This is a genomic window from Streptomyces daqingensis (assembly GCF_014645895.1).
Taxonomy (GTDB): domain Bacteria; phylum Actinomycetota; class Actinomycetes; order Streptomycetales; family Streptomycetaceae; genus Streptomyces; species Streptomyces daqingensis.
On record NZ_BMMP01000001.1, the window covers coordinates 285,624 to 342,383 of the forward strand.

The window sequence follows — 56,760 nt, forward strand, 5'->3', positions numbered from 1 at the left end:
GGTCCTGGCCCTGGTCCTGTCCGGCGTCCTGGCCTTGGTCCTGGCCCTGGTCCTGTCCGGCGTCCTGTCCCTGGTCCTGACCTTGGTCCTGGCCCTGGTCCTGACCGGCGTCCTGGCCCTGGTTGCCGTTGTGGACGCTGTTGGTGCTGGCTTCGTTGGCGTCGCCCTGGTTCTGCTCGCTGCCGACGGCGCCCCGCTGGTCCTCCTGCCCGTCCAGCGAACGGATCACGGGCCAGTAGTGCGTCGACTGGTCGTTCTGCTCACAGGTCGTACCTGCCGCAGCGAGGGACTCGTCGGAGGAGGCAGCGCTCGTGTCCTCGTTGCCGACGTAGTCGTGGACGTGGTGCGCGCCGTTCAGGACGCCCGGAGCGGCGATGACGTTGTCCGAGTTGAGGTGCTCGTTGTCGTTGACACCGCACTTCGTCTCGAAGCTGCCGCCCTGGCCGCCCGCTTCTTCCTCGTTGGCGTTGGGCTCGACGGTGGTGATGTCGACGAAGTCGTCGGCGGACGGGCCGCTGGCCTGCTCGCCGCCTTCACCTCCGCCCTGCTCCTGACCGGCCTGCTCCTGCTTCATCTGGCACTGCGACATGCCGGCCATGTCTTCAGGCTGCTCGGCGCCGGCCGCTTTGAGGTCCTCGCCGATGTTGGCGATGGTCTCGGACCGCTGCTTGTTGAGCTGGCCGAGCGCCTCATTGGCGTCGGCCTCCTGGGAGTTCCACTGGCCGTACGCCTGCGCGACCTGCTGGTCCAGGGCGGCGAGCTTCTGGCCGACGGGCTCCTTGGCCTTCGCGGGCACGTCACCGAGCGCGAGACTCACGTCAGGGCAGTCGATCGTGCTTGCTGCCAACTGGGACTCGTCGTCCCCGCCGGCGAAGGCGCTGGCGCCGATCGCCGCCGCACCGCCGCCACCGATCACCAGCGCTGCGACGATCGCTATGGTTTTGTTCTTCGTGCGCGAGCGTTTGTGGCTCAGTTTTCTCACAGTGAATTCACTCCACTCATTACTCGTCGTTCAGCGCCTCGTAGTCCACCAGTCCGGTCTCTTCCAAGACCTCGAGGTGATCGAGGACGGCGGCGTTGGCCCGGGTCGCCAACGACCGCACCATCGAGTTGCGGGTCTGATCGCGTACGAGACCGATGAGGCCGATGTTCTTGCCCGACGCGCGCCGGAGCCGTTCGACGAAGATGCGGTCGAACTGTGCTCCCTTGGCCTGCTCCATCTCCTTCAGCCACTCTTGCTGGGGGCCGGTCGGCTGATTGGACAGGGGAAGCTTCAGCGTCTTGGCGGCCTCAATGGTCCGCTTGTCCAACTCTGTGTATCCGTCGACGAGGTGTTTGCCGGCGATCCGGACAGATTTGCGCCCGCCGCGCTCCTTGGCGGAACGTCCGGCGGGCAGCTCCCACAGTCCTGAACTTCGTACGGTGCGTATGAAGTCCCGGTCGAGTGAGGTAAGCGGCCCATATTCCGTCTTCCAAGTTCCGTCGCCGTCGTCCTGCCAGCCTGAACGGGCAAGCGCAAAGGAGCGGTTGCCGTCGAACCACTGGATAGGAAGCAGCAACGCGGCAAGCGTTGCCACAAGCGCGAGCATGATCAGCACCGTGCCGGCAGCTCGCCCCGACGCTTTGGCGGAACGCATCCGCCCTCCTCTCCACACACATCTTCGAAGTGCGACGGACGTTAATGGCGTGTGTGACGATGTGGTCGAGGCTTCGTCTCGACCTGACAAGAACCGGTTGTACAGCGCTCAACACTGCTACATTGCCCACTCGGATCTGCCGCGTCCGCTTCGCCCGAACAGAGGGCGGCAGCGCAGAGAACGGCAGCTCAGCGTGCGTAGAGTTCTTCGATCTCCGCCGCGTATTTGCGGGTGATGGCGCCCCGCCGCAGTTTCAGTGACGGTGTGACGAGTCCGTCCTCCATGCTGAACTCGCCGGACATGATGCGGAATGCGCGGATGGACTCCGCTTTCGAGACGACCGTGTTCGCCGCCGCCACGGCCCGCTGCACCTCCCGCTCCAGCTCCTCCGTCATGTTGTAGGACCCCGGCCTGCTCGGGCCGTACTGCTCCATCGCCGACCGCCAGTGCTGGAGCACTTCGGGGTCGAGGGTCAGAAGCGCCGCCACGTAGGGGCGGTCGTCGCCCACCACCAGCGCCTGGGAGATGAGCGGATGGGCGCGGAGCCTCGTCTCCAGCACCATGGGTGCGACGCTGCGCCCGCCGCTGGTGATGATGACGTCCTTCTTGCGGCCGGTGATGACGAGGTAACCGTCGTCCAGGTGACCGACGTCGCCCGTGCCGAGCCAGCCGTCGTGCAGCATCTCCTCGTTGTTGGGCCTCAGGGGCGAACCGAGGTGCCCCGTCTCCGCGTGCGCCGCCGGGCCCGGTTCCCCGCCCCACGCCGCCCGTTCGGCCTGTGCGGCTTGCTGCGACTCGGCACGGGACTCCGCGAGGCCGGTGTAACCGGGGAAGACCATCGGGCCCCGCACCCAGACCTCACTGTCCTCCGCGATGTGCACGGCCGCGCCCGGCATGGGGCGGCCCACGGTGCCGAAGCGCGGCCGTCCGGGGGGCTGCGCGGTGACGGCGGCGGTGGTCTCGGTGAGCCCGTAGCCGTCGTAGACGGTGATGCCGGCGCCTGCGAGCGCCAGTCCCAGATCGCGGCTCAGCGTCGATCCGCCGGAGACGACGTTGCTCGTACGGCCCCCGAGGACGCTGCGCAACTGGCGGTAGACCAGGCGCTCGTAGACCGCGTGACGTGCCTTCAGACCGGTGCTGGGCCCCGTCCCCTTCCCCAGAGACTGGGCCTCCACGGCTTCGGCGTAGCGGGTGGCGATGTCCATGGCCCTCTCGAAGAGGTCTCCCCGCCCCGAGCGCACGGCCAGCATCCGCGCACGCGCGTAGACCTTCTCGAAGATGAGAGGGACGGCGAACAGGCAGGTGGGCCGGAACGATTCGAGCGCCGGCACCAGGTCGCGGACGGCCATCTCCGGCTGATGCCCCAGCAGGTAGCCCCCGCGCACGCACAGCACCGTCACCATCAGCCCGTACACGTGACCCACGGGCAGGAAGGCCAGGATGGCGGGCTGCTGGCCGGGCTCGCCCATGAGGCCGCCCCAGCCCGCGATGAGCGTGTCGCACTCGACGGCCAGGTTCGCGTGCGTGATGGCGCAGCCGCGGGGACGTCCCGTCGTACCGGAGGTGTAGATGACGGCGGCCGTCATGTCCGGTCTGACGGCGACGCGGTGCCGGTGCACCTCGCTCTCGTCGACGAGCCGCCCCGACTCGGTGAGCCACTCCACGCACCCCGCGTCCAACTGCCAGATGTGACGCAGGGATTGAAGACCTCCGCACACCGAACCCACCGTCATGGCGTGGTCCTCGTGCTCGACGACGACGGCGCACGACTCGGAGTCCGAAAGCACCCACCGCAGTTGCTCGGGGGAGGAGGTCGGGTAGATCGGCACGGCCTGCGCGCCGATGGACCACAGGGCGTAGCTGAAGACCGTCCACTCGTACCGGGTGCGGGTCATCACGGCGACCTTGTCGCCGAACCCGACGCCCTCCGCCAGAAGCCCCTTCGCCAGGCCCAGCACCTTCTCCGCGAAGGCCGCGGCGGTCATCTCGCGCCACGGGCCGGTGCTGCCGTCGGGGCTGTCACGGCGGGCGAGCTGGGGCAGCCCCGGTTCACGCGCGGCCGTCTCGTACACGGAGTCGGCCAGACCGCCGGAGCGCATGGGTCGCACGAGCGGCGGACAGCTGTAGTCACGCAACAGCGCACCGCCCCTTACCCGGTCTGCGATTCGATCACGACAGTCAGTGACTGAAGGTGAAATTACCTCGCGCCCCTCCCGGCTGACTAGGGGTTTCCGAACTGGTCCTGGGCGGAATCGGGGGAGGGTGTGTGAGAGAAGACTGCCGCCCCACCTGAGGTGATGCTTCCGGATGCCCGCCGGGGCGGGTGCGCGCACCGGGGCGGGCCGCCGCGGCGACGGCGAGTGACCGCCACACGGCCGGGCGCCCGTCGGACATGCGACGCGATCCGGCCGACCGGGAAGGCCGACCGGTTCGGTGCACTCCGTCCGTACAGGGGGTAGGGAGCGGGACACCGGGAGGCGGGCGGCATGTTCGCGATCGGCGGGGTGCGAAGAGTCCCGCGGGCGGTCGCGTCGTCGTTCTCTGCCCGCGAGCGCGTGCGCATCGGCCTTACGAAGACGGGGCGGCACGGCAGGGCCCGGTTCACCGCGATCGAGGGGAAGCCCATGCATGACCTGTACGACTACATCGTCGTCGGCGCCGGTTCGGCCGGCTGCGTCCTGGCCGCCAGGCTCTCGGAAGACCCCGGCGTCCGCGTACTGCTGGTGGAGGCAGGCCCGGCCGACGACGCCATGGAGATCCATGTGCCCGCCGCCTTCGGGAAGTTGTTCCGCACCAAGTACGACTGGGACTACACGACGGAGCCCGAGCCGGGGTTGGGCGGACGTCGGTGTTACCTCCCGCGGGGGCGGATGTTCGGCGGCTCGTCGTCGATGAACGCCATGATCTACATCCGGGGCAACCGGCTGGACTACGACGCCTGGGCCGCTGCCGGCGCCGAGGGATGGAGCTGGCGCGACGTCTTCCCCTACTTCTTACGGGCGGAGGACCACCACGCCGGCCCGTCGGACTGGCACGCGGCGGGCGGGCCGCTCACGGTCAGCGAGGGGCGCTCCCGCAGCCCGCTCATGTCGGCGTACGTGGAGGCGGCGCAGGAGGCGGGACATTCGTTCAACCCCGACTTCAACGGCCCCCGGCAGGACGGCGTCGGCTACTACGACCTCACCCAGCGGAACGGGTTGCGGTGCAGCACCGCCGACGCATACCTGCGCCCCGCCATGGAACGGCCCAACCTCCGCGTGCTGAGCGGTGCCCTGTGCACCAGGCTGCTGTTCTCCGGGGACCGTGTCGTCGGCGTCGAGACCGACCGGGGCGGGCTCCTGGAAGAGACGCATGCCGAGCGGGAGGTCGTCCTCGCAGCGGGCGCCTACAACTCCCCTCAGCTGCTGATGCTTTCCGGTATCGGCGTCGCCTCCGAACTCGCGGCGCTCGGCATCGAGCCCCGCGCGGACCTGCCGGTCGGGGAGAACCTCCAGGACCACGCACACCTCCCCCTCATCCACCTCACCGACACCGAATCGCTGTGGACGGCGGAGACCCCGGAGAACCTGGTGCTGCTGGAGTCGGAGGGCCGCGGGCCCCTCACCTCGAACGTGGGAGAGGTGGGCGGTTTCCTGCACTCGGCTGACGGGCTGGACGCACCGGACCTCCAACTCCACGCGGTCCCGGCGCTGTTCCACGAGGAGGGGCTCGGTGTCCCCTTCGCGCACGGCTTCCACCACGGCGCGGTCCTGCTCGACGCGACCAGCCGCGGCAAGGTCTCCCTCCGGTCGGCGCTTCCCAGCGCCAAACCGCGCATCACGCACAACTACCTCGCTACGGACGAGGATCGCGCGACGGCGGTGCGCGCCCTGCGGCTCCTGCTCGACATCGCCGACCAGCCCAGCCTGCGGGCACACCGGCGCGGTGACTACAGCGTGCCGCGCTCGGACAGCGACGCCGACCTCCTCGACTACGCCCGCCGCGCGTCGCACACGCTCTACCATCCGGCGGGCACCTGCTCCATGGGGCGGGTCGTCGACCACGAGCTGAACGTGCACGGCGTGGCCGGGCTGCGGGTGGCCGACGCCTCGGTCATGCCGCAACTGGTGCGCGGCAACACCAACGCACCCACGATCATGATCGCGGAGAAGGCAGCCGACCTGATCCGCGGCGCCGCCCCTGCGGCTCCCGCCTGATCCGCACCCGGAGTCACGGCCCGCGCGCGGGCGTATACGTGCGTGCCGGCCCCCCCGGCGTGCGCGCGCGGGGCCGGTTCAGGGCAGCCACCCGGCCCTCAGGACATGGGCTGCCACCGGCCGGCCGGTGGCAGCCCACGCCGACACGCGGGACCCCCTGGGCCACGTTTCGCGGCTTTCGCTCGACGGCCGCCGGAGAGGGAGCCGGCCGCACCGCTTCCCGGCTTGGCGGCCGGGTTCCGGCGGCTGACCGCCGGTTACAGCAACCCCGCCTCCCGCGCCGTCCACACCGACGGGACCAGGGGGCGGTACCCGAGTTCGTGACGGATGCGGGTCGTCGACATCACGCCGTGCCAGGGGTCCGGGGTCTCCCTGTCGTAGACCTCTTGCGGCACGGGCAGGCCGTGGATCCGGAAGAGGTCGACGGTGGTGAGCGGGGCGTCGTCGGCGATGTTGTAGACGCCGTGCGCCCCAGGCGCGTACAGCAGCCGCTTCAGGCCCTGCGCCACGTCCAGGTGGTGGCCCATGTGCAGGCGTTGCATGGCGGACCACTTCGGTGCCCACTCCATGACGTCGGCCAGATGCGGGTCCCCGTCCCCGTACACGAAGGGCAGCCGTCCGATGCGGAGGTCGTCGAGGCCGTCCAGCTCCCCGAGCGCGCGCTCCGCCTCCCACTTGGACTCGGGGTACGCGCCCCAGAGGTGGGTGCCCGGCACGGTCTCGTCGTCCTCGACCAGCGCCCTTCCCCGCCCCGCGCCGTATACGAGGCCGGTGCTCACCTGTACGAACCGCCGCACCCCGGAGGCCACCGCGGCCCTGCCGAGCTCGATCGCCGCGTCCCGGTTGACCGTCCAGGCCTCCTCGTCCGGCACCCCCCGGAAGGCGGCGGCGACGTTCACCACCGCGTCCACGCCGGCCGTCGCCTTGCCGAGCGCATCAGCGTCGCGCACATCGCCGACGATCACCTGGGCGCCGAGCTCCCCGAACCGGTCACCGCGCGCCGCGTCCCGCACCAGGACCCGCACCTCGTCCCGGGGCGGTGCGCTCTGCAGCAGCCTCGGTACGAACCTCCGCCCGACCTGGCCCGTCGCTCCTGTCACCAATGTCAGCATGGCCGCCTCCTTGTGTCGTAGCCAGGTCCGAGCGTGCGTGAGCGGCGGCAGCGGCGGGAGAGACGCGGTTATCCAGGGACCGGCACTCCCTGGATACGAGCCCGGGTCCGGAGGATCCTTGAGACATGGACCGAACCGGACTCGCCGACTACCTGCGCCGCGCCCGCACCCGTCTGGCTCCTGGCGACGTGGGCCTGAGCGTGGGGCCGCGGCGCCGTACCCCGGGCCTGCGCCGCGAGGAGGTGGCGCAGCTCGCCGGGATGTCCACGGACTACTACACGCGCCTGGAACAGCGCCGCGGCTCCCACCCGTCGCGGCAGATGCTCACCGCCCTCGCCCGTGCCCTGCGGCTCACAGACGTGGAACGCGCCCACCTGTTCCACCTGGCGGGCGAGGAGCCGCCCCGGCGCGGTGTCTCCTCGGACCACGTCCGTCCGGGACTGCTGATGATCCTGGACCGGCTGCACGACCTCCCGGCATCGGTGATGAGCGACTGGGGCGGGATGCTCGCGCAGAACACGATGTCCGTGGCCCTGGTCGGAGACCACACCGGGACGAACCTCATCCGCCGCTGGTTCACGGTGCCGGGCGCAAGGGACCTGGCACCGCCTGAGAAGCACGAGCAGCATGCCCGTGCGCACGTGGCGGCTCTGCGAGCGGTCGCCGCGGCCCGCCCCGACGACCCGGGCCCGGCCGCCCTCGTGTCCGAACTCCGTGCAGGATCGCAGGAGTTCGAAACGCTGTGGGCGGAACACGACGTCGTGGTCCGCCGTCCGTCGCCGAAACGGTTCCTGCACCCGGTGGTCGGCGTCCTCGACCTCGACTGCGAGGTGCTGCTCGGCGACGGCCACAGCCAGCAGCTCGTCGTGCACTCGGCGCGGCCCGGGACACGGACGCACGAGCGGCTCGAACTGCTGCGGGTCGTCGGTCTGCAGGACCTGACCCCCAGCCTGTAGGACAGTCAGGGGCCGTACGGCCTTCCGTCGCGGCTCCCCATCAGAGGCGGGGGAGCGCGGGGGACTTGAGGGATTCGACGAAGGCCGTCCACGCCGCCGGGGGGAAACGCAGGGCGGAACGGGCGGGGTCTTTGCTGTCGCGGACGGGGACGGTGCCGGGGATTCCCTCGGCGACTTCGACGCAGTCGCCGCCGCCTCCGTCGCTGTATGTGCTCTTGCGCCATCGGGAACAGTTCACGTGGCTGCCTGCGTCGCACATGTTCCGAAATCCTCCATCGCCTCGTGGAGCAAGGATGTCGATGCTTCGGGCGGCAGTGCTCTGGCGTGCACGAGATCGTATCGGTACGAGTGCCTGGCGACCATCGCCCGCTCCTCCACCAACTGGCCCGAGTGGCCGGCCTCCAGGTAGGCCACGTCGGGCGAGTTGTCGAACGACAGCAAGGTGAGCGACCCGCCCATCGCGGCGTGGCCTCCGGCGTCGAAGGGAAGCACCTGGACCTCGACTCCCGGCGTCCTGGATGCGTCGATGAGGCAGTCCAGTTGCTCGCGCATCACCCCGACGCCTCCGACAGGTCTGCGGATGACGGCCTCGTCCAGGACGACCCAGAGCAGCGGCGGTTGCGCTCGGCGGAGAAGACCCTGGCGGCTGACGCGCGCGGCGACCTTCTCGTCGATCTCTCTTCCCGTGCACCAGGGCTGGCCCAGCCGGAGCACTTCACGGGCGTACGCCTCTGTCTGGAGCAGCCCAGGCACGCTGTGCGCCATGTACTTGTGCATCGCAGTGGCTCGGGCCTCGTACTCCATGAACATCCGCGCCCAGTCGGGGAACGGCGTCCGGCGGGCGTGGCCCCAGAGGTCGATCAAGTCGCCGTCGGCGCCGAGGAGTTCGTCGAGTCTGCGGCCGACGTCCTCCGGTGGCGTCTCGTTGCCCAGTTCGAACTGTGCGATGCGGCTGTGGGCGACGGGGATCTTCTCGCCCAGCTCGCGCTGGGTCCAGCCGGCCCGGCCGCGCAGCTTGCGCAACTTCGCGCCGTACAGGGCTGCCAGGGAGGCGGACGGGTCGAGGTCCTTCGGTGCGGGCACAGTTGCTCCCCGTCTGCTTTCCGGCAGTGTTCGTCACTCACGGTGATCGTAGTCTCACGCCGGGCGTCCCGTCAGGCGAACGCGAACGGCACCCGGCCGGCCGCGGATGCGGGGGAGCCGTGGTCAGCGGGCCTGGCGCGACGCGAGGAGGCGCGCCAGCGCCCGCCGGCCCGCGGGTTCCCATGTGGGCTGGCCGCCGGGCAGCCCTTCGCGTCCCGCCCTGCCGATGTCGACGAGGGACAGCGCGTGCAGCACGGCCCAGCCCTTCGCGCGGCGGACGGACGACTCGTCGGCGCTGCCGTAGGAGCCGAGGAAGCGCGAGGCCGAACCGTCCGGCAGGACGAGCCACGCCGTCGCGAGGTCGGAGGCGGGGTCCCCGGCGCAGAGTTCCCCGAAGTCGATGACCCCGGAGAGCGTTCCTCCGGAGACGACGACGTTCGCGGGGTGCAGATCGGCGTGCAGCCACATCGGCGGACCGTCCCATTCGGCTGCCGCGACGGCTTCCTCCCACACGTCGCGCAACTCCCCGGCGCGGCCCTCGGGAACGGCGTCCGGCGCCACCTTGGCGAACCGCTCCTCGAACTGCCGGCCGAGCTTCCGGAGGGAGATGCCCCGGCTCGGGTTGGACGGCGCCTCGGCGGGGGCGGGCCGGTGAAGGGCCCTGAGGAATGCCGCCATCGCGAGGGCCGAGTCGGCCCCGCGGCTTATGGCAGCACGATCGCCCGGCTCGCCGGGGACCCACCTCGTGACGGCCCAGGAGCGCGGGAAGACCTCCGACGGCTCGCCCGCCCGTACAGGGGCGGGGACCGGAAGCGGCAGCCGCTGCGCCAGTCCGGGCAGCCACCGCTGCTCGTGGCGGAGGCGCGAGGGTCCCGTGGTCGTGCGGGGCAGGCGGAGGGCCAGCTCGTCCCCGAGCCGCCACATCCGGTTCGCCCAGCCGCCTGCCACCAGCCGGAGCGAGAGCTGTGCGAGGTCCGGGTGCTGGGCGCGCAGCAGCGAACGCACCGACTCCTCGTCGGTGTCGGCTCCGTCCATGCGGCATGTCTCCGATCGTCTTCTCTGCCTCTGCCTCTGCCTCTGCCTCTGCCTCTGCCTCTGTCTCGGTCTCAGTCTCCGTGTCTCCGTGCAGGGCGTCTCCCGTCCGCGGTCGCCGGGCACGGGGTCCCATGGGCGTTACCCGTGGTCATCCCTGCACGAATCCTCGACGATCCCGTTGCGAAACATGGATGCAACGAAGGGTTGACCCATAGATGCAAGGCCCCTAGGTTCCGTGGCGCGGTCTTTGAATACCGGACTTCGGAATTCGCTGAACTGCCGTTCTGCCGGGAGGACTACGGGTCAGGAGGCACGGCGTCATGATCGACACCGCCCTGCGCAAAAGGTTCGAGGCCGCGCTCGGACGGGACGCCGTACTGACCGATCCGCTCCAGCTGCGGACCTACGAGTGTGACGGCCTTACCGGCTTCCGTGAAGTCCCCGCCCTGGTGCTCCTGCCCCGCACCACCGAACAGGTCGCGGCGGCGGTCGCCCTCTGCGCGGAGGCGGAACTGCCCTTCGTCGCGCGGGGAGCGGGAACGGGCCTCTCCGGGGGAGCGGTGCCCGTCGCCCAAGGGGTGGTCATCTCCCTCGCACGCATGCGGCAGGTTCTCGAATTCGACCCCGACGACCGCACGATGGTCCTCCAGCCCGGCGTCACCAACGCGGAGATCTCCAAGGTGGCCGCCCCGCACGGCCTCTACTACGCACCCGACCCGTCCAGCCAGGTGGTGTGCACGATCGGCGGCAACGTCGCGGAGAACTCCGGCGGTGCCCACTGCGTGAAGTACGGCTTCACCGTCCACCACGTCACCGCGCTGACGGTCGTGCTGCCGGACGGCTCGGTGGTGCGGCTAGGCGGGGACGCGCCGGAGACCGCCGGCCCCGATCTGCGTGGGCTGTTCATCGGCTCCGAGGGCACGCTTGGCATCGCGACGGAGATCAGGGTGCGGCTTCTGCGCACGCCGCAGAGCGTGCGGACGCTCGTCGCGGACTTCCCGACCGTGGAGGCGGCGGGCGAGGCCGTCAGCGGGATCATGGCATCCGGCATCGTGCCCGCGGCCGTGGAGATGCTCGACGCGCTCGCCATCGAGGCGAGCGAGGCCGCCGTGCAGGCCGGGTACAGCCTCGACGCGACCGCCGCTCTGGTCGTCGAGCTCGACGGCATGGAGGACGAGTGCGAGGAGCAGTTCGAGAGAGTCGTCGCCCTGTGCCGGGAGAAGGGCACCACGCACATCCGCATCGCCACGGACGCCGAGGAGCGGGCGCGCATCTGGAAGGGCCGCAAGGCCGCCTTCGCCGCCGTCGGGCGCATCAGTCCCGACTACTTCGTCCAGGACGGCGTCGTCCCGCGTACGCGGCTCGCCGAAGCGCTGAGCCGCATCGCCGCGATGTCGCGCGCCGAGGGGCTGCGCGTGGCCAACGTCTTCCACGCGGGGGACGGCAACCTGCACCCGCTGGTCCTCTTCGACGAGCAGGCGGGCGAGGCCGAACGCGCCGAGCGGCTGTCGAGCGAGATCGCCGAGATGTGCGTCGAGTTGGGCGGGTCGCTCAGCGGCGAGCACGGGATCGGCCTCGACAAGGCGTGCTCCATGCCGAAGATGTTCGGCGAGGAGGACCTCGCGGTGATGGGGCGGCTGCGCAGCTCCTTCGATCCCGGCGGGCTGGCCAACCCGGGGAAGGTACTGCCCACTCCGCGGTTGTGCGGTGAGAGCCCGGGACGCTACCGGCCGCATCCGCTGGAGACGGCCGGCGTGATCGAAAGGTGGTGAGGTGACATGACGGACGAACCACCCGCAGCGGTACGCGAGCCGGACGGCCCCCGGCCCGCCGGCGAGTCCGGCGCGGCGCCGGCCGCAGGTGCTCCGCGCGTACGTCCCACGAGCCTCGCCGAAGCGGCCGAGGCGCTGGGGACGGCGGCGCGTGAGAAGCAGGCACTGCTGTTCACCGGCGCCGGGACGGCCCTGGAGTGGGGCGCGCCGGTCGGCAGGACCGACGTCGTGGTGGAGACCGGCTCGCTGGACGGGCTCGTCAGCCACGCGCCGGAGGACTGGACGGTCGGTGTGGAGGCGGGGATGCCCCTTTCCCGCCTGCAGGAACTGCTGGCACCCGCCGGCCAGTGGCTGCCGCTCGACGCCCCGACCGAGCGCGGGGGTGCGACGCTCGGCGGCCTCCTCGCCGGAGGAGACACGGGGCCCAGGCGCCTGAAGTACGGCGGGCTCAGCGACCTCGTGATCGGCGCGACGCTCGTACTCGCCGACGGTTCCGTCGTCCGTACGGGCGGCGACGTCATCAAGAACGTCGCCGGTTACGACCTGGCGAAGCTCATGGCGGGATCCCTCGGGGCGTTCGGCCTGGTGGCCCGGCTGAACCTGCGCGTGCACCCGCTGCCCGAGTCGACGGCCACGGTCGCGCTGGAGACCGGCGACCCCGGCCATGCCCTCCGGGCGGCACGTGCCGTGATGCGCTCGCCGCTCGAACCGGTCGCCGTCGAGTGGGAGGGGGAGCGGCTGCTGATCCGCTTCCACGGCACCCGGGAGAGCACGTCCGCCCGGGGCAGGCTGGCGATGGACCTGCCCGAGCTGGACGGCGCCCGCGTGCTCGGCGAGGACGACGAGCACGCCGCATGGGAAGCACTCGCCCGTCTCATCGCCGGCGAGGACGGCCGGACGGTGCTGCGGGCCGGAACGCGCGCGTCCCGGCTGCCCGCCCTGCACGCCGAGTTGACGGCCCTGACGCGGGACACGGACATGACGGCGAGGCTCGTGAGCGGCATCGCGCAGGGCGTGCACACCGTCGTGCTGAGCGGGGGAGAGGCGGCGGAGCACGCCGCCTGCGTCACCGCCTGGCGAGAGGCCGTGCACGCCGCCGGCGGCTCCGTGACGCTGCGTCGCCGCCGCGAAGGCGTCGACGCGCTGGCCGCCTCCTGGGGCCCCGCCCCGTCGACGGCGCCCGTGATGCGGGCGCTCAAGCGGCAGTTCGATCCCGGCGGGCTGTGCGCACCGGGCCGTTTCCATCCCTGGTTCTGACCCCTCTTCTCCGACTCCCGTATCTCCCAGGGCTCCCGCCCTCCCCGACCCGCGCATCTCCTCGACACCCGTACACGCACGAGCATCCGTACACGCACAGGCATCCGTACACGCCCCAGGCATCCGTACCACCCGGCCCACCCCCAGGGAGCGCCGCATGATCTCGCCGCACGGAACGCCCGATCCGCAGCCCGGGCAGGGCCCGGCACAGGGCCAGGGCTTCGACGCCCACGACCCGCCCTCGCCGGACCTCATCTCGGACTGCGTGCACTGCGGCTTCTGCCTGCCCGCATGCCCCACGTACGCCCTCACCGGCGAGGAGATGAACTCGCCGCGCGGCCGGATCTACCAGATGAAGCTCATCGGCGAGGGCGAGGCGCCCCTCGACGCCGCCGCGGTGGGCCACTTCGACAACTGCCTCGGGTGCATGGCCTGCGTGACGGCGTGCCCGTCCGGCGTCCAGTACGACCGGCTCATCCAGAGCGTCCGGCCGCAGATCGAACGCAACTGGGCGCGCACAAGGGCCGACCGCGCCTTCCGCGGGCTGATCTTCCGCCTCTTCCCCTATCCGCGGCGGCTCCGCCCGGCTGCGGCACTGGGGGCCCTCTACCAGCGGCTCGGCGTCCGGCGTTTGCTGCAGAGGACCGGTGTGACGCGCCGGCTGCCCGCCCGGCTGCGAGCCCTGGAGGCCCTCATGCCGGACGTGCCGCTGCGCTCCGCCCTCCGCCGCACCCCCGCGCACAGCCCCGCGAGAGGACAGGCCTCCGCGCCCGCCGCCCGCCGCACGGTGGGCATGGTGACCGGCTGCGTGCAGCAGGTCTTCTTCGCACACGTCAACGAGGCGACGGTGCGGGTGCTCACGGCCGAGGGCTGTGACGTCGTGGCACCCCGCGAGCAGGGCTGCTGCGGTGCGCTCAGCGAGCACGCCGGACGGGAGGAGGAGGCCGTCGTACGGGCCAAGCGGCTCATCGAGACCTTCGAGGACCTGGAGGTCGACGCCGTCGTCGTCAACGTGGCGGGCTGCGGTTCGGCCCTCAAGGAGTACGGACGACTGCTCGCCGGCGATCCCGAATTCGCCGAGCGGGCCGAGCGGTTCGCCGCGAAGGTGCGCGACGTCTCCGAACTCCTCGCCGAGCTGCCGCCCCTCGCTCCGCGCCATCCCGTACCCGCCCGGCTCGCCCACCACGAGGCCTGCCACCTCGCACACGCCCAGGGCGTCCGCCGGGCACCCCGCGAAGTCCTCAGCGCCGTACCCGAGTTGGAGGTCGTCGACATCCCGGAGTCGGACATGTGCTGCGGCTCGGCGGGCGTCTACAACCTCGTGCAACCCGAATCCGCCGAAGAGCTCGGCCGCCGCAAGGCCGCCCACGTCCGCTCGACGGCGCCCGAAGCCGTGGTGACCGCCAACCCCGGCTGCCTGCTGCAGATCTCGCGGCACCTCGACTCAGAACTGCCCGTGCTCCACCCCGTCCAGGTCGTCGACGCCTCCATACGCGGCGTCAAGCCCTGGTGAGTCGTCCCCCGAGTCCCAACTCGCCACCGGAGGCACCGTGTTCCAACCCGTACTCGACCCGCTCGGCGGCTCACTGGGGTGGTCGTCCCTCGTCGCGGCGCTGCCGCTTGCCGTCTTCTTCGTCATGCTCGGCGTCCTGCGCATCCAGGCGTGGCTCTCCGCGCTCGCCGCGCTGGCCACCTCGATAGCCGTAGCCGTCGCCGTCTACGGGATGCCCGTCGGGCAGAGTCTCAACTCAGCGGTGCTCGGAGCCCTGTTCGGCCTGTTCCCGATCATGTGGATCGTGGTCAACGCCCTGTGGGTGTACCAGATGACCGTCGACACCGGGCACTTCGAAGTGCTCCGGCGCTCCTTCGGCAAGCTGTCGGACGACCAGCGGCTGCAGGCCGTGATCGTCGCCTTCTGCTTCGGGGCGCTGCTGGAGGCGCTTGCCGGGTTCGGCGCTCCCGTGGCGATCAGTTCGGTGATGCTCATCGCGCTGGGCTTCAAACCGTTCAAGGCCGCGACGGTGGCGCTCGTGGCGAACACCGCGCCCGTGGCCTTCGGCGCCATGGGCACTCCCGTCATCACCCTCTCCGAACTGACGGGCCTGCCCCTCGCCGACGTCTCCTCCACGGTCGGACGGCAGACCCCGCTGCTCGCGGCGATCGTCCCCGTGCTGCTGGTCTACCTGGTCGACGGGCGGCGCGGCGTCCGGCAGACGTGGATCCCCGCCTTCGCGTGCGGACTCGCGTTCGCGGCGGCCCAGTTCGTCACGTCCAACTACCTCTCCGTCGAACTCACCGACGTGGTCGCCGCGCTGTTCTCCGTGGGCGTGCTGGTGCTCGTCATGCGCATGGGCCGCACGTACACGCCCGGAGGGCCCGCACCGGCGGCAGCGGACGACGGCGGCGGGGCCACGGCCCCCGGGGCCGGAGGCGAAGGCGGTACCGGTGCCCCGGCGGCGGCAGACGGCGCCCGTACCGAAAAGGGCAGCGGCACCACCACGGGAACCGACACGGAAGTGCAGGACAGCACCGGCGCCGCGGTGAAGGCCTACCTCCCGTACGCCGTGATCATCATCGTCTTCGCGGTGACCCAGATCCCCTCGGTGAAGACGCTCCTGGAGAAGGGCGCCGTGCTCTTCGACTGGCCGGGGCTGGACGTCGCCGACCCTGTCAGCGGCGAACCGGCGGCCTCCACGGTCTTCAACTTCAACTGGCTGCCCGCGACCGGCACGATGCTGCTCCTCAGCGGAGTGCTCACGGCTCTCCTGCTGGCGATCGCACCGGGCGTCGCCGTACGGGCCTACGGCCAGACGCTTCACCAGTTGCGCTGGGCCATCCTGACCGTCGCCACCGTGCTGGCGCTGGCCTACGTGATGAACCTGTCCGGGCAGACCTCCACGATCGGCCACTTCATCGCCGGCGCGGGCGCCGCTCTGGCCTTCCTCTCGCCGGTCCTGGGATGGCTTGGCGTCGCGGTCACCGGCTCCGACACCTCGGCCAACGCGCTCTTCGGCATCCTCCAGGTGACGGCCGCCAAGAACTCCGGCTACCAGCCCGAACTGCTGGCCGCCGCCAACAGTTCGGGCGGTGTCCTCGGCAAGATGCTCTCCCCGCAGAACCTCGCCATCGCCGCCGCCGCGACGGGACTGGGCGGACGTGAGCCGGAGCTGCTCCGCAAGGTCGTCGGCTGGAGCCTGGCACTGCTGCTGGTGATGTGCGTGCTGGTCTACCTTCAGTCCACGCCCGTGCTGGGGTGGATGCTGCTGTCCTGAACGGCGCGGTCCCGGCCGTCCTGCCGGCCCAGAGCCGCTGCGCGGGTGCCTCGCAGGTGCCCGCGCAGCGCCGTCCGGTAGCCGGCGACGTCGCCGCGCTCCAGCAGGTCGACGAGTTCGACGTGCTGATGGTTCGTGGCCCGCAGCCTGTCGTCGTCGTGGAAGACCGCGTAGAGACCCATGCGCTGCTGGCGGTCCCGCAGGCCCGCGTACAGGTCGAGCAGGATCGGGTTGTCGGAGGCGGCGACGATCATCTGGTGGAAGAGCTGGTCGGCCGCCACGAACGCCTTGCCTTCGCCGGCCCCACGCAGCTTCCGCTGCTCCCGCAGCTGGTCCCGCAGCTCGCCCACCAGCTCCCCGAGCGCTTCCGCGCCCATGGCCGCCACCTTCTCCGCCGCGAAGGACTCGATGAGCTCCCGCGTCTCCAGGACCGACTCGACCTCCTTCGCGGAGACGGGCACCACGACCGCGCCGCGCTTGGGATAGAGGCGCAGCAGCCCCTCGGCCTCCAGACGCAGGAACGCCTCGCGCACCGGTGTGCGGCTGACGCCCAGGGCGTCGGCGACGGTCCCCTCGCTGATGAGCTCGCCTCCGGCGAGGATGCCCTCGAGTATCCGTTCCTTCGCGTAGTCGTACGCGCGCTGGGACGTGGGGAGAGCCCTTCCCACCTGCGGCCTCCCGAGCATGGATGGATTCATGTGTCCAAGCGGGACATTAGATGCGGCTCCGGCGGCCTGGCAACAGGATCGGGGCGGGTGGTCGCCCGCCCCGAGGCCGCTCGTCCCGGCCCGCGTGCGACGGCGTCTCCCGGGCCCGTGCGGGCCCGCGTCCGGCCGCGTAGGGGCCTTCCGGTCACGCCGGTTGTCCGGGTCTCCGTCCCTCCGGCGCCCCCGCCTGGCCGGTTCCGCCCGCGATCGGCGATGATGGACAAAGGATCCGCAGCCGGACGCCGGCCGCTCGGACTCCCCACCCGCCCGGATGTGCCAACGCAGGTGAGAGAGTCGGTATGCGATTTCTGAACGATCAGCGGCCCCCGTACGACCTGACGTACGACGACGTCTTCATGGTGCCCGGCCGCTCCGCCGTCGGCTCGCGGCAGGACGTGGACCTTGCCTCCCCCGACGGCAGCGGCACGACGATCCCGCTGGTCGTCGCGAACATGACGGCCATCGCGGGGCGGCGCATGGCGGAGACCGTCGCCCGCCGCGGAGGACTCGTCGTCATCCCGCAGGACATCCCCATCGACGTCGTCGCCGAGGTCACGGCGTGGGTCAAGCGCCGTCACCTGGTGCTGGACACCCCCATCACGCTCGCGCCCACGCAGACGGCCGCCGACGCGCTGTCCCTGCTGCCCAAGCGCGCACACGGCGCGGGCGTCGTGATCTCGGAGGGACGGCCGGTGGGTGTCGTCACGGAGGGCGACCTGACGGGCGTGGACCGGTTCACGCAGCTGTCGGAGGTCATGTCCCGCGACCTGCTCGTCCTCAAGGCCGACGTCGATCCGAGCGAGGCCTTCGCCCAACTGGACGCCGCCCACCGCAAGCTGGCCCCCGCCGTCGACGCCGACGGCCGCCTCGCGGGCATCCTCACCAGGAAGGGCGCCCTGCGGGCCACGCTCTACACTCCGGCCACCGACGCGGCCGGGCGGCTGCGCGTCGCCGCAGCCGTCGGTATCAACGGCGACGTGGCGGGCAAGGCCCGCGCGCTGCTGGACGCGGGCGTCGACACCCTCGTCGTGGACACGGCGCACGGCCACCAGGAGAGCATGATCGAAGCGCTCCGGGCCGTACGGGCGCTCAAGCCCCAAGTCCCGGTCGTGGCAGGCAACATCGTCGCCGCCGACGGTGTGCGCGACCTCGTCGAGGCCGGTGCCGACATCGTCAAGGTGGGAGTCGGCCCCGGCGCGATGTGCACCACGCGGATGATGACGGGCGTGGGCCGCCCCCAGTTCTCCGCCGTGCTGGAGTGCGCCGCCGAGGCGCGCCGGTTCGGCAAGCACGTCTGGGCGGACGGCGGCATCCGCCATCCGCGGGACGTGGCGATGGCGCTGGCCGCCGGAGCGTCGAACGTGATGATCGGCTCCTGGTTCGCCGGGACGTACGAGTCGCCGGGCGATCTGCAGCAGACCGCGGACGGCCGTGCGTACAAGGAGTCGTACGGGATGGCCTCCGCCCGCGCCGTCCGCAACCGCACCAGCGAGGAGTCCGCGTACGACCGGGCCCGCAAGACGCTGTTCGAGGAGGGCATCTCCACGTCGCGGATGTTCATCGACCCCGCACGCCCGGGAGTCGAGGACGTGATCGACGCCATCGTCGCGGGTCTGCGCTCCTCCTGCACCTATGCGGGAGCCGCGTCGCTCGAGGAGTTCTCGGAGAAGGCGGTCGTGGGCGTGCAGAGCGCCGCGGGCTACGCGGAAGGCAAGCCGCTGCACGCCAGTTGGTGAACACCGGCCCCCGGCCCGGTCGGCTTTCGTCCTGACGCGAATCACTACCGGACGGGGCGTACGGATGCTGCGATGCGCAGTATGACGACCTACTCCCGTGACGGGCACAGCGGCAGCGGCAGCGGCGCATTCACCCCCGACGGCTGCTCGGTGGAGATGTACGCCAGGCTCCCCGAGAACGGCGAGACGGCGGTGATCGCCGCGGCCGCGCCGCCCGGCGCCACCCTCCTCGAACTCGGCGCCGGAGCGGGCCGGATGACACGGCCGCTGCTGGAGCGCGGCTTCGCGGTCACCGCCGTCGACGAGTCCGAGGCGATGCTCGCGAAGATCGACGGAGCGCCGACGGTGCACGCCGCGATCGAGGGCCTCGACCTCGGGCGGCGCTTCGACGTGGTGACGCTCGCCTCCTTCCTCGTCAACACCGCCGACGAGGCCCACCGGGGGCGGCTGCTGCGGACCTGCGCCCGCCACGTCGCGCCCGGCGGATGCGTCCTCGTCCAGCGTGAACCCGACGGGCTGCACCAGGCGCTGAGCCCGGGGAGCACGTGGAGCAGGGGAGCGATGACCGTCACCGTCGTCTCGCTGGAGCCGCTGGAGGAGAACGTCTCCAGGACGTGCCTGCGCTACGACTTCGAGGACGCCCACTGGACCCAGACCTTCGTCTCGCACGCCCTGAGCACCTCGCGTTTCGAGACGGCCCTCGCCGAGGCCGGCCTCAGGCTGGACGCCTACCTCACCGAGGACCGCTCCTGGGCCAGGTGCCTTCCGCACCGCCCATGAAGCCGAAGCCGTCGCCCACGGCCCGCGCGGGCCGGTCCGACCGATCGCGGAGCCCGTCCCGACCGGTCAGGAATCGAGAAGCCCGCCGGGCCGGCCGCGGCTAGCGTGACGGCCATGGACATCACCATTCACGCGAGCTTCCTCCCGCACGACGATCCGGACGCCTCCCTGGCCTTCTACCGCGACACCCTCGGCTTCGAGGTCCGCAACGACGTGGGGTACGAGGGGATGCGCTGGATCACCGTCGGCCCCTCCGGGCAGCCCGGCACGTCCATCGTGCTGTATCCGCCGGCGGCCGACCCCGGCGTCACCGAGGACGAGCGCCGCACCATCACCGAGATGATGGCCAAGGGCACCTACGCGTCGCTCGTCCTCGCCACCCACGACCTCGACGGCACTTTCGAGCGCGTGCAGGCCGGCAGCGCCGAGGTCGTCCAGGAGCCGGCCGAGCAGCCGTACGGCGTGCGCGACTGCGCGGTCCGCGACCCCGCGGGCAACCTGCTCCGCATCCAGCAGCTGAGCTGAGCACCACGGCGACGGCGGCCTTCCGCGGCGGCGGCCGCCGCCACGGCCCCGACACCGGAATCCGCCGGTCCGATCGACGGCAGACCGTTGCCGGGGCCGCGCCGGCGAAGTAGAACCAGACCTACTGCTCGAAACGGTCAGCTCGCTTCAGGCGACACCGGCCGCACCACAGACCGCGAGGGCGGCACTCCCGCCTCCCGGATGGAGACACGATGAGCCAGCCCACGAGGACGGACGCACAGCCGCCGGCGGGACACGACGCCGACAGTCACGACATGATCCGCGTGCACGGCGCGCGCGAGAACAACCTCAAGGACGTCAGCATCGAGATCCCGAAGCGCCGGCTGACGGTGTTCACCGGCGTCTCCGGCTCGGGAAAGAGCTCGCTGGTCTTCGGCACGATCGCCGCGGAGTCGCAGCGGCTGATCAACGAGACGTACAGCGCCTTCCTGCAGGGGTTCATGCCGACGCTGGCCCGGCCCGAGGTCGACGTGCTCGACGGGCTGACGACCGCGATCATCGTCGACCAGCAGCGCATGGGAGGCGACGTCCGCTCCACCGTCGGCACCGCCACCGACGCCAACGCCATGCTGCGCATCCTCTTCAGCCGCCTCGGCAAGCCGTACATCGGCTCGCCCAACGCCTTCTCCTTCAACGTCGCCTCCGTCAAGGCCAGCGGTGCCGTCACCGTCGACCGCGGCGCCGACAAGTCCAGGGCCGAGAAGGTCACCTTCAGCCGCACCGGCGGCATGTGCACGCGGTGCGAAGGCCGGGGCACGGTCTCCGACATCGACCTCACCCAGCTCTACGACGACTCCAAGTCCATCGCCGAGGGAGCGTTCACGATCCCGGGCTGGAAGTCGGACAACGTCTGGACGGTCGGCCTCTACGCCCAGTCCGGCTTCCTCGACCCGGACAAGCCGATCCGCGACTTCACCAAGAAGGAGATGCACGACTTCCTCTACCGGGGGCCGAGCAAGGTGAAGGTCAACGGCGTGAACCTCACCTACGAGGGGCTGATCCCCAAGATCCAGAAGTCCTACCTCTCCAAGGACAAGGAGTCCCTGCAGCCGCACATCAGGGCCTTCGTGGAACGGGCCGTCACCTTCGCGGCATGCCCGGAGTGCGGCGGCAGCCGCCTCAGCGAGGCGGCCCGCTCGTCGAAGATCAAGGGCATCAGCATCGCCGACGCCTGCGCCATGCAGATCAGCGACCTGACCGAATGGGTCCGGGGCCTCGACGAGCCCTCCATCGCGCCGCTGCTGACCACGCTGCAGCGCACCCTCGACTCGTTCGTGGAGATCGGCCTCGGCTACCTCTCCCTCGACCGGCCCTCGGCCACGCTGTCCGGCGGCGAGGCGCAGCGCGTCAAGATGATCCGCCACCTCGGCTCGTCGCTCACCGACGTCACCTACGTGTTCGACGAGCCCACCATCGGCCTGCACCCCCACGACATCCAGCGCATGAACAACTTGCTGCTGCGGCTGCGCGACAAGGGCAACACGGTGCTCGTGGTGGAGCACAAGCCCGAGACGATCGCGGTCGCCGACCACGTCGTCGACCTCGGCCCCGGGGCCGGGACGGAGGGCGGCACCGTCTGCTTCGAGGGCACCGTCGAAGGGCTGCGCGCGGCAGGCACCGTCACGGGCCGCCACCTCGACGACCGGGCCGCGCTGAAGCAGAACGTCCGGAAGCCCGCCGGAGCGCTGGAGATCCGCGGTGCGACGACGCACAACCTGCGAGGCGTGGACGTCGACATCCCGCTGGGGGCGCTCGTCGTGATCACCGGCGTCGCCGGCTCCGGCAAGAGCTCGCTCGTCCACGGCTCGCTGATGAAGAAGCCCGGCACGGCCGGCGAGGGCGTCGTGGCGATCGACCAGGGCGCGATCCGCGGCTCGCGGCGGAGCAACCCGGCCACCTACACGGGCCTCCTCGACCCCGTCCGCAAGGCGTTCGCGAAGGCCAACGGCGTGAAGCCCGGACTGTTCAGCGCCAACTCCGAGGGCGCCTGCCCCACCTGCAACGGTGCGGGCGTCATCTACACCGACCTGGCGATGATGGCCGGCGTCGCCACCACCTGCGAGGAGTGCGAGGGCAAGCGCTTCGAGGCGTCGGTCCTCACCCACCACCTCGGAGGACGCGACATCAGCGAGGTCCTGGCGATGTCGGTGGCCGAGGCAGGGGAGTTCTTCGGCTCCGGTGAGGCGCGCACGCCGGCCGCGCACCGCATCCTCGGCCGCCTCGCCGACGTCGGGCTGGGCTACCTGCGGCTCGGTCAGCCCCTCACCACGCTCTCCGGCGGCGAACGGCAGCGGCTCAAGCTGGCCACCCACATGGGAGAGAAGGGCGGCGTCTACATCCTCGACGAGCCGACGACCGGCCTCCACCTCGCCGACGTCGAACAGCTCCTGGGGCTGCTCGACCGGCTGGTGGACTCCGGCAAGTCCGTCGTCGTCATCGAGCACCACCAGGCGGTCATGGCGCACGCCGACTGGATCATCGACCTGGGGCCCGGCGCCGGGCACGACGGCGGCCGGATCGTCTTCGAGGGGACGCCCGCCGATCTGGTCGCCGCGCGCTCCACCCTCACCGGCGAGCACCTCGCCGCGTACGTCGGCGGCTGAACGGAAGAGGGCCTCCGGCGCCATGTGACGGGACGGGTCCGGGCATGACGCCGGGCCCGCCCACCGCTGCGCGAGTCCGCGCGGAAGTGGACGATCCGGGAGCCCGCCCGGGAGAATACGGACATGCCGTCGAACCGCCCGACACCCGAGGCCCAGCGCCTGCGCGACCTCGCGGTGCTGCGCCGCGTCCGGGACCGCATCGACAGGGAGTACGCGCAGCCGCTGGACGTCGAGGCGCTCGCACGCGGCGCGCACATGTCGGCCGGCCACCTCAGCCGCCAGTTCCGCCTCGCGTACGGCGAGTCCCCGTACGGGTACCTGATGACGAGGCGGATCGAGCGCGCGATGGCACTCCTGCGCAGAGGTGACCTCAGCGTCACCGAGGTCTGCTTCGCGGTGGGCTGCTCCTCGCTGGGCACGTTCAGCACCCGCTTCACCGAGCTCGTCGGCATGCCGCCCAGCACCTACCGGCGGGAGGCGGCGCTCGCGACGTCCGGGATGCCGTCGTGCGTGGCCAGGCAGGTGACGAGGCCGGTCAGGAACCGTCCCGCCCGGGCGGCCACCGTGACGCAGCCGGCGTGACGCCGCGGGGTGACGTCGAGCGTCCCCGTCCCGCGTGAGGACCGGACAGCGGCGGCGAGGGCGCCCGGCGATCCCCGGACGCGTCCTGCTCCGACGGGACGACCGCACAGCCGCACGATTGGACTGCGCACGACCGCACGACCGCATGGCCGTATGACCGGCACCCGCGGCCCCGGCAGGCGGGGAACCCGGCGCGGCGCCGCACCCGCGCGGCGCCGTCCTCCCGCTGCTCCGCGCCCCGTGACTCGTAGGGTCGGTGCGCTACGCACGACCGAGCGCGAGGAGACCGAGCCGTGCCGGACCAGGGAGCCGAGCCGTCCTCCCCGCTGAAGACCCCAGCGCCCCGGGGAGCCGCCGCGCGGCTCCTGCGCCGCAAACCGGTGGAGGCGCTCGTCGCGCAGAGCGGCCACGGTGCGGGCGGCGACCTCCGCCGCAGCCTCGGCCTCTGGCAGCTCACCATGATCAGCATCGGGGCGACGCTGGGCACCGGCGTCTTCGTCGTCCTCGGAGAGGCCGTGCCCGAGGCGGGGCCCGCCGTCGTCGTCTCCTTCATGCTCGCGGGCCTCACCGCGCTCTTCTCCGCGCTCTCCTACGCCGAACTGGCAGGCACCATCCCCGTCGCCGGCTCCTCCTACTCCTACGCGTACGCCACCATGGGCGAGTTCGTGGCGTGGGTGTGCGGATGGTGCCTGCTGCTGGAGTACGGCGTCTCGGTCGCGGCGGTCGCGGTCGGCTGGGGCCAGTACATCGACGAACTCCTCGGCGGCGCCTTCGCGGTGAGCCTCCCTCAGGCGCTGTCCGCACCGCCCGGCGAGGGCGGGCTGTTCAACGTGCCGGCGCTGGCGGTCGTGCTGCTGGCCATGGTCTTCCTCCTCGGCGGCGCGAAGGAGAGCGCCCGCGCCAACACCGTCATGGTGGCCGTGAAGGTCTCCGCCCTGCTGCTCTTCTGCGGCGTCGCCGCCATGGGCGTCCGCGCGGGCAACTACCAGCCCTTCATGCCGCTGGGCGCGGCCGGCGTCAGCGCCGCCGGCGCCACCCTCTTCTTCTCCTACATCGGCTTCGACGCCGCCTCCACGGCAGGAGAGGAGGCGAAGAACCCGCAACGCGACCTGCCGCGGGGCATCCTGCTCTCCCTCGCCGTCGTCACCGCGCTGTACTGCCTCGTCGCCGCGGTCGCCGTGGGCGCCGAGCCGTGGAGGGACTTCGAAGGAACCGAAGCGGGGCTCGCCGCCGTCCTGCGCCACGTCACCGGCCAGGACGTCTGGCCGGTGCTGCTGGCCTTCGGCGCAGTCGTCGCCATCGCCTCGGTCGTCCTGACGGTGCTGTACGGGCAGACCCGCATCCTGTTCGCGATGTCCCGGGACGGCCTGGTCCCAGGAGTCTTCTCCAGGGTCGACCCCGGGAGCGGGAGCCCGCGGGCCAACACCGTCATCGTGTCGCTGTTCTGCGGGGCGCTGGCGGCGGCCGTGCCGCTGGGCAGACTCGCCGACGCCACCAGCATCGGCACGCTCTTCGCCTTCGGCCTCGTCAACGTCGCCGTCCTGGTGCTGCGCCGCACCCGTCCCACGATGCGGCGGACGTTCAGGGTGCCGGCCTCGCCGCTCGTGCCGCTGGCGGGGGCAGGGCTGTGCCTCTGGCTGATGTACAGCCTCGACGCCGTCACCTGGGCGGTGTTCGGCGTGTGGATGGCGGCGGGCGTTGTGGTCTACTTCGGCTACGGAATGCGCCGCTCCCGGCTGGGGAACGCCCCCGGGCCCGAGGCGCCCACAGCCAGCACGGAAGAGTGAGACGCGCACGGTGCCTCTCAGCGAACTCGACGAAGCGATCGTCCACGTCCTCGCCGAGGACGCCCGCCGCTCCTACGCGGACATCGGCGCGGCGGTCGGCCTCTCCGCTCCCGCCGTCAAACGCCGCGTGGACCGGCTGCGCGAGGAAGGCGCCATCACCGGCTTCACGGTGCGTGTGGACCCCGCGGCGCTCGGCTGGGAGACGGAGGGCTACATCGAGATGTACTGCCGCTCGAAGACGGCCCCCGACGACATCCGGCGAGCGCTGGCCCGCTACCCGGAGGTCGCCTCCGCCTCCACCGTCACGGGCGACGCCGACGCGGTGGTCCAGGTATTCGCCGCCGGCATGCGCCACTTCGAGCAGGTGCTGGAGCGCATCGCGGGAGAGGCGTTCGTGGAGCGCACGAAGTCGGTGCTGGTCCTCTCGCCCCTCCTCCGCCGCTACACGGCGGGCGCCCCACGCTGAACGCGGGTGGGGGCCGGACCTCGCGCTTCGTACCGGTGCAACGAATCGCCGCGCGAGCGCTTATCGGCGCAACGAACAGCGTCCATATGCGCAACAGATGTGTGTTGTCCGCCGCCTGGCGGCCCCGTACCGTCGAAACGTACCCCCGCACGTCTGTACGCGCCCGGCTCCGGCCCGCGTACGCACCACCCGAGTCAGAGGTTCCATGACGTCGCTGCGCGTTGCACTGCTCCAGGGCCCCGCCGGCGGGCCCCGGCCCGTCGAGGGCAACCTGGCCGCGCTCGACGACGCCGCCCGGCGCTCCGCCGCCGCGGGGGCGCGGTTGCTGGTCACGCCCGAACTGTCGCTGACGGGTTACGCGTTGGGCGACGATGTGGCAGCCGTGGCCGAGACCGCCGACGGCCCCTCGGCTCGCGCGGTCGCCGGCATCGCCTCCCGTCACGGCGTCGCGATCGTCTACGGCCACCCGGAGCGCGACGCGGACGCGGTCCACAACTCCGTCGCCCTCGTCGGCAGGGACGGCAGGACGCTCGCCCGCTACCGCAAGACCCACCTGTACGGCGGCTACGAGCGGGCCCACTACACACCCGGGGGCCGGCTCCTCGTCCAGGCGGACCTGGAGGGGGTCCGGGTGGGGCTGCTCGTCTGCTACGACGTGGAGTTCCCCGAGACGGTGCGGGCCCACGCGCTCGCGGGCACGGAACTGCTGGCCGTCCCGACCGCCCTGATGAGGCCGTACGACATCGTCCCCCGGACGCTCGTACCGGCACGCTCCTGGGAGAACCAGCTCTACGTCGCGTACGCCAACCGCGCAGGCCGTGAAGGGGAGTTCGACTTCGCCGGCCTGAGCTGTCTCGCCGCCCCGGACGCCTCGGTACCCGCGAGGGCGGGCCGTGGCGAGGAGTTGCTGGTCGCCGAGGTGGACACCGGCCTGCTGGCCGCCTCCCGCGAGCGGAATCCGTACCTGACCGACCGCCGTCCCGGCCTCTACGCGGCCTGACGAGCCGCCCTTCCCGCGCCCGTTCCGCACCGCGCTCCGCCCCCGCCGACCGCGCCACCGCAACCCCGGCATGCCCGAACTCCCCGCCCCCTGCGCGGAGTCGGGCTGCCGTGACCCGACAGGAGAAGCACGCACGATGACGTCCACAGTGCCCACGGCCGTCCACGAGGAACAGCGGACCGAGGCGGCCCCGGCCCGTCCGCTGACCATGTTCGGGCCCGACTTCCCCTTCGCCTACGACGACTACCTCGCCCATCCCGCGGGCATCGGCTCCGTCCCCGCCACGGAACTCGGCACCGAAGTGGCCGTCATCGGCGGCGGACTGTCGGGCATCGTCGCCGCCCACGAGCTCATGAAGGCCGGCCTCAAGCCCGTCGTCTACGAGGCCGACCAGATCGGCGGACGCCTGCGCACCGCCTCCTTCGAGGGGTGCGACGGCGAACTGACCGCGGAGATGGGCGCGATGCGCTTCCCGCCGTCCTCCACCGCCTTCCGCCACTACGTCGAGCTGACCGGTCTGGAGACGGCGCCGTTCCCCAACCCGCTGGCCCCGGACACCCCTTCGACGGTGATCGACCTCAAGGGGCAGACGCACTACGCCCGGACGCTGGAAGACCTGCCGCCCGTCTTCCACCAGGTCATGGACGCCTGGAACACCTGTCTGGAGGACGGCGCGCGCTTCTCCGAGATGCAGCGCGCGGTGAGGGAACGGGACGTGCCGCGCATCAGGGAGATCTGGTCCGGCCTCGTGGAGAGGCTCGACAACCAGACCTTCTACGGGTTCCTGTGCGACTCTCCGTCCTTCTCCTCCTTCCGGCACCGCGAGATCTTCGGCCAGGTGGGCTTCGGCACGGGAGGCTGGGACACCGACTTCCCCAACTCCATCCTGGAGATCCTCCGCGTCGTCTACACCGGAGCCGACGACGACCACCGCGGCATCATCGGTGGCAGTCAGCAACTACCGCTCCGGCTGTGGGAGTTCGAGCCCGGCAAGCTCACGCACTGGCCACGCGGCACGTCGCTCGCCTCGCTGCACGAGGGCCGTACCCACCGTCCCGCCGTGACCCGGCTGCACCGCACCGCGGGCAATCGCGTCACCGTCACGGACGCCGGCGGGGACATCCGCACCTACCGCGCGGCGATCTTCACCGCCCAGTCGTGGATGCTGCTCAGCAAGATCGACTGCGACGAGGCGCTGCTCCCCATCGACCACTGGACGGCAGTCGAACGCACCCACTACATGGAGTCCTCGAAGCTCTTCGTCCCCGTCGACCGGCCGTTCTGGCTGGACCCGGAGACCGACGCGAACGGCGAGCCGACCGGACGCGACACCATGAGCATGACGCTCACCGACCGCATGACGCGCGGCACCTACCTGCTCGACGACGGCCCGGACCGTCCCGCGGTCATCTGCCTCTCCTACACGTGGTGCGACGACAGCCTCAAATGGCTGCCACTGGACGCCAACCAGCGCATGGAGGTGATGCTGAAATCGCTGGGCGAGATATATCCGGGGACCGACATCCGCAAGCACATCACCGGCAGCCCCCTGACGGTCTCCTGGGAGAACGAGCCGTACTTCATGGGCGCGTTCAAGGCCAACCTCCCCGGCCACTACCGCTACCAGCGCCGGCTGTTCACCCACTTCATGCAGGACCGCCTCCCCGCCGACAAGCGCGGCCTCTTCCTCGCCGGGGACGACATCTCCTGGACGGCCGGATGGGCCGAGGGCGCCGTGCAGACGGCGCTCAACGCGGTCTGGGGCGTTCTGCACCACCTCGGCGGCGGTACGGACCCGTCCAATCCGGGGCCGGGCGACGTCTACGACGACATCGCGCCGGTGGAGCTGCCGGAGGACTGAACGGCCGCGCCACGCGGCGAACGCCCCTGCTCGCACGCCGCCCCGCCGGAAATCCGTTTCCCGGCGGGGAAGCGCGCGTGCGAGGGTCTCCCCGTGACCGCTTCCCGACGTGACCTGCTGCGCTTCCAGTTCGACCTGACGTGGTCGCTCTTCGAATACCACCTGGAGCGCCTGACCCCCGCCGACTTCCTCTGGGAGCCCGCCGCCCACTGCTGGACGGTGCGCCGTGACGACGCGGGCGCCTGGGTGCCGGACTGGGCGGACAGCGAGCCGGATCCCGTCCCCGTCCCCACCGTCGCCTGGCTCTCCTGGCACATCGGCTGGTGGTGGGGTGTGACCGCCGACCATGCGTGCGGCCGCACGCCGCGCGAGCGCACCGAGATCGTCTGGCCGGGAGCGGGGGAGCCGGCCGTCGAATGGCTGCGCGGCATGCACGCGGAATGGGTGTCCGTGCTGGAGGGCTTCACCGAGGATGACCTGGACGCCTCCGCCCCCTTCCCCTGGCCCGGGGACTCCGGCCGCACCGTGGCGGACATGGCGGGCTGGGTGAACGCCGAGCTGATGAAGAACGTCGCGGAGATCGGCCAGTTGCGGCTGCTGCGGGCCGCCTCGACGGAATGACACGAGGCAGGGCGGGCCCTGCTTCCGGCAGTCCTGGCGGGTCCCGCCTTCCCGCGCCGGGGAGCGCGCCGCCGGGCGTCAGACCTCACCGCGGGTCAGGCCGATGAGCCGGTCGAGGACGCGGTCGCCGTCGGCACGCAGGCCGTTGTGCTCGTACTCGTCGGTGATCCAGGTGCGCATGGACGGGATGAGCCGCGCCGTCTCCTCGGAGAAGGCGCGGTCGACGTAGGCGTCGTGGACGTAGATCGCCGCGGCGCACGGCACCCGGCAGTCACGCAGCCGGCCGGCGTCGTAGAGCGCGGGCCACTCGTACCCGGCGAGCAACTCGGCCGCCTCGCGCAGCGGTGCCAGCTCCTTGTAGTCGGTGAACATCCAGGCGAAGACGTGCTCCCCGGTGAACAGGGTCTCGTCCTCCGCGAATTCATCAGGCATGACCCGCTCCGCGGACCAGCGCGTCGCGTGACCGTCGGCGTAGCTCGCCTCGTGGATGACCGCATAGAGCGGATTGCGGCCGGAGAAGGGCAGCGCGGCGGCGAGGTCGTGACGGAACGCCGGGGAAGACGGATCCCGTTCGAGCAGGTAGTGCAGCCGCTCGGCTCCGTCACTCATTCCGAGGACGTTGCCGGCCTGGCGGAACCGGCGAGGGGTGAGCACATCGCCGTCCGGAAGTCGCACTTCCCCGGAGCGCAGCAGGTCCAGCAGCCTCAGCACCCTGTCGTGATCGGCCGGATAGCGCCTGTAGTAGCGGCGGTTGCGATCGAGCATCGTCGCGTAGGTCGCGCGGTAGACCTCGTCGGGATGCCGGCCGACGGGCGGCAGCCCGCCGGTGAAGAACGCCTCACGCAGCCCGTGCGGCGCCCGGCACAGATAGTGCAGCGCACAGAAGCCGCCGAAGGACTGCCCGAGCACACTCCAGCTCTCCACACCCAGTTCGGCACGGATCCGTTCCGCGTCCTGCACGATCGCGTCCGCGCGGAAGTGCTTCAGACGGCCGGCCTGCTGCCGGGGTGTCATTCCGGGCAGCACGCCGACGGGCGTGGACCGGCCGGTGCCGCGCTGGTCGAGCAGCAGGACCCGGTAGTCGCGAAGCGCCCGGCCCAGCCAGCCCGGAGCGGTGGGAGCCGCGGTGGGTCTGGGCGCCTCCTGGCCCGGCCCTCCCTGCAGGTACACGAGGAAGGGGAGGTCGCGCCCGCCGGGGCGCGCGACCTCCCGCGCGAACACGGTGATCCTTTCGCCGTGCGGGTCGCCGTGGTCCAGAGGCAACGAGAACTCGTGCTCGGTCAGGATCATCCCGAGAACGTCATAGGTGGCCGTCATGAGTCCGATTCTGCCGACCGCTGCACGCTTCCGTCCGGCTCACGTCGCCCGGTGCCCCGCGGCTCGCCGTCACATCCCCGCTTCCCGTACGGCGGCGTACAACTCCCGCCCCGACGCGAGGAGTTCGTCCACGTCACGTGACGAGCCCTGCAGGTCCAGGATGGCCTCGTCCACCCCGGCCGCGACGCCCTCGGCGAGATCTTCCACGATCTGCTCGACGCTGCCCTGGTGCCGTCGCCGGTCCCCGCCGAGCGGCTGCGGCGTCACCTGAAGGCTGCACCGCTGGACGACCGTCAGCGCATCCGGGTCCCGACCGTGGCGCTCGGCACGTTCCCGCAGCTCGGCCCTGGTGCGGGCCACCACGTCGAGCGGCGTCAGCGAAGGAAGCCAGCCGTCCGCGCGGCGCGCGATCCGGTCCAGGGTGCGGGAGTTGCTCGCGGCCAGCAGAACGGGGACGCGGCCCCGCGGCGGCTTGGGCCCCACGTCGGACGGCGCGAGACGGGTGCGGACGCCCTCGTACGCGGAGGTGCCCTCGCTCCACACCGTCTCGCACACGTCCAGCAGCTCGTCCAGGAGGGCGCCGCGCCGGGCGAAGTCCGCTCCCGCCGCGGCGTATTCGTCCCGCGACCAGCCCGTACCCAGCCCGGCGATCAGACGGCCGCCGCTCGCGGCGTCCAGCGAGCCGAGCGCGCGGGCCAGGTCGAACGGCTGGTGCAGCGGCCCCACCAGGACGGACGTGCCCAGACGGACCCGTTCGGTCACGGCCGCGGCGAGTGTGAGGGTGACCACCGCGTCCGCGACGTGCCGGAACCCCTCCGGCCACGGGCGGCCGGCAACCCCGTACATGCCGTCGACGGGATCCTCGGGCACCAGAGTGCGTTCGAAGACCCACACGCTGTCGTATCCGCACTCCTCGGCGGCCCGTGCCGCGGCGGTCACGTCACAGCTCGGGTCGAACTTCTTCATCTGCGGCAGACCAAGCCCCAGGCGCAGCGTCATGATTCCTCCCACGCCCCTTCTGCCCCGCGAGCGGTCCCGGGCAACTTGCCCGACCGGACCAATACGCGGAGCGCGCCGTCACAGGCGGGCGCGCCGGTCCGCGGCGTCACCGTGCGCACCCCGCCCGGTCGCGGCGTCCGGCGCAGCGGGGGAGAGGCGGCAACGGCGTCAGGAGGCACCGGCCGGCCATGCCGACGCTCTCGTCCAGCCGCTGTGCGAAGTCCGCGGCCAGATCCGGCAGTCCGCGCAGCCCCCAGAGGGCACGGAACGCCGCCCACGCCGCACTACAAGGTGGGGCACATGAGAGGGAGGCCGACATGGCACGCACAGCAGGACCTGTAATCAACAGCGAGGGCGAGCTGTACTACCGAAACCGGCTCGTTGGCGGCATCGGGTACACCGCGCCTGACGACGAGGACGTGATCAACGGAGACACCGAAGCGGGATGGTGGTGGATGCTCGACGGCCCCGGCATGAATGAGCTGGAGACCGGCTACGCCACGCTGCCGGAAGCCGAGACGGCCATGAGGATCTGCTGGCGAGACCTTGCCGAGGTCAGGAAGTACGAGCAGGCCAAGGAGCGGGCCGCCCGCATCCGGGTCGTCTCCATCCCCGCTGGCGGACAGGGCGGGTGGCGTCGATGACTGACCTGATCTTGGGCTTCATCGCCAGCGGGGTGATCGCGGCAGGCGTGCATGTGCTGATCGCTCCGAAGCCGATCAAGGACAAGGAAGACCCCTTCGACCGGCCGTGCAGCAAGGGCGAGAGCCACACGGGTGACTGCGCATGACGGCGCGGCAGGTGAGCGTCCGACGCGATCATGACCTGAACGACGCCCTGGCTCTGCTGGCGTCCGCTGGGTGGTCGACGTCAGACGCGATCAGGTACGCCGTCAGACTCCTCGCTGACGCACACGAAGGCGCCTGGGACGCCGGTACGACGCAGGTCGGACGGCCTGTAGAGGTGGTGGCAGCCACCGTGCAGGAACGGGTGTCAGACAGCGTGTAGGCAGCGTCAGACAGCAGAAGAGGGCCCTTGCCGGGCAGTCGGCAGGGGCCCTCAGTCGTGCTCACAAGACGTACGTGCCCATGCCTGCCTCGCTGCGGGTCAGGCCCTCGGCCTTGATCGCTTCCATGGCCCGTTGAGCTGTTGAGTTGGCAACCTCGAACTCGGCAGCGAGCTGGACGACGCTGGGCAGCTTGCTGTCCTTCGGGTACGTCCCGTCGCTGATACGAGCCATGAGCACGGCAGCGATCTGAGGCCAAGCGGCTCGGGTCCGGTCGATCTTCGTCACGTGATCAAGGCAAGCGCACTTCAGCGCACTGAGCATCCGGAGTAGCCTTCGGTGTACCGAGGTATACCGAGGCAGGGGAGACGATCATGGGTCAGCACGTAACCGGGCTGCGGCGCCTGGCGTTCCCAGACGGACAGGGCAAAACCATCTACATCCAGAACGGGGGCGCCGGGATCATGGCCGCTGTTGCCGACGGCATCGAAGAGGGCGCGCTCAACGACGCCAAGGCGGTCCTGGAGATGGCCAGGCACGCCATGGGGCCGGACGGAGGTGACCCTCAAGTCCTGCGGTTCGTGGCTGCGAGGCTGGCGGACGCTCTACACGACGCCCTGCGGGTCGCTCAGGCACGTGGGGAGCGGCTGCCGCAGCCGGAGGAGTAGAGGCGCTTAGAACGCAGCACAGGCCCCCTGTAGCCGGACCCAGAGTCCAGCCGCAGGGGGCCTTGGTGTTGTGCTTAGTCAGCGACGGCGCACATGGCCAAGCCACGAAGGGCCTTGTGGAAGTCGACGCCTGCCTCAGCCAACTTGCCGGGGAGCCACTCGTACGGGTCCTGGTCGAACTTCCCGCCCTGGCCACGGTTGCATTCGGTGCATGCCAGAACCCAGTTGTCGAACTCGTCGGCGCCGTCCAGCGCCAGCGGGTGGACGTGCTCGATCTCGTAGGGCAGGTCCTCGGAGAACGGGCGCAGGCAGTAGGCGCAGGCTCCGCCTTGCTCCTCGACCAGCTCTGTGACGACCTCTAGGCGACGACGCGCCTGGCGCTCAGCCTCGCGGCGGATGGCACAGTCCTTGCACCACGGGTTGCGCCCGTCTGCGCGATCGGCCTGGTAGTGGAAGTCCCCTCTCGTCAGGAGCTGTTCGCAGCCGCCAGCGGTGATCGTCGTGCAGCGCTTAGGTTCGGCGTCGTCGCTGCCCTTGGGTCGGGCTGCGTTCCTGGCCCGGTTCTGGTCGCGCCAGGCGGCGTCGTACTCGCGGAGCTTGTCCGCGTTCTCCGCTCGGTAGGCAGCCTTGCGCTCCCGGTTCTGCTTGCGCCATTCGGCGTCGCTGACCCGGTGGCAGGCTCGGCACTTGGACATGCGGCCGTCCGCAGACGAGGCGTTCTTGTTGTAGTCATCCAACGCCTTGCCGACGAAGCAGCGGTTGCAGATCTTGACCTCCCAGCCCTTGGCTCGGAAGGCGGCATTGATCGCAAGGCGATCGGTCTGGTTGGCCAGCGGATGCGGCGTAGCGGCGGTCGTCATCGTGATCTCCTCAGGGTGAAAGGTCCTTACGCCGGGCTTCCGGTGAGGACCTCCCCTGGCCTGGGGAGATGGGGCTGAGCCGAAAAGGCGGTTAGGGGACGGTTCCGGAATGAAGCCGACCAGGGGACTAAATGGGAGTAGTTGTTTCTTCGGGGACCTAAAGCAAATAAGGACTCATAAAGAAAGGGCTCTCGCCCCTCCTCTTCGCTGAAGGGCAGCAGAAAGGGGCCGCCCTCCCCTGGGCCCCGGCTGGCCCCCGCTCAGGCACGCGGACAGGGGCGGTCACGGCGACGGACACAGCGGACACTGATGGCCACTCAGGCGGCCACGCTGGCCACGTGTGGCCGGTCAGGGCGGTCATCGAGCCGGACAGGGCGGTCAGGCCCCCGGTCAGGCGCGGCCAGGGCTGTCCGCTGGAGCGGCCAAGGCGGCCAACCGAGGCGGTCAAGCTGTCCTTTTTGCAGGTCAGAGGCATGATCATCCACACGCCGGCATTCCTCAAGTGGATCTTGTGACCGGCCTTGTCGGCCAGGGCAGCGGCCAGGCTGGCCACGGACACACGAAGGGGCGGACAAGGCGGTCAGGCCCTGTCCGCCCCAGGCGGTCAAGCGGTCAAGCTGTGTCCGCCGCTAGGCGGTCACGCCTCAGAGAGGGTGATCTTCGCGATGGCCGACGGGCGCGGGAAGCCGAAGCCGACCCGGAGGATGGCCCTGACCGAGGTCTGGTCGGAGCTGAAGCGCTCGTCCGTCGAGGTCGACAGGGTCATGCCCTCGCGGATCACCACGAAGGTGCTGGAGGCGTCGATGCCGTAGACCGTGTCAGCGGCAACGTACGGCGAGACGAACAGCGGGACACCCAGGAGGGTTCGGCCGCTGGCCACGGAGACGTCCGGCGTGATCAGCGGGACGTTCGAGCTGTCGCCCTGCTTGACCTTCAGGAGGGTCTTGGCAACGGCCGGGGTCGTGACCCAGGCGGTGACGCGGGCGCCAGCCGACTCCAGGTCGACCTGGGCGTCAACGAAGGCGTCCATGCTGTCGAACGCGGTGCCAGCGTCAACCGCAGCGAAGCCGGTCACGGACTCCAGGCCGGACGGCCCGTTGGTCACAGTGTTGCCGAAGAACGCGGCGTCCAGCTTGCTTGCAATGGCCGCGCCCATGCTGTCCCCGATGAGCTGGAGCGCAGCGGGGGAGCTGTCCGCCACAAGCTCGTTGCTGACGTAGGTCAGTGCGGCCAGCTTCGAAGGCGTGACCACGTACTCGTCCGTGGCCAGGTCGTCGTCAGAGATCGTGGCAGCCTCAGCGGTCCAGGACGCCGTGGTGTCCTCGGTCACGCGCGGGATGTGCAGGCTCGACGTCGACGCGCTGAGCTGGGTCGCGATCTGCATCGCAACGGACGCCTTGCGGGCCGGGTCGAGGACCAGGGGGCCGTATCCCTCGGGAAGGATGCCGGGGTTACCAGTGCGGTTCATCATGAGAGTTGATCTTTCGTTGGAGAGTCGTTGGTTGACTCCCGCACCCAGCCAGGGGTGCTAGGTCGGCCACCAGGGCCAAGCGTGTGATCCGCAGCCGCACCTGGCTGACACTGCGGATCACGAAGGTGTTGTGGTCATGCTGGGCCGGGCCCCCGATCTGTGCACCGACCAGGGACCCAGCCAGGGTCGGCTAGGAGCTGAACAGCCCCTGCCACGATGGGGCGCCGCCAGCAACGGTCCCGCGTGCGCCCATGGCGCCGTGCAGGGCCTCTCTGGAGGCGTCACGGGCCGCAGCCTGATTGGCCAGGCCCGGCCGTTCGGCCACGAGGGCGTCAGCAGCGGCAGACACCTTGTCAGGGTCAACGCTGCCGTCCTCAGCGAGGAGGCCAGCCAGCTCGATGCCGCCGACGGCGAACAGGTCCCCGGCCACTTCGAGCTTCTCAGCGGCGAGGCGCTCGACCTCTGCCGACTGGAAGGCAGTCACGCGCTCCAGGAGCGCGTCACGCTCCCGCTCAGCCTCGCGGAGACGGCGCCGGAGCTGCTGGGCCTCACGGCTGCCGCTGTCGGGGGCAGGCTCGTTGCCAGACTCGATGTCCTGGGTCTCGTCAGTGCTCATCGGGCCTCGCTCCAGCCGGTCTCAGGGTCGAAGTAGTGCGTCTTGCGGTCATGCTCGATGCCGTCCGGCGCGGGGCTGGAGCCCAGCATGAGCACGTTCACGACGTCACGGGGCACGCCGTAGTCGTAGAGGCTCATGTAGCCAGCGGTGATGCGCGCCTCGCGCTCCTGGTACCGGATCTCGCGGACGGCCGTGTCCACGGTCGCGCTGCTGACGCCGAGTCTGCGCAGAGTGGCGAGCGCTTCGGCGGCCTTGGTCTCGAAGTCGCCTTCGAAGACGCTGACGGCGTCGTGATCAAGTTCGTTCATGTTGTCCTCCGTGGGTGTGGGTCTACTTGCTGCTGGCTCGCCAGGCGGCGGCGGCCAGTTCCTTGTAGGCGAACTTCACGCGTGCTTCGCCTCGGAGGCCCTTGGCTGTAGCGGCCTTCCAGCGAGCCAGGATCAGCGCCTGGCTGGGTCGATCAGTCACTCGTCATCTCCGCTTCCAGGCGGGCGACTTCAGCGTCAAGGGCGGCGATCTCGTCGTCAGCGCCGGACGGCTGGCCTGACGCGTCGTCTGGCTCGATCACTTCGACGTAGATGTCCAGGCGGCGCCGGTCGTAGGCAGTGGCTCCGAGCAGGGACTCGACCCTGCGGATCTCAGCCCTGTAGCGAAGGCCCTCAGGGCCAGCGTGGAGGGCTTCAACGAGCGGCAGGGTGTCCAGCAGGCTCTGGACCTCGGTCGCTGTGAAGCGATCAGCCCAGGGCACGTTCCGCCACGTGTCCCACCAGCGCCGAACCTCTGCGTTGTCGCGGTACCTGGTCGGCAAGCGCGGGAAGCGGCCCCGTTCAGCGGTGTAGGTGCTCATCCCCTTGGCACCGCGACTGTTCGCGCGGCGGCTGGGGTCCTTCTTGACGCTCAAAGTCCCTCCTTTAGGGCTCGTTTGGGGCCCTAAGAGGGCGGTTTCGAGGCCGTTCCGGGTAGCCGTGTCACGGCTACAAGGCCCCTAGGCGGCCTTCTGACGGCCTCAGTGGGGCCATTGGCCCTGGTCAGCCCTGGTGCCCTCCCAGGCCGGCTCGGGGCCCTTCAGGGGCCGTGTAGGGGCTCCGTGACCCCTGCACCGCAGCGAGGGTCAGCAGCAGCTACTCCCAGGGCAAATGGACCCACTGGGGGAAGACCACCCCCCAGGGGGGTAGGGGGCCCTTCTCCGGCCGGTGGGACGGCTACAGCAGTCCAGGGTGCTTGGCCTCCGGGTACCTGGCGCGTGCGTCGGCACGGCGCTTGCCCTCCTGGGCCTCCTGCTGCGTCTTCAGCTTGTGGTGCTCTCGGCACAGCGACTGAAGGTTGGACAGCGAATGGTCATCGCCTGCCTTGATGTGATCAACGTCTGTCGCGTCTGCGATGCAGCGCTGGCCACGAGAGAACGTGTGGACGCAACGGTGTCCGTCACGGCGAAGGACTCGAAGCCGGAGCTTGGCCCAGTTGCTTGGCAACCTGGCCTTGCGGTCACTGCCTGCCCACTGTCCTGACACGATGTCAGCCACCTCTCAGAGTCGTTGGTCGGCAGCGCTGGCTGCATCGGTACTTGGCCGTGCTGGTCTGGCTCGCTGCACAGGCTCGCGGTCTGGCTCGCGGTCTGGCGCGGGGCCAGGCGCGGGGCCTGGGGTGGGGCCTGTCGGGAAGGCAGGGGGGCCACGTCGACAGGGCAGGGGGTATGCGTGCCTGACCCCCGGGGCGTCATCGCGACGGCCGGGGGCCAGACAACCCCACAAGATCGACGCTGCTGCGCCGTCCGCGTCCATGCCCCTGTTTGGGATTGGATGCGGCAGGCCAGATGGCCTGGCAGTAGGTGAACCTGGCTACTGCTCCAGGGATCTAGGTCAGCCCTGGCGCCGGTACGTCGTCCAGCCGTTGGGAGTCGGTCGACTCACCACGTCGGTGTCGTACTCGGGACGGATCTTCAGGCCGTGGACGAGGCGTCGCCGTTCACTGTCACGGGTCAGCGTGAAGGACGTGCGCAGCATCTTGATGATGGTCTCTGTCGACACGTCGGCGTGGCCCTCACGGCGCAGCCAGTTCCGCATGATCGCGGCGAGACGAAGGGTCCTGACGAAGGAGTCTGACGCAGGCTCAGCGACAGCAGTCAACGCGGCTGCGACAGCGGCGCCGTGTTCGCGTTCGGCCTTCGTGAGCGGAGCAGGTTCGCGAAGCATGGTCCCTCCTTTCGTAAGTAGCGGGAGGCGGCCCAGACGTTGCGTCCAGGCCGCCGTGCATCCGCTAAGACACCTTCACGTGCGGTACCCGGCACGTACGGGGGCTTGGTACTGGGTGGGGGCCCGACCAGCGGGAGCGCCAGCCGGGCCGTCACCTCACCCAGAGAGGACCCATGCATGACCCGGCATGGACGGGAGTAGGTGGCTACGCCGCCTTGGCTGCCCGGTACGCCGCCGTGCGGCACCTAGGAGCGCAGAACTTAGAGGGTCGGCCGCGTCCCGAGTAGGGGATCGGCTTGCCGCAGGAGGGGTTCTCGCAGACCTGCTCGGCTCGCTGCTTGTCCGCTACGAAGCGGGCGCCGACGCGCATGTCCTCCAGATCGTTCTGAAGCTCCTGACAAGGCAGGTCAGCCTCGTCGTAGGTGCAGATCGTCTGCGTACGCCGCTTGGGGTCAAACAGGTCCCCGCACAGGGCGCAGGACCTGGCCGCCAAAGGCTCCCGGGTCAGGCTCCGCCGGTAGCGCGTAGAGCACAGCTCGGAGCAGAACCGCCGCTGGCGCCCCGCTAGGCGGCTGCCGCATTGCGGGGCCAGGCACGTGGACTCGTAGCCGCTCATCGAGCACCGCCCGAGCGGCGAGTCTGGTAGCGGTGCGCCGACGCATGCGCCGGACAGCAGAAGCGAGGCAGGCGCCCTGCTCCGGAGTAAGTCATCGCCTTGCCACAGAGTGCGTAGGCACAGCGAAGATCAGCAGAGCTGGCCTTGCGGCCCCTGGCAGCGGCCCTGGCCAGCCTGGCCCGGCGCTGCGCCTCGCGGCAGACCTCGTCAGCCTCAGCAGGGAGGCAAGCCTGACGGCCAGCAGGAGCACCGCAGTACGTGCACTTCCGGGTGCCAGGGTGAAGCCTTGCGAGAGCCTGACGGCAGCCAGGGCCGCAGAAGCGTTCGTGACTGGCTGGGAGCCTGGCGGAGCATGACAGGCACTCGGACAAGTGCGTGCGCGTGTCGTACGAGGGTCGGGTTGACATGGTGGTGGGGTCCTTGCGGGGGTGGGATGGGGGTCAGTGGCGAGGCAGGGGCGGCGACCGGCCCCGGCAGCGAGGTAGCTACTCCTCGCTGTTGATCCGGGGTCGGCCGGTGCATCCCCTGCACCCCTCACCACATGTCCGTGGATTACCCGCCACGGCGGGAGTGCTGACTCCGGCCTCAACTCACTGGCTGAGAGGAGGCTCAGCGAGGAGGCCGGAGACGAACGAAGGGCCCGCGCGGGTCGATGTCCTGGCCACCACACCAGGAGATCGGCCGACACGGGCCCTAAGACTTGGACGCGGCCGATGTGGTGGGGCCGCATGAAAAGGTCCTTACACTTTTTATCCGGTGACAACCTCCCCTGTTTGGGGCACCTGGGGCCGGTCGGCCGTGATCCTTGACTCGCTCTTTACCTTCCTTGCCGACACAGCGAGGGAGCGCGGGAGGTCGTGAGGCCGCTGTCGGGGCCGCACAGGCTCTGAGCTGGGGTGTTTTCTTTTTCAATGGCTGTCGGGGTTGCTCAGTGAAGGCGAAGAGAGCAGTAGATGTAGTAGTTGTTTTTAACCCAGACGTACAAAAAATAAGAAAACATAGCTGGTCAGAGGCATCTTCCCTGGTCAGAGCCATCTTGGCTGGTCAGCCCACCTCTCCGCTGTAGAGAAGCCCTGTACGGCCCTCTGCGGCCCTCCCAGGCCCTCTAGGGCCCAGGGGGGCAGGGAACGACTGGGAGGCGCTCACGGGGCCGTACAGAGCCTCTGAAGGCGTCAGGGGCGGTCAGCCCTCGTTGCCGGACCACACGACAGTCAACCTGCCAGGGTCGAAGCCTCGGGCACCCCTCTTGCCCGGCCCCAGGGCCAGCACAGCGAACACCTCAGAGAGCTGCTCCCGCTGATCCTCCAGCGCAGCGGCTGCCCACCACTCCGCGCCGGTCTGGCCGGTAGGCACAAGCTCACTGCGCACGCCTGGGTCCTCGTCGGCAAGCTCCTGACGGCGGGCATGGGCGGCCTTCAGGCGCTCGAATGCCTCCGCTGTAGGTGCCTGGGCCAGGTCGGCTGTCGCGTCCCTGATGTCCCGCTCAGCGGCTGCCAGATCACTGGCGTTGCCGACGATGACGCGCTCCTTGAACATGGGCCAGTCTCCGGCGACACGGAGGTACAGCGAGGTGACGTGCTCTTCGACTCCCGCTGCTGTCGTGCTGGCTGGCCTCTCGCACTGGCTCCCGTCAGACCGGCTGGTACAGGCGTACCGGGCCGCGCCTGCTCCCGTGACGCCGACTCGCAGCGGGTGGCCGCAGGAGGCGCACGTGAGGAGCCCTGAGAGGAGGCGTGAGGGCCTCCCGCCCTTGCCCTGGCTCCGGGGCTCAGCGGCTAGGAGAAGGGCCCTGAGGGCGGCGTGCTCGGCCTCGGTCAGGATTGCAGGGAACGGGGTCAGTATCTGCCCGTCAGCATCCCGAACTGGCTTCCCCTGGTGCGAGATCTGACCGAGGACAGCGGTGCCCGTGAGAACGCCCCTGAGAGCCTGACGGGACCACGTTGACGCCTTCCTGGGCGCGTGTCCGGCGTGCTCCAGCCAGCGGCAGACACGGCCCAGGGACTCGCCTCTGAGCACGCGTTCGGCGGCCTCGCGGACGGCTGCGGCTTCGTCAGGCTCGATGGTCAGGACCTTGCCTGCTCCGTCGTCGGCGTCGGCCACCTGGTAGCCGAAGGGTGGCAGACCTCCGGCCCAGCGGCCAGCCTGGCGGGCGCGTCGGCGCATGCCTCCAGACCGCTGCTTCATCCGCTCACGTTCGGACCTGGCTACCTCGGCCTGGATCACGAACCTGAAGCGGAAGGCGTCCCCGTGGTCAGAGTCGATCCCTTGCGTGTCCAGCAGGCGAACAGGCGCGTGACTGGGGCGGCCTGACGCGGGGTCCTTGCCCTCGACCACGTCCAGCAGGGTTGCGGCCACGTTCAGGCCCTCACGAGTGAGCCGGTCGACGCTGTACGTCATCAGGACTTGGGCCCGGCCAGTCTTGGCGTCATCAAGCCAGGCAAGGAACTCAGGACGGTCTCGGTAGCCGCCGGACAGGCCGTCGTCTACGTGAAGGGCAGCCTCAGTGAAGCCCAGTCGCTGGCAGTGGTCCTGAACGTCCTTCGTCATCCCGGCCAGGGAAAGGTTGCTGTCCGAAGCCTGGCGGGACAGACGGATGTAGAGCGATGCGGAGGTCATGTCGACCATGCTTGCACAGATGTGCTTCAGTTGGTAGTGTCGCTCACGCTCCGCTCCGCGCCATCTCCAGACTCCACGAACCCACCAGGTGGGTGAGGGGATCGGCCACGTCCAGCAGGTCGGGGCCGGGCATCAGCTCTTCCCGGACGCGCTCCTCCAGCCCCGTCAGCAGGTCGCCGATCCGCTCGAAGTCGCTCTCCAGGGCGTCCGGTTCGCAGCCCCGCGCCTCGCAGGTCTCCAGCAGCGCGAGGGGCAGGTCGTGGCCGATGTGGGCGTTGATGCCGGCGGTGGCGAACTGCAGCGCGTGCACGGACGGATGGCGGCGGAAGTGGAAGAGCGGCCGCCAGCAGGACGGTGTGCGGCTGCCGGTGCGGGACGCCTCGACGGCGTCGAGGTAGCGCCCCGCGAAGCGTGCGCCGAGCTCCTCCGCGCTCGCACGGTCCGTGAACCAGCCGGTCGCCAGGCGCTGTTGCAGCTCCAGGGTGACCGACAGGTAGACGCGGTTGAAGACGGCCACCCCGTCCCCGGCGGGAAGGCCGGACCCGATGCGGTGCATGCGCCGCAGGACGGATGCGACCGAACGGCCCGCGGGAGCAAGCTGTTCGGCGGGGAAGGCCCCGGCGGCTCCCGGTCGCGGCGCGCACCCCGCCGCCCGGGCCGGGCCCGCCCCGGAGGGCCACCGCAGCTCCCCGCCGGAGGCCGGCCCCGATGGCTGCTGATCGGTTGAGGTCATGGACGGCAGCGTGGCAGCCGCCGGAGCGCCCCGCGGCGGACCTGCCCGCACAGCGCCCGTTTGGGGGATACGCATCTGCCGAAGTCGACCCGCCAGGTGGAGGTTCCCTCCGCACGGCGATCCGCGCCCCGACCCCGCGCCAGTGGGGGTGCGGGTGCGGGCCGAGACTCGCAACGGGCTGTCAGGAAGGGTCCCGGCCTCGCCCCTCGGGCGGTCAGGAGGACGCGGCCCCCAGACCGGAGGGAGTGCCGCTGCCCGAATCCGACGGCTGTGCCGCCGCCTCCCGCTCCCCGTCCCGTCGGGACGTCTTCCCCGCGGGATCCACCGGACCCGCCGCCGCGGGCTTCACGCCGGTGCGCAGCATGCCCGCCCCGAAGACCAGCCCCAGCAGCAGCACCGTGACCATCCCGAACGACGCCGTCAGCGACGTGGCTTCGGCGATCCAGCCGACGGCAGCCGGAGCCGCCAGGCCCGACGCGTACGCCAAGGTGGCCACCCCCGCGATCGCCTGCCCCTGCGATCCGGCGCCCGAGTGGCCCGCGGCGGCGAAGCACAGCGGCACCACGACCGCGATGCCGACGCCGATCAGGGCGAAGCCAGCGACTGCGGGCGCGGGGGACCCCGCGGCGACGACCAGCGCGCTGCCGAGCGCGGCCACCACTCCGCCGGCCCGAACGGTGCGGACCGGCCCGAGACGCCTGACCACGGCGTCTCCGGCGAGCCGCGCCACGGCCATCGTGAAGGCGAACGCGGTGAACGCCCCCGCGGCGAGCGCGGGATCGGCCCGGGTGACGTCCCGCAGGTAGATGCCCGACCAGTCCATGGAGGCGCCCTCGGCGAAGATCGCGCAGAATCCGATGACGCCGATCGGCAGGACCGCACGCGGAGGGAGCGCGAAGCGCGGCGGCTCCTCGCCGTCCTCCCGGCCGGGCTCCGACTCCTGCGCCGGCACGTCCAGCGCCCAGCGGCTCGCGACGACGGCCGCGGCCGCCGCCACCGGTGCGACCAGGGCCAGATGGACCCTGCCGTCGAGGCCCGTGTGCGCGGCCAGCGCGCCGCCGGCACCGCCGATCAGCGTGCCCACGCTCCACACCCCGTGCAGTCCGGACATCACCGACCTGCCGTACCGCTCCTCGATCCGCACCCCGTGTTCGTTCATGGCGACGTCCATCAGCCCGAGCCCGCACCCGTAGACGAACAGGGCCAGGCAGAGCCACCCCAGGGCGGGGGAGAGCGCCGGCAGTACGAGGCCCGCGCAGCACATCAGCGACAGCCAGGCCAGCAGCGGACGCGGGCTGTAGCGGTGTGCGAGACGGGCCGAGAGCGACATCGCAGCTGAGGCGCCGACGGTCAGGAAGACCAGCGCCATGCCCAGCCAGCCGGGGGTGAGGTGCAGATGCTCCCGGATCCAGGGGATGGCGGTGGCGAAGCTGCCGCTGGCCACGCCGTGTGAGGCGAAGACGACGGAGATCGCGAGCCGGGCCCGGCGGGTGGCTGCGTCGGGAGTGGTCTGCTGCATGTGCGGCGTCCTCCGGCCTGGGTTCCCTTGTCCGTGCGAGCGCCATGACGTGCACTTTCCGCAGCTTCGCGCGTGCGGCACGCCCGTTCGCCCTTGCCGCGGGCCACGCGATCCGGGCCACTGTACGGGGGACCGCGGGGAGCTCGGCAAGGCGATTCCACGCCTCGTCCGGACGGGCCGAGAGCGCTTGCGGACGCGGCCGGGCCGGCCCGGGGCGGACGCGCACGCACCCGGCTCGTGCGGACACCGTCTGTGAGTGAGCCCACAGCGGCCGGGAGCGTGGGTCGCCCCCGTCCGTGGCAGACTGGACGCGTACCAGTGACGTCAGCGCACTCCGGGGTCGGTGAAAGTCCGAACCGGCGGTTACAGTCCGCGACCCGGTCGCAGCCAGCGACCGGTTGACCAGGTGAAACTCCTGGACCGACGGTTAAAGTCCGGATGGGAGGCAGTGCACGGCGGGCCGAGACGGTACACCGCCGAACCCGGTTCTTCCCCGCGTTCCGCTTCGCGGAGAGGCCGGCTCCACGGGAGGCCGGCGGTGCAGCCGGCTCACAGGTCCGCAGACATCCCACATGCCCCGGAGTCCGTGCCCTAGAGGCAGGAGAGACCCGGTGGCCACCGACGCCGCAGGCTCAGCACCGTCCGCCGAACCGGCCGAGCGTGCCGCCATGCGCCGCGCAGTCGAACTCGCCGCCCGCGGCCTGGGATCGACCAGCCCGAATCCCGTCGTCGGCTGCGTCGTGCTGAACTCCGCGGGCCACCCAGTCGGCGAAGGCTGGCACCAGCGGGCCGGGGGCCCGCACGCCGAGGTGCACGCGCTGGCCGAGGCCGGGGACGACGCCAGGGGCGGCACCGCCGTCGTCACCCTCGAACCGTGCGACCACACCGGACGCACGGGCCCCTGTTCCCAGGCCCTCATCGACGCCGGGATCGCCCGCGTCCTCTACGCCGTCGCCGACCCCGGTTCCAACGGAGGCGAACGCACGCTGGCCGCGGCCGGCGTCGACGTCGAACGCGGCCTGCTCGCCGACGAGGCCGCGGCCGTCAACGCCGCCTGGCTCACCGCGGTGGGGATCCGACGCCCGTACGTCGTCTGGAAGTACGCCGCCACGCTCGACGGCCGCGTCGCCGCCGCCGACGGCTCCAGCCGCTGGATCACCTCGGATGCGGCGCGCGCCGACGTCCACCGCCTGCGGGCCCGTACCGACGCCGTGATCGTCGGCTCCGGAACCGCCCGCGCCGACGATCCGCACCTGGCCGTGCGCGGCGTCCCCGGCGCCGTGCAGCCGCTGCGCGTCGTGATCGACACCGCCGGCACCGCCGTACAGCCCGGCGCCCGCGTCCTCGACGGGACGGCGCCCACGCTGATCGCCGTGGCCCAGGACGCCGCGGCCCCCGAACTCGGCGGCGCCGCAGAGGTGTTGAGGCTGCCCCGGTCCGAGGGCGGCCGGCCCGGCGTGGACCTGCCCTCGCTGCTGAACGAGCTCTACGGACGGGGCGTGCGCTCGGCGCTGCTGGAGGGCGGTCCGACGCTCGCGGGCGCCTTCGTCGGAGAGGGGCTCGTCGACGAGGTCATCGGCTACATCGCCCCCGTGCTGATGGGTTCCGGGCCCGCCGCGCTCGGTGACGCCGGAATCGCCGCCATCGCGCAGGCGTTGCGGCTGCAGATGACCGAATCCGTGCGCGTCGGCCCGGACTTGCGCATCACAGCGGTCGCCGCGGGGTCCGCCCGCGCCAGAGCCTCCGCTGTCTCACCCGTCACCGCTTCCACCGCTGCCACCGAGGAGTCCTGAGTGTTCACCGGAATCGTCGAAGAACTGGGCGAGGTCGTCGCCGTCGAAGAGCTGCCGGGCGCGGCACGCATGCGCCTGCGCGGCCCCCTCGTGACCGAGGGCGTACGGCACGGAGAGTCGATCGCCGTCAACGGCGTCTGCCTCACCGTCGTCACGACCTCCGACGGCGAGTTCACCGCGGACGTCATCGGCGAGACGCTGGAACGCTCCTGCCTGGGAGCCTTGCGGGCCGGCTCCCGCGTCAACCTGGAGCGCCCCATGGCGCTGGGCGGACGGCTCGACGGCCACCTCGTCCAGGGCCACGTCGACGGCACGGGGACGATCACCGAGCGCACGGAGCAGGGCGACGTGGCCGTCCGGATCCCCCCGGAGCTGGCCAGGTACGTCGTCGAGAAGGGCTCCATCACCGTCGACGGCGTCAGCCTCACCGTCGTCGAGGCGGGCGACGAGCACTTCACCGTCAGCCTGATCCCCACGACGCTCGAGGCCACGACGCTGGGCGTGAAACAAGCGGGTGACCCGGTCAACCTCGAGGTCGACGTCCTCGCGAAGTACGTCGAGCGGCTGATGAGCCACGGCGGGGGCGCGCACACAGCGCGCGGCGGCGTGAGCGGAGACGGGGAAGCCGGGCATGACGCCGGGCGCCCGAGGGAGACCGTCCGATGAGCGCTCTCGGCTGGCTCAACGACGAGGCGTTCACGGCGTTCGGGCAGCACGTCATCTACTCCGACGTCATCGGCAACTCCATAGGTCTCGCCGCGCTCGCGCTGGGCTGGCGCCGCTCCATCCTCACCTGGCCCGTGCAGCTGCTCTCCGGAGTGGTGCTCGTCGGCGCCTACTACTCGGCGCAGCTCGCGGGTGGAGTCGGTAAGCAGCTCCTCGTCGTGCTGGTGGCGCTGTGGGGCTGGCGGCAGTGGCGGCGCGGCAAGCGGGACACGCAGGACGGCGCGGTGGCGGTGCGCTTCGCGACCGCACGCGAGCGCGCCGTGCTCCTCGCCGGCACCGTCCTGGGCACCCTCGCGCTCGGCGGGCTCTTCACCCTCGTCCCGTCGCTGTCGTGGAGCCCGTGGCCGGACGCGTACATCTTCGTCGGCACGCTCGCCGCGATGACCGCGCAGGCGCGGGGCCTGGTGGAGTTCTGGTTCGCCTGGCTGCTGGTCGACATCGTCGGCGTGCCCCTGGCGTTCAGCAGCGGCCTCGCCTTCTCGGGCCTCGTGTACGTCGTCTACCTCGTCCTCGTGCTGTGGGGCCTGCGCAGCTGGTGGCTGCGCACGCGCCGCACGGACGGGGCGCAGAGCGCGGGGAGCCGCGGGCCGGACCACCGGACCGCACCGGAGGGAGCACTGCCGTGAGCCACGCAGCAACCGCACCGAACGGCACCACCGGCCCGAACGGGGCCCGTCAAGGAGTCGCAGCCATGAGCGTGAGCACCACCCCCGGCCGGTCCGCGGCCCACCACCCCGCCGGCGACGGCGAGCGCGGCGACGAGGAGTTCGGACTGGACCCCGTCGAGCGTGCGATAGCGGACATCGCCCTCGGGCGTCCCGTGGTGGTCGTCGACGACGCGGACCGCGAGAACGAGGGCGACCTCGTCGTGGCGGCCGAGCGGATCACTCCCGAGATCGTCGCCTTCATGATGAGCGAGTGCCGGGGCCTGATCTGCACCCCCATGGAGGCCGCCGACGTCGACCGGCTGGAACTGCCGCAGATGGTCGAGGAGAACTCCGAGGCCATGGGCACCGCCTTCACCGTCTCCGTCGACGCGTCCGCGCACCACGGCGTCTCCACCGGCATCTCGGCCGCCGACCGCGCCACCACGATCCGCCTCCTCGCGGAGGCGGGGTCCGCGCCGGGCGACTTCGTGCGTCCCGGGCACGTCTTCCCCCTCCGCGCCAAACCCGGCGGCGTGCTGGCGCGGCCCGGCCACACCGAAGCCGGCGTGGATCTGGCCCGGCTCGCGGGGCTGCGGCCCGCCGCCGCGATCGTCGAGATCGCCGGCGAGGACGGCGCCATGCTGCGGCTGCCCGAGCTGATCCCGTTCGCGCGCAAGCACGGCCTCGCGATCATCTCCATCGAGGACCTCGCCGCCTACCGCGTGACGTCCGAGCCGGCCGTCCGCCGGGAGGCCGTCACGCGGCTCCCCACGCGGTTCGGCGAGTTCCAGGCGTACGGGTACCGCTCCTCCCTCGACGGCGTCGAGCACATCGCCCTCGTCGCCGGGGACCTGGCAGAGGAGGGCGGCCAGGACGTACTCGTACGCGTCCACTCCGAGTGCCTGACCGGCGACGTCTTCGGATCGCTGCGCTGCGACTGCGGCACCCAGCTGCAGGAGTCGCTGCGGCGCGTGCAGGAGGAGGGCAGGGGAGCGGTGGTCTACCTGCGCGGGCACGAGGGCCGGGGGATCGGGCTGCTGTCCAAGCTGCGCGCCTACGAACTCCAGGAGCACGGCCGCGACACCCTCGACGCCAACCTCGAACTGGGGCTGCCCGCGGACGCACGCGACTACGCCGCGGCCGCACGGATCCTCGGCGACCTCGGCGTGCGCTCCCTGCGGCTGCTGACCAACAACCCGGACAAGGCCGAGGCGCTCACCCGGCACGGGCTGCGGGTCGCCGAGCGGGTCGCCATGCCCGTCGAGGCCGGCGAGCACAACCTGCGCTACCTGCGCACCAAGCGCGACCGCATGGGGCACGATCTGCCGTGGCTGGAGGCGGACCCCGCCTCGCCCTGCGGCAGCCAGTGACCCGCGCACGCGCCGCGCGCCACGAGGACCGATTCCACCCATCCACACCCGCCGGCCGGACCCGCCGGCCCGGGACACCGACGCGAGGAGCAACGTGAGCGGCAAGGGAGCCCCCGAACTGTCCGTGAAGAACTGCGGCGACCTGCGCGTGGCGGTCATCGCCGCGCAATGGCACCAGCAGGTCATGGACGGGCTCGTCGACGGATCGCTGCGCGCCCTGCGCGAGCTGGGCATCGACGAGCCGACGCTGCTGCGCGTCCCCGGCAGCTGGGAGCTGCCCGTCGTGGCCAAGGTCCTCGCGGGCCGCGGCTACGACGCGATCGTGGCCCTCGGCGTCGTCGTCCGCGGCGGGACTCCGCACTTCGAGTACGTCTGCCAGGGCGTGACCCAGGGCCTGACGCAGGTGTCGGCCGACACCGGCGTCCCCGTCGGCTTCGGCGTCCTGACCTGTGACACCGAGGAGCAGGCCCTGGACCGGGCGGGCCTCGAGGGGTCGTCGGAGGACAAGGGGCACGAGGCCGTCACCGCCGCCGTCGCCACGGCGGCCGTGCTGCGCACCGTGGCCGAACCCTGGCGCTAGGAGCGCCGGGGCCTGCACGTAGAGTTGAGGACACCATGGCGAACAAGACCTTCGAGGAGCTCTTCGCCGAGCTCCGGCACAAAGCCGCCACCGGCGACCCCATCACCTCCCGTACCGCGGAACTGACCGCCCAGGGAGTGCACAGCATCGGCAAGAAGATCGTCGAGGAGGCCGCCGAGGTGTGGATGGCGGCCGAGTACGAGGGGGAGGAGCGGACCGCCGAGGAGATCTCGCAGCTGCTCTACCACGTGCAGGTGATGATGATCGCCCGGAACGTGTCCCTCGAGGACGTATACGCTCATCTCTGAGCGCCGGCGCGTACGCCCGGCGCCGCACTCCGGCCGCGGCGCACAGCCCGACGCCGGCCCGGGCATCCGTCTCTTCCCCCGGCACCGAATCCACCACCCGAACCCCGCTCGCACCCAGCACTTCACGCAAAGGAACCCCGCACCATGCTGCGCATCGCCGTCCCCAACAAGGGTTCACTGTCGGAGCCTGCGTCGGAGATGCTCCAGGAGGCCGGGTACAAGCAGCGCAAGGACCGCCGTGAACTGGTGCTCGCCGACACGGAGAACGAGGTCGAGTTCTTCTTCCTGAGGCCCCGGGACATCGCGGTCTACGTCGGCTCGGGCAAGCTCGACATCGGCATCACCGGCCGCGACCTGCTCCTGGACTCCGGCGCCCGCGCCGAGGAGATCCTCCAACTCGGCTTCGCGGGCTCCACGTTCCGCTACGCGACTCGTCCGGGGACGGCGAAGAGCGTGACCGACTTCGGCGGCATGACGGTCGCCACGTCCTTCTCCGGGCTGGTCACCAAGCACCTCGCCGACCACGGCGTCGACGCCTCCGTCGTCCACCTCGACGGTGCTGTGGAGACGGCCATCCAGCTCGGCGTCGCGGAAGTCATCGCCGACGTCGTGGAGACCGGAACGACCCTGCGCAACGCGGGTCTTGAGATCATCAGCGAGCCGATCCTGCACTCCGAGGCGGTCGTAGTGCGGGGGACCGGAGCGCCTGACGACGACCCGAAGGTGCGGCAGTTCCTCCGCCGCATGCAGGGCGTCCTCGTCGCCCGCCGCTACGTGATGATGGACTACGACATCCGCGCCGAGCACCTGGAGCAGGCCGTCGCCCTCACCCCGGGCCTCGAGTCGCCCACCGTCTCGCCGCTGCACGACCAGGGCTGGGTCGCCGTGCGGTCCATGGTCCGTACGAAGGAGGCGCAGCGCATCATGGACGACCTGTACGACCTGGGCGCCCGGGCCATCCTCACCACCGGCATCCACGCCTGCCGCCTGTAGTGCGTGCGAACCAGCCAGGAGCCCCGCGCATGACCGAACTGCCCGAGCTGCCCGTTACGTTCCGCCCCACGCGCACGCGCGCCGTCCTCCTCACCGTGGGCGTCCTGCAGGGCTCCGTGCTCGTCGTGATCGCCCTGCTCCTGCCGTCGGCGACGACGGCGCCGGGTGAGCGGGTCAGTTTCATCGTGACCGGACTCCTCTTCTTCGGCGTGCTCCTGCTTCTCTCGCGCCCCCGCGTCACCGCGGACGAGAAGGGGGTGACCGTCGTCAACCTGACGACCACGAGGCGTCTCGAATGGGCGGAAGTGCTGGCCGTGCGGCTCCGTGCCGGCGACCCGTGGGTCGCCCTCGACCTCGCCGACGGCACCAGCCTTCCCGCGATGGGGATCCAGCCGGGCATCGCGAAGCAGCAGGCGATCGACGACGCCGCCGCACTGCGCGCCCTGGCGCTCGAACACGGCACTGGAGACCCCGTGCGCTGACCCCGAGCAGGACCGGGCGCTCCGCTCCGTGCCGGACGCCCGGCGGGCGGGACGGCGGCCCCGCGCGACCGGCGGCGCCTCGAGCCGTCCTCCCCGTTCCCCGGGCAGAACCGATTCACCCCGGCGTCGCCCCTGCCGCGGCCCGCACGAAGGTGATTACTCTGGTCGGGGCGGCGATCCGGGGAATGACCCACTCGGCCGCGGCCCCGCTCTGACCCCCTACCCGAGGAGTGACCACCGTCAGCGATGGACGGATCGTCCTGTAGTACCTGCGCTGTGCCTGCCCTGCCCGTCGGGGGAGCCACAGCATGACCCTCCCGCTCGTACTTCTCGCCGCAGCCTTCCTGCTGATCCTGGCCAACGGCTTCTTCGTCGCCGCCGAGTTCGGCCTCGTCACCGTGGAACGCCCGGAAGCCGAACGTGCCGCCGCCGAAGGCGACCGCAGGGCACGCGCCGTGACCGCCGCCCTGCGCGAGCTGTCCTTCCAGCTCTCGGGGACGCAACTCGGCATCACCCTCACGTCGCTGGTCGTCGGCATGCTCTCCGAACCAGCCCTCGCACGCCTCCTGGGCCCTCCGCTCGCGGCCTCCGGGCTTCCCGCGGGGCTGGTCCCCGGCGTCGCCGTCATGATCGGCATGCTGCTCGCCTCGGCGCTGCAGATGGTGGTCGGCGAACTGGTCCCCAAGAACTGGGCCGTCTCCCGGCCGATGCAGGTCGCGCGCTTCGTCGCACGCCCCCAGCGGCTCTTCTCCGCCGCGTTCCGGCCGCTGATCACCCTGCTCAACGCCGTCGCCAACCGCATCGTCCGGTTGTTCGGCGTGCAGCCCGCCGAGGAGCTGGCGTCCGCCCGTACACCCGGCGAACTGGTCTCCCTCGCGCGGCACTCCGCACGCGCGGGCGCCATCGAGCAGGACACCGCCGACCTCTTCGTGCGGACCCTCTCCCTGGCCGGCCTGACCGCGCAGCACGTGATGACGCCCCGCGTGCGGGTCTGCGCCCTGCAGACCGGCGCGACGGCGGAGGACGTCCTCAACCTCACCCGCGCCACGGGACACTCCCGCTTCCCCGTCTACCGCGAGCGGCTCGACGAGATCACGGGAATCGCCCACCTCAAGGACGCCCTCGCCGTCTCCGCCGGGGAGCGGCTGCGCACTCCCGTCACGCGGATCACGGCACCGGTGCTGCAGGTCCCGGAGTCGCTGCCCGTGCAGCCGCTGCTGGAGCGGCTGCGCCGCGAGGCGCCCATCGCCGTCGTCGTCGACGAGTACGGCGGTACGGCGGGCGTGGTCACTCTCGAGGACATCGTCGAGGAACTGGTAGGCGAAGTGCGCGACGAGCACGACGGGGACGACGTGCCGGCCCTCGCTCCCGCCCCGCCCGACCCGGAGGGCCGGCCCGCCTGGGAGGCGGACGGCGGCTGCCGCGTGGACATGCTGAGCCGGATCGGCCTCCAGGCGCCGGAGGGCCCGTACGAGACCGTCGCCGGGCTCGTCGCCGACCGGCTCGGACGGATCCCCGCCCCCGGGGACGTCGCCGTCCTCGGCGGCGGGCCGGACGCCCCCGGCTGGCAGCTGCGGGTACGGCACGTCAGCCACCACCGGGCCGAACGCGTCCGGATCGTCAAGGCGGACGACGGCGCACGCCCTGCGGGGCCGTCCGTACGCGAAGCGGCTCCCGCCGAGCCGCACCGACCGCACCGGCAGGCCGAGGGGAGCACCCGGTGAGCACCCTGCAACTCCTCTTCGCGGCCCTTCTGGTGCTGGGCAACGGCTTCTTCGTGGGCGCCGAGTTCGCGCTGGTCTCCGTGCGCCGCAGCCAGATCGAACCGCTGGCCGCCGGTGGATCGGCACGAGCCCGCAAGGTGCTCACCGGCCTGGAGAACCTGCCGCAGATGATGGCGGCCGCGCAGTTCGGCATCACGATCTGCTCGCTGACGCTCGGCGCGGTCGCCGAACCCACCATCGCGCACCTGCTGGAGCCCCTCTTCCACGCGGTGCGGCTGCCCGAGGCGCTCGTCCACCCCGTCGGGTACGTCGTCGCGCTGGCCGTCGTCGTCTCCGCGCACCTCGTCATCGGCGAGATGGTCCCGAAGAACCTGGCGATGGCCGCTCCGGAGCGCACCGCGCTGTGGCTGAGCCCCGGTCTCGTCGGCTTCGCGCGGCTGTGCCGTCCCGTGACCGCGTCCCTCGGCAGCTGCTCCAAGTGGATCCTGCGGCTCTTCCACGTCGAGCCGCGGGACGAGGTCGAAGCCGTCTACACCAGCGAGCAGCTCACCGACCTGCTCGCCGACTCCCGGCAGGCGGGGCTCCTGGACCACGAGGAGCACGAACGGCTCTCCGACGCCCTGGAGCTGGGCTCCCGGCCCGTCACGGACGTGCTGCTCGCCCGCACGTCCCTGGTGACCGTCCCGCCGGACGTCACGCCGCGCCAGGTCGAGGAACTGACGGTGCGCACCGGATACTCGCGCTTCCCGATCTGCGCCCCCGGCGGCGCGTTCATGGGGTACCTGCACGTGAAGGACGTGCTGGACCTCACGGAGCACGAGCGTGCCGTGCCGCAGCATCTGTGGCGGTCCATGGCCACGCTCCGGGCCGAACTGCCCCTGGACGACGCGCTCGCGGCGATGCGCGGTGCCGCTTCCCACCTGGCGGCGGTCGCCGACGCCTCGGGGCGGGTGCTGGGCCTCGCGGCGCTGGAGGACGTGCTGGAGATGCTGGTCGGAGAGGTGCACGACCCGGCTCACGAACCGACGGGGGCGCCGCCGAAGCAGCGCACGTCCGGTTCTGCGGCGGCAGCGGCCGATTCCAGTACGGGCGGCGGGAGTTCCACGGGTGTGGCGGAGAAAGCCGCGTCGGAGGTCCCGGCCGGCTGAGCCCCGAGGGGCGTGTCGTCGGCTCAGCCCAGCGGGGAGGGCGGGTCGGGGCGCGGCCCGTCGGGGCCTCGCCCGGAGAGCACCTCACCGTAGGCCTGCATCAGGTCGGGAAGCCGCAGCGTGGACAGGTCCTCGCGCGTAGGCGTGCCCGGATACCCGGAGAGCCGCAGGTCGCGGTACGCGCAGCTCTTCTCGTAGAGGGTGCGCAGGAAACGGCCGTTGCCCAGTTCGTCGACCCAGCCCTGGTCGACGACGTGGCCGCTGATGCTGCGCATCTCCTCGAGGCTCTCCTCGTCCCACACGTCGCCGTTCTCCGCCGCCAGGACCTCGCCGATCGCGGTCAGTTCCAGCGGGCGGTAGCTGGGGAAGTCCACACGCGTAGTGAAGCGCGACGACAGGCCCGGATTGGCCGCCAGCAGGCGGTCCATGCCCTCCCGGTAGCCGGCGAGGATGACGACGAGCTGGTCGCGGTTGTCCTCCGCCCGTTTCAGCAGCACCTGCAGAGCCTCGTCGCCGTACGCGTCGCCCTTGCTGTAGCCGGAGTTGGCGAGCGCGTACGCCTCGTCGACGAACAGCACGCCGCCCAGCGCCGAGTCGATGAGCTCGTTGGCCTTCACGGCCGTCTGTCCGAGGAACTCCCCTACGAGATCGGCCCGTTGGGCCTCCACCAGATGGTCGCCGCCCAGGAGTCCCAGCGCGTAGAACGCGCGGCCGAGGATGCGTGCCACCGTCGTCTTGCCCGTCCCCGACGGGCCGGAGAAGACGAAGTGCCGCTTCGGCGGCTGAACCGGCAGACCCTGGGCGGCACGCAGCCGCGCCATGTGGAGCTGGGCCGAGAGGGCCCGCACCTGGCGCTTGACGGGCTCCAGGCCGACCATCCGCTCCAGTTCGTCCAGCGCCTGGGCGAGCAGGACCGGGTCGGAGGGGCCCGCCAGCACGCGGTCCGTGCCGGAGTCCGCAGCATGGGCGGCGATACGGTTCCGCACCGCGTCGGAATCCACCCGTACGGGCTCCGCCGGGTCGCCCGAGTCCTCCAGGTTCAGCGCGTCGGCCAGCGGGTCCAGGTCGGGGTCCGCGCTCTCGGCGGGATCCGCTGCGTCGAAGCCGGGCGCCCCGGCGGGCCCGGCGAGCGGACCGTCCGCGGCCGGGAGGTCGCCGGCGTCCTGGCCGGGCTCCAGCCCGCCGGGCGGCCCGTCCGTCCCGTCGAGGCCGCCGCGCCCGCCGCCCGTTCCCGCGAGCGCGATCGTGGCGGCCACGTCGCCGGAGTCGCCGAGACCGTCGCTCTCGGCGATGGCCGTCAGCCGCGCGGCGGTGTCCATGAAGGCCGGGTCGATCCGGTGCACGGCGCGGTAGAGCGGCAGCGCCGCGGCGCTGCGACCGGTCCCCTCCCTTGCCCGTGCCAGCCAGTAGCGCAGCTCCTTGCGCTGGGGCTGTTCGCTGCGGCAGCGCATCAGGGCCGAGGCGAGCAGCGGCTCGGCCTGCCCGTACATCTCCAGCCGCACGCGGGCCATCCCGGCGAACAGGCCGGCCTCGATGCCCAGGAGCGGGTCCTCGACGAGGGGTTCGGTGTGGGCGACGAGCCGCTCCCAGTCCTTGGCGAGGTAGGCGCGGCAGGCGTGCAGGAAGCGCACCTGCGGATCGGTCTCCACGGGCGGGCAGTCGGCGAGCGCCCGGTCGAGTTCCGCGACGTGGCGTCCGTCGAGCCAGTGCGAGGCGTGGGCGAGGAGCAGGTCGCGCTCGCTCTCGAGCACCGGCTGTACCCACCAGCCCAGCCAGTACCAGGAGTTGAGGTTGCGCGCGTAGCGTTCGCGCTGCTCGCCGAAGCGGCGGCGGTGCTGGTACATGTGGAGAAGGGCCGTCGGGGTGTCGGCGCGCAGGGCGTGGAGTCCCAGCCAGCCGTCGGCCATTCCGGGATCGAGCCGTACGGCGGTGTGGAACTCCTCCTCGGCCTGGGTGTACTGGCCCACCGTGTAGGCGTCCACCCCGCGCAGCCAGGCGAGGTCGGCGGGTGCGTGGATGTGCGGACCGCCGCTCTGCCTGCCGTAGTCCATCACGTCCCCCACGAAACGTCCCCCCGTCATCCGCCGACGGCCGCCCGCCTGCGTCCGGGGAGCGGGCCCCGGGCGCCCCATCACCGTTCGACCGGACGAGGTGCCGGACGAACGTCCGTACTCCGGGCGGGATTTGGGGTCGGCTGACCCTGGTTTGCCCGATGTCCGCCGCCCCCAAGCATCGTACCTGCGGGGTCGTCGCCTCCGAAGGCCGTCGCGGGAGCCCTGGGGGCGCCGAAGTGGAAGGCTGCGCTCCGGACTGATGTGGTGACGTACGGTGAGCGCGGGGCCGGAGAATTCATCGACGGCCCGTGTGCGGACAGGACGAAGCCCCCGATCACGGGGGAACAACCGGGGGCTTCGCGTCTGCGGGCGACCTGTACGGATCGCCTTCTGGAAAAGTAATTCCTGTGGGGTCCCCGGGTCAAGCGACTCTGCGCGACTGTCCGGGAGAGGGGCCTTACGAACGCCCAACGCGTAACGGTGCGTGACGAGTTGGAGCTGTCAGCGCTGTCTCGCGGGCCCCCTGCGCACCTCGTATCCCTGCGCCCCCCGACGCACCACGTAATTCGCATACGAATACGAGGGGTCCTCGGCGAAATGCGTAGTCTCCGCACGCGTCCACTCGTCCCAGAATCCGGACAGTTCCGTACCGTCCCGCCGCCTTCCGCGCCTCCGCGCCTCCTCCGGAGCGACGTCCATCCACAGCAGCCCCGCGAGATGCGGGCGCAGCTCGCACCGTCCCGCCCCCACGCCCTCGATGAGCACGACAGGGGCGGCGGGAGCGGTGCCGGCCGCGTCCGGGGGCGGCGGGAAGCGGCCCTGCGCCCAGTCGTAGCGGACGTAGTGCGCGGGGCGGCCCCCGGCGAAGGGGGTGAGGACGTGCTCCGCGAAGCGTGCGGTCCAGCCGAAGAAGGACGCGTGAGTGGCGAAGTCGTCCAGATGCAGCACGGGTGCACCGTCCAGACGGGCGGACAGCACGCCCGCGAACGTCGTCTTGCCCGACCCGGCGTGCCCGTCCACCGCCACGAGCCGCACAGGCCCGCACGAGGGGGGTGCGGCGGACAGCTCCGCGGCGAGGGAGACGGGGTCCAGGACGGTGTGAGGGTCCGCTTGCCGGGGCATCGCATTCAGCGTACGGCCCGCGCGGGAACCGCCCCCTCCGGGGCTGCGCAGTGGTCCAAACCAATATTGGTGGGTGCGTTCGGCGGGCCGATCCCTGGCACGGGGGGCGCCGCAGCGGGGATAGTGGCAGTCTGACGCGCACCTGACGCCGCATGGGAACCGAGTTGAGGGATCTATGGCCATGAACAGCA

General features: G+C 71.2%; 51 protein-coding genes, 2 pseudogenes and 1 riboswitch (1 of these 54 cut by a window edge). Of the genes and pseudogenes, 30 read left to right on the forward strand and 23 right to left on the reverse strand.

The genetic code is table 11. From position 1 onward, the window contains the following. The 3 genes and pseudogenes from IEY56_RS01275 to IEY56_RS01285 form a co-directional block, all read right to left on the reverse strand. Positions 1-982: pseudogene (locus IEY56_RS01275) on the reverse strand (hypothetical protein); the annotation flags it as partial. 19 nt (positions 983-1,001) lie between these two features. Beyond that, a complete protein-coding gene (locus IEY56_RS01280; protein WP_189035146.1) occupies positions 1,002-1,637 on the reverse strand; it encodes a DUF4142 domain-containing protein in 636 nt (211 codons plus the stop codon). Between the two features lie 188 nt (positions 1,638-1,825). Next, positions 1,826-3,772: an AMP-dependent synthetase/ligase gene (locus IEY56_RS01285; protein ID WP_189035147.1), complete on the reverse strand. Its 1,947-nt coding sequence runs from the start codon at positions 3,770-3,772 to the stop codon at positions 1,826-1,828. A gap of 351 nt (positions 3,773-4,123) precedes the next feature. Between IEY56_RS01285 and IEY56_RS01290 the strand changes: the two genes are divergently transcribed. Further along, positions 4,124-5,833, forward strand: coding sequence for a GMC family oxidoreductase (locus tag IEY56_RS01290; RefSeq protein ID WP_308424100.1), 1,710 nt, complete (start codon positions 4,124-4,126; stop codon positions 5,831-5,833). Positions 5,834-6,090: 257 nt separating this feature from the next. Here IEY56_RS01290 and IEY56_RS01295 read toward each other — a convergent pair whose 3' ends face one another. Beyond that, entirely contained in the window at positions 6,091-6,945 is an 855-nt protein-coding gene (locus IEY56_RS01295; protein ID WP_189035148.1) for an NAD-dependent epimerase/dehydratase family protein, read from the reverse strand. Positions 6,946-7,070: 125 nt separating this feature from the next. Here IEY56_RS01295 and IEY56_RS01300 point away from each other — a divergent pair, with 125 nt between their 5' ends. Next, positions 7,071-7,901 carry a helix-turn-helix transcriptional regulator gene (locus IEY56_RS01300; RefSeq protein WP_189035149.1) on the forward strand — a complete coding sequence of 277 codons (831 nt, stop codon included), beginning with the start codon at positions 7,071-7,073 and terminating at the stop codon, positions 7,899-7,901. Positions 7,902-7,941: 40 nt separating this feature from the next. Here IEY56_RS01300 and IEY56_RS01305 read toward each other — a convergent pair whose 3' ends face one another. From IEY56_RS01305 to IEY56_RS01315, 3 genes are all read right to left on the reverse strand, one after another. After that, positions 7,942-8,139: a DUF397 domain-containing protein gene (locus IEY56_RS01305; protein ID WP_229711447.1), complete on the reverse strand. Its 198-nt coding sequence runs from the start codon at positions 8,137-8,139 to the stop codon at positions 7,942-7,944. After that, positions 8,136-8,984, reverse strand: a complete 849-nt coding sequence (locus IEY56_RS01310) for a helix-turn-helix domain-containing protein (RefSeq protein WP_189035151.1) — start codon at positions 8,982-8,984, stop codon at positions 8,136-8,138. The genes IEY56_RS01305 and IEY56_RS01310 overlap by 4 nt, the downstream gene beginning before the upstream one ends. A 123-nt stretch (positions 8,985-9,107) precedes the next feature. Then, positions 9,108-10,019: an aminoglycoside phosphotransferase family protein gene (locus IEY56_RS01315; protein WP_189035152.1), complete on the reverse strand. Its 912-nt coding sequence runs from the start codon at positions 10,017-10,019 to the stop codon at positions 9,108-9,110. A gap of 320 nt (positions 10,020-10,339) precedes the next feature. Between IEY56_RS01315 and IEY56_RS01320 the strand changes: the two genes are divergently transcribed. From IEY56_RS01320 to IEY56_RS01335, 4 genes are all read left to right on the forward strand, one after another. Then, complete coding sequence (locus IEY56_RS01320; protein WP_189035153.1) at positions 10,340-11,791, forward strand: FAD-linked oxidase C-terminal domain-containing protein; 1,452 nt, start codon at positions 10,340-10,342, stop codon at positions 11,789-11,791. 6 nt (positions 11,792-11,797) lie between these two features. Further along, positions 11,798-13,048 carry an FAD-binding oxidoreductase gene (locus tag IEY56_RS01325; protein ID WP_189035154.1) on the forward strand — a complete coding sequence of 417 codons (1,251 nt, stop codon included), beginning with the start codon at positions 11,798-11,800 and terminating at the stop codon, positions 13,046-13,048. A gap of 157 nt (positions 13,049-13,205) precedes the next feature. Then, on the forward strand, positions 13,206-14,561 hold the full coding sequence (locus IEY56_RS01330) for a (Fe-S)-binding protein (RefSeq protein ID WP_189035155.1): 1,356 nt from the start codon (positions 13,206-13,208) through the stop codon (positions 14,559-14,561). A gap of 37 nt (positions 14,562-14,598) precedes the next feature. After that, positions 14,599-16,320 carry an L-lactate permease gene (locus tag IEY56_RS01335; protein WP_189035156.1) on the forward strand — a complete coding sequence of 574 codons (1,722 nt, stop codon included), beginning with the start codon at positions 14,599-14,601 and terminating at the stop codon, positions 16,318-16,320. Here the strand turns inward: IEY56_RS01335 and IEY56_RS01340 are convergent. Next, positions 16,281-16,988 (reverse strand): GntR family transcriptional regulator, encoded by a 708-nt coding sequence (locus IEY56_RS01340; protein WP_229711449.1) that lies wholly within the window; start codon positions 16,986-16,988, stop codon positions 16,281-16,283. The genes IEY56_RS01335 and IEY56_RS01340 overlap by 40 nt on opposite strands. 338 nt (positions 16,989-17,326) lie before the next feature. Here IEY56_RS01340 and IEY56_RS01345 point away from each other — a divergent pair, with 338 nt between their 5' ends. From IEY56_RS01345 to IEY56_RS01390, 10 genes are all read left to right on the forward strand, one after another. Beyond that, a complete protein-coding gene (locus tag IEY56_RS01345) occupies positions 17,327-18,763 on the forward strand; it encodes a GuaB1 family IMP dehydrogenase-related protein (protein WP_189035157.1) in 1,437 nt (478 codons plus the stop codon). Positions 18,764-18,844: 81 nt separating this feature from the next. After that, on the forward strand, positions 18,845-19,543 hold the full coding sequence (locus tag IEY56_RS01350; protein ID WP_189035158.1) for a class I SAM-dependent methyltransferase: 699 nt from the start codon (positions 18,845-18,847) through the stop codon (positions 19,541-19,543). A 114-nt stretch (positions 19,544-19,657) separates the two neighbouring features. Beyond that, positions 19,658-20,068 carry a VOC family protein gene (locus tag IEY56_RS01355; RefSeq protein WP_189035159.1) on the forward strand — a complete coding sequence of 137 codons (411 nt, stop codon included), beginning with the start codon at positions 19,658-19,660 and terminating at the stop codon, positions 20,066-20,068. Between the two features lie 212 nt (positions 20,069-20,280). Next, positions 20,281-22,692, forward strand: a complete 2,412-nt coding sequence (locus IEY56_RS01360) for an ATP-binding cassette domain-containing protein (RefSeq protein ID WP_189035160.1) — start codon at positions 20,281-20,283, stop codon at positions 22,690-22,692. A 123-nt stretch (positions 22,693-22,815) separates the two neighbouring features. Then, entirely contained in the window at positions 22,816-23,274 is a 459-nt protein-coding gene (locus IEY56_RS01365) for a helix-turn-helix transcriptional regulator (RefSeq protein WP_189035161.1), read from the forward strand. Positions 23,275-23,567: 293 nt separating this feature from the next. After that, positions 23,568-25,061 (forward strand): amino acid permease, encoded by a 1,494-nt coding sequence (locus tag IEY56_RS01370; protein WP_189035162.1) that lies wholly within the window; start codon positions 23,568-23,570, stop codon positions 25,059-25,061. A 10-nt stretch (positions 25,062-25,071) separates the two neighbouring features. Then, on the forward strand, positions 25,072-25,527 hold the full coding sequence (locus tag IEY56_RS01375) for an Lrp/AsnC family transcriptional regulator (RefSeq protein ID WP_189035163.1): 456 nt from the start codon (positions 25,072-25,074) through the stop codon (positions 25,525-25,527). A 205-nt stretch (positions 25,528-25,732) separates the two neighbouring features. Further along, the gene (locus IEY56_RS01380) at positions 25,733-26,527 is read left to right on the forward strand and encodes a carbon-nitrogen hydrolase family protein (protein ID WP_189035164.1); all 795 of its coding nucleotides are present in this window, start codon (positions 25,733-25,735) and stop codon (positions 26,525-26,527) included. A 136-nt stretch (positions 26,528-26,663) separates the two neighbouring features. Continuing rightward, positions 26,664-28,388: a flavin monoamine oxidase family protein gene (locus IEY56_RS01385; RefSeq protein WP_189035165.1), complete on the forward strand. Its 1,725-nt coding sequence runs from the start codon at positions 26,664-26,666 to the stop codon at positions 28,386-28,388. A gap of 93 nt (positions 28,389-28,481) precedes the next feature. Next, positions 28,482-29,009, forward strand: a complete 528-nt coding sequence (locus IEY56_RS01390; protein ID WP_189035166.1) for a DinB family protein — start codon at positions 28,482-28,484, stop codon at positions 29,007-29,009. A gap of 78 nt (positions 29,010-29,087) precedes the next feature. Here the strand turns inward: IEY56_RS01390 and IEY56_RS01395 are convergent, their stop codons facing one another. Both IEY56_RS01395 and IEY56_RS01400 read right to left on the reverse strand, forming a co-directional pair. Continuing rightward, positions 29,088-30,326 carry an alpha/beta fold hydrolase gene (locus tag IEY56_RS01395; RefSeq protein ID WP_189035167.1) on the reverse strand — a complete coding sequence of 413 codons (1,239 nt, stop codon included), beginning with the start codon at positions 30,324-30,326 and terminating at the stop codon, positions 29,088-29,090. A 69-nt stretch (positions 30,327-30,395) separates the two neighbouring features. Next, complete coding sequence (locus tag IEY56_RS01400; RefSeq protein WP_189035168.1) at positions 30,396-31,325, reverse strand: LLM class F420-dependent oxidoreductase; 930 nt, start codon at positions 31,323-31,325, stop codon at positions 30,396-30,398. Positions 31,326-31,642: 317 nt separating this feature from the next. Between IEY56_RS01400 and IEY56_RS01405 the strand changes: the two genes are divergently transcribed. Both IEY56_RS01405 and IEY56_RS01410 read left to right on the forward strand, forming a co-directional pair. Continuing rightward, positions 31,643-31,969 carry a hypothetical protein gene (locus IEY56_RS01405; protein ID WP_189035169.1) on the forward strand — a complete coding sequence of 109 codons (327 nt, stop codon included), beginning with the start codon at positions 31,643-31,645 and terminating at the stop codon, positions 31,967-31,969. Further along, positions 31,966-32,115 carry a hypothetical protein gene (locus tag IEY56_RS01410; RefSeq protein WP_189035170.1) on the forward strand — a complete coding sequence of 50 codons (150 nt, stop codon included), beginning with the start codon at positions 31,966-31,968 and terminating at the stop codon, positions 32,113-32,115. The genes IEY56_RS01405 and IEY56_RS01410 overlap by 4 nt, the downstream gene beginning before the upstream one ends. Positions 32,116-32,394: 279 nt before the next feature. Here the strand turns inward: IEY56_RS01410 and IEY56_RS01415 are convergent, their stop codons facing one another. Further along, a complete protein-coding gene (locus IEY56_RS01415) occupies positions 32,395-32,619 on the reverse strand; it encodes a winged helix-turn-helix domain-containing protein (protein WP_229711451.1) in 225 nt (74 codons plus the stop codon). Positions 32,620-32,705: 86 nt separating this feature from the next. On the opposite strand from IEY56_RS01415, the gene IEY56_RS01420 reads away from it, so the two are divergent. After that, positions 32,706-32,999, forward strand: coding sequence for a hypothetical protein (locus IEY56_RS01420; protein ID WP_189035172.1), 294 nt, complete (start codon positions 32,706-32,708; stop codon positions 32,997-32,999). 74 nt (positions 33,000-33,073) lie between these two features. On the opposite strand, the gene IEY56_RS01425 is transcribed toward IEY56_RS01420, so the two are convergent. The 10 genes and pseudogenes from IEY56_RS01425 to IEY56_RS01470 form a co-directional block, all read right to left on the reverse strand. Then, on the reverse strand, positions 33,074-33,859 hold the full coding sequence (locus tag IEY56_RS01425) for an HNH endonuclease (protein ID WP_189035173.1): 786 nt from the start codon (positions 33,857-33,859) through the stop codon (positions 33,074-33,076). Between the two features lie 637 nt (positions 33,860-34,496). Next, positions 34,497-35,327 carry a phage major capsid protein gene (locus tag IEY56_RS01430; protein WP_189035174.1) on the reverse strand — a complete coding sequence of 277 codons (831 nt, stop codon included), beginning with the start codon at positions 35,325-35,327 and terminating at the stop codon, positions 34,497-34,499. Positions 35,328-35,520: 193 nt separating this feature from the next. Then, complete coding sequence (locus IEY56_RS01435) at positions 35,521-35,946, reverse strand: hypothetical protein (protein WP_189035175.1); 426 nt, start codon at positions 35,944-35,946, stop codon at positions 35,521-35,523. Then, positions 35,943-36,254 carry a hypothetical protein gene (locus IEY56_RS01440; protein ID WP_189035176.1) on the reverse strand — a complete coding sequence of 104 codons (312 nt, stop codon included), beginning with the start codon at positions 36,252-36,254 and terminating at the stop codon, positions 35,943-35,945. Before IEY56_RS01440 ends, IEY56_RS01435 begins: the two co-directional genes overlap by 4 nt. Positions 36,255-36,276: 22 nt before the next feature. Then, positions 36,277-36,414, reverse strand: a complete 138-nt coding sequence (locus IEY56_RS01445) for a hypothetical protein (protein ID WP_189035177.1) — start codon at positions 36,412-36,414, stop codon at positions 36,277-36,279. Beyond that, positions 36,407-36,847: a phage terminase small subunit gene (locus IEY56_RS01450; protein ID WP_189035178.1), complete on the reverse strand. Its 441-nt coding sequence runs from the start codon at positions 36,845-36,847 to the stop codon at positions 36,407-36,409. Before IEY56_RS01450 ends, IEY56_RS01445 begins: the two co-directional genes overlap by 8 nt. Positions 36,848-37,805: 958 nt before the next feature. Next, positions 37,806-38,138, reverse strand: coding sequence for a hypothetical protein (locus IEY56_RS01455; protein WP_189035179.1), 333 nt, complete (start codon positions 38,136-38,138; stop codon positions 37,806-37,808). Between the two features lie 1,798 nt (positions 38,139-39,936). Beyond that, positions 39,937-41,379, reverse strand: a complete 1,443-nt coding sequence (locus tag IEY56_RS01460; protein WP_189035180.1) for a recombinase family protein — start codon at positions 41,377-41,379, stop codon at positions 39,937-39,939. A 37-nt stretch (positions 41,380-41,416) separates the two neighbouring features. Continuing rightward, positions 41,417-41,935: pseudogene (locus IEY56_RS01465) on the reverse strand (DUF5995 family protein); the annotation flags it as partial. Positions 41,936-42,317: 382 nt separating this feature from the next. Beyond that, positions 42,318-43,622, reverse strand: coding sequence for an MFS transporter (locus IEY56_RS01470; protein ID WP_189035181.1), 1,305 nt, complete (start codon positions 43,620-43,622; stop codon positions 42,318-42,320). A 325-nt stretch (positions 43,623-43,947) separates the two neighbouring features. Continuing rightward, a riboswitch (FMN riboswitch) is annotated at positions 43,948-44,076 on the forward strand. A 214-nt stretch (positions 44,077-44,290) separates the two neighbouring features. On the opposite strand from IEY56_RS01470, the gene ribD reads away from it, so the two are divergent. The 10 genes from ribD (at position 44,291) to IEY56_RS01520 (ending at position 53,393) form a co-directional block, all read left to right on the forward strand. Further along, complete coding sequence (gene ribD, locus IEY56_RS01475; protein WP_189035356.1) at positions 44,291-45,415, forward strand: bifunctional diaminohydroxyphosphoribosylaminopyrimidine deaminase/5-amino-6-(5-phosphoribosylamino)uracil reductase RibD; 1,125 nt, start codon at positions 44,291-44,293, stop codon at positions 45,413-45,415. Beyond that, on the forward strand, positions 45,416-46,081 hold the full coding sequence (locus tag IEY56_RS01480) for a riboflavin synthase (protein WP_189035182.1): 666 nt from the start codon (positions 45,416-45,418) through the stop codon (positions 46,079-46,081). Further along, entirely contained in the window at positions 46,078-46,767 is a 690-nt protein-coding gene (locus tag IEY56_RS01485; protein ID WP_189035183.1) for a nicotinamide mononucleotide transporter family protein, read from the forward strand. The genes IEY56_RS01480 and IEY56_RS01485 overlap by 4 nt, the downstream gene beginning before the upstream one ends. A 65-nt stretch (positions 46,768-46,832) precedes the next feature. Then, a complete protein-coding gene (locus tag IEY56_RS01490; RefSeq protein ID WP_189035184.1) occupies positions 46,833-48,158 on the forward strand; it encodes a bifunctional 3,4-dihydroxy-2-butanone-4-phosphate synthase/GTP cyclohydrolase II in 1,326 nt (441 codons plus the stop codon). Between the two features lie 94 nt (positions 48,159-48,252). Next, entirely contained in the window at positions 48,253-48,738 is a 486-nt protein-coding gene (gene ribH, locus IEY56_RS01495; protein WP_189035185.1) for a 6,7-dimethyl-8-ribityllumazine synthase, read from the forward strand. 35 nt (positions 48,739-48,773) lie between these two features. Continuing rightward, the gene (locus IEY56_RS01500) at positions 48,774-49,046 is read left to right on the forward strand and encodes a phosphoribosyl-ATP diphosphatase (RefSeq protein ID WP_045862202.1); all 273 of its coding nucleotides are present in this window, start codon (positions 48,774-48,776) and stop codon (positions 49,044-49,046) included. A gap of 144 nt (positions 49,047-49,190) precedes the next feature. Further along, on the forward strand, positions 49,191-50,039 hold the full coding sequence (hisG, locus tag IEY56_RS01505) for an ATP phosphoribosyltransferase (RefSeq protein WP_189035186.1): 849 nt from the start codon (positions 49,191-49,193) through the stop codon (positions 50,037-50,039). 29 nt (positions 50,040-50,068) lie between these two features. Beyond that, positions 50,069-50,521, forward strand: a complete 453-nt coding sequence (locus IEY56_RS01510) for a PH domain-containing protein (RefSeq protein ID WP_189035187.1) — start codon at positions 50,069-50,071, stop codon at positions 50,519-50,521. A 308-nt stretch (positions 50,522-50,829) separates the two neighbouring features. Next, positions 50,830-52,245, forward strand: a complete 1,416-nt coding sequence (locus IEY56_RS01515; RefSeq protein ID WP_189035188.1) for a hemolysin family protein — start codon at positions 50,830-50,832, stop codon at positions 52,243-52,245. After that, positions 52,242-53,393 carry a hemolysin family protein gene (locus tag IEY56_RS01520; protein ID WP_189035189.1) on the forward strand — a complete coding sequence of 384 codons (1,152 nt, stop codon included), beginning with the start codon at positions 52,242-52,244 and terminating at the stop codon, positions 53,391-53,393. Before IEY56_RS01515 ends, IEY56_RS01520 begins: the two co-directional genes overlap by 4 nt. 23 nt (positions 53,394-53,416) lie before the next feature. On the opposite strand, the gene IEY56_RS01525 is transcribed toward IEY56_RS01520, so the two are convergent. Beyond that, on the reverse strand, positions 53,417-55,444 hold the full coding sequence (locus IEY56_RS01525; RefSeq protein ID WP_189035357.1) for an AAA family ATPase: 2,028 nt from the start codon (positions 55,442-55,444) through the stop codon (positions 53,417-53,419). Between the two features lie 504 nt (positions 55,445-55,948). After that, a complete protein-coding gene (locus IEY56_RS01530) occupies positions 55,949-56,569 on the reverse strand; it encodes a uridine kinase family protein (protein ID WP_189035190.1) in 621 nt (206 codons plus the stop codon). A 181-nt stretch (positions 56,570-56,750) separates the two neighbouring features. Between IEY56_RS01530 and IEY56_RS01535 the strand changes: the two genes are divergently transcribed. Further along, positions 56,751-56,760: the start of a C39 family peptidase gene (locus IEY56_RS01535; protein WP_189035191.1), read on the forward strand. Its footprint extends 1,373 nt past the window's final position; only the first 10 of its 1,383 coding nucleotides appear in the window; the start codon lies at positions 56,751-56,753; its stop codon lies beyond the right edge, outside the window.

Coding starts and splice junctions, on each gene's coding strand:
- IEY56_RS01280 (WP_189035146.1), bottom strand. CDS start 1,637: ATGCGTTCCGCCAAAGCGTCGGGGCGAGCTGCCGGCACGGTGCTGATC.
- IEY56_RS01290 (WP_308424100.1), top strand. CDS start 4,124: ATGTTCGCGATCGGCGGGGTGCGAAGAGTCCCGCGGGCGGTCGCGTCG.
- IEY56_RS01295 (WP_189035148.1), bottom strand. CDS start 6,945: ATGCTGACATTGGTGACAGGAGCGACGGGCCAGGTCGGGCGGAGGTTC.
- IEY56_RS01300 (WP_189035149.1), top strand. CDS start 7,071: ATGGACCGAACCGGACTCGCCGACTACCTGCGCCGCGCCCGCACCCGT.
- IEY56_RS01315 (WP_189035152.1), bottom strand. CDS start 10,019: ATGGACGGAGCCGACACCGACGAGGAGTCGGTGCGTTCGCTGCTGCGC.
- IEY56_RS01320 (WP_189035153.1), top strand. CDS start 10,340: ATGATCGACACCGCCCTGCGCAAAAGGTTCGAGGCCGCGCTCGGACGG.
- IEY56_RS01325 (WP_189035154.1), top strand. CDS start 11,798: ATGACGGACGAACCACCCGCAGCGGTACGCGAGCCGGACGGCCCCCGG.
- IEY56_RS01330 (WP_189035155.1), top strand. CDS start 13,206: ATGATCTCGCCGCACGGAACGCCCGATCCGCAGCCCGGGCAGGGCCCG.
- IEY56_RS01345 (WP_189035157.1), top strand. CDS start 17,327: ATGCGATTTCTGAACGATCAGCGGCCCCCGTACGACCTGACGTACGAC.
- IEY56_RS01350 (WP_189035158.1), top strand. CDS start 18,845: ATGACGACCTACTCCCGTGACGGGCACAGCGGCAGCGGCAGCGGCGCA.
- IEY56_RS01355 (WP_189035159.1), top strand. CDS start 19,658: ATGGACATCACCATTCACGCGAGCTTCCTCCCGCACGACGATCCGGAC.
- IEY56_RS01360 (WP_189035160.1), top strand. CDS start 20,281: ATGAGCCAGCCCACGAGGACGGACGCACAGCCGCCGGCGGGACACGAC.
- IEY56_RS01365 (WP_189035161.1), top strand. CDS start 22,816: ATGCCGTCGAACCGCCCGACACCCGAGGCCCAGCGCCTGCGCGACCTC.
- IEY56_RS01380 (WP_189035164.1), top strand. CDS start 25,733: ATGACGTCGCTGCGCGTTGCACTGCTCCAGGGCCCCGCCGGCGGGCCC.
- IEY56_RS01385 (WP_189035165.1), top strand. CDS start 26,664: ATGACGTCCACAGTGCCCACGGCCGTCCACGAGGAACAGCGGACCGAG.
- IEY56_RS01395 (WP_189035167.1), bottom strand. CDS start 30,326: ATGACGGCCACCTATGACGTTCTCGGGATGATCCTGACCGAGCACGAG.
- IEY56_RS01400 (WP_189035168.1), bottom strand. CDS start 31,325: ATGACGCTGCGCCTGGGGCTTGGTCTGCCGCAGATGAAGAAGTTCGAC.
- IEY56_RS01405 (WP_189035169.1), top strand. CDS start 31,643: ATGGCACGCACAGCAGGACCTGTAATCAACAGCGAGGGCGAGCTGTAC.
- IEY56_RS01410 (WP_189035170.1), top strand. CDS start 31,966: ATGACTGACCTGATCTTGGGCTTCATCGCCAGCGGGGTGATCGCGGCA.
- IEY56_RS01420 (WP_189035172.1), top strand. CDS start 32,706: ATGGGTCAGCACGTAACCGGGCTGCGGCGCCTGGCGTTCCCAGACGGA.
- IEY56_RS01425 (WP_189035173.1), bottom strand. CDS start 33,859: ATGACGACCGCCGCTACGCCGCATCCGCTGGCCAACCAGACCGATCGC.
- IEY56_RS01430 (WP_189035174.1), bottom strand. CDS start 35,327: ATGAACCGCACTGGTAACCCCGGCATCCTTCCCGAGGGATACGGCCCC.
- IEY56_RS01435 (WP_189035175.1), bottom strand. CDS start 35,946: ATGAGCACTGACGAGACCCAGGACATCGAGTCTGGCAACGAGCCTGCC.
- IEY56_RS01440 (WP_189035176.1), bottom strand. CDS start 36,254: ATGAACGAACTTGATCACGACGCCGTCAGCGTCTTCGAAGGCGACTTC.
- IEY56_RS01455 (WP_189035179.1), bottom strand. CDS start 38,138: ATGCTTCGCGAACCTGCTCCGCTCACGAAGGCCGAACGCGAACACGGC.
- IEY56_RS01460 (WP_189035180.1), bottom strand. CDS start 41,379: ATGGTCGACATGACCTCCGCATCGCTCTACATCCGTCTGTCCCGCCAG.
- IEY56_RS01470 (WP_189035181.1), bottom strand. CDS start 43,622: ATGCAGCAGACCACTCCCGACGCAGCCACCCGCCGGGCCCGGCTCGCG.
- ribD (WP_189035356.1), top strand. CDS start 44,291: ATGCGCCGCGCAGTCGAACTCGCCGCCCGCGGCCTGGGATCGACCAGC.
- IEY56_RS01485 (WP_189035183.1), top strand. CDS start 46,078: ATGAGCGCTCTCGGCTGGCTCAACGACGAGGCGTTCACGGCGTTCGGG.
- IEY56_RS01490 (WP_189035184.1), top strand. CDS start 46,833: ATGAGCGTGAGCACCACCCCCGGCCGGTCCGCGGCCCACCACCCCGCC.
- IEY56_RS01500 (WP_045862202.1), top strand. CDS start 48,774: ATGGCGAACAAGACCTTCGAGGAGCTCTTCGCCGAGCTCCGGCACAAA.
- hisG (WP_189035186.1), top strand. CDS start 49,191: ATGCTGCGCATCGCCGTCCCCAACAAGGGTTCACTGTCGGAGCCTGCG.
- IEY56_RS01510 (WP_189035187.1), top strand. CDS start 50,069: ATGACCGAACTGCCCGAGCTGCCCGTTACGTTCCGCCCCACGCGCACG.
- IEY56_RS01515 (WP_189035188.1), top strand. CDS start 50,830: ATGACCCTCCCGCTCGTACTTCTCGCCGCAGCCTTCCTGCTGATCCTG.
- IEY56_RS01525 (WP_189035357.1), bottom strand. CDS start 55,444: ATGGACTACGGCAGGCAGAGCGGCGGTCCGCACATCCACGCACCCGCC.
- IEY56_RS01530 (WP_189035190.1), bottom strand. CDS start 56,569: ATGCCCCGGCAAGCGGACCCTCACACCGTCCTGGACCCCGTCTCCCTC.